The organism is Streptomyces sindenensis, from assembly GCF_014649035.1.
GTDB lineage: Bacteria > Actinomycetota > Actinomycetes > Streptomycetales > Streptomycetaceae > Streptomyces > Streptomyces sindenensis.
On the sequence record NZ_BMSG01000005.1, the window covers coordinates 226,810 to 284,480 of the forward strand.

At 69.9% G+C, this 57,671-nt stretch carries 44 protein-coding genes and 2 pseudogenes (1 of these 46 running past the window's edge); 19 read left to right on the forward strand and 27 right to left on the reverse strand.

Features of this window, described 5'->3' with window-relative positions; translation table 11 throughout:
* The first annotated feature begins 564 nt into the window (after window positions 1–564).
* Together IE145_RS09290 and IE145_RS09295 are read left to right on the forward strand one after the other, a co-directional pair.
* Window positions 565–1,785 carry a thiolase family protein gene (locus IE145_RS09290; RefSeq protein ID WP_006128405.1) on the forward strand — a complete coding sequence of 407 codons (1,221 nt, stop codon included), beginning with the start codon at window positions 565–567 and terminating at the stop codon, window positions 1,783–1,785.
* Window positions 1,782–3,911 carry a 3-hydroxyacyl-CoA dehydrogenase NAD-binding domain-containing protein gene (locus tag IE145_RS09295; protein WP_189520438.1) on the forward strand — a complete coding sequence of 710 codons (2,130 nt, stop codon included), beginning with the start codon at window positions 1,782–1,784 and terminating at the stop codon, window positions 3,909–3,911. Before IE145_RS09290 ends, IE145_RS09295 begins: the two co-directional genes overlap by 4 nt.
* Before the next feature lie 72 nt (window positions 3,912–3,983).
* On the opposite strand, the gene IE145_RS09300 is transcribed toward IE145_RS09295, so the two are convergent.
* The 6 genes from IE145_RS09300 to galE form a co-directional block, all read right to left on the reverse strand.
* A complete protein-coding gene (locus tag IE145_RS09300; RefSeq protein ID WP_189520439.1) occupies window positions 3,984–5,375 on the reverse strand; it encodes a hypothetical protein in 1,392 nt (463 codons plus the stop codon).
* Between the two features lie 49 nt (window positions 5,376–5,424).
* On the reverse strand, window positions 5,425–8,298 hold the full coding sequence (locus IE145_RS09305) for a stealth family protein (protein ID WP_189520440.1): 2,874 nt from the start codon (window positions 8,296–8,298) through the stop codon (window positions 5,425–5,427).
* On the reverse strand, window positions 8,295–9,251 hold the full coding sequence (locus IE145_RS09310; RefSeq protein WP_189520441.1) for a hypothetical protein: 957 nt from the start codon (window positions 9,249–9,251) through the stop codon (window positions 8,295–8,297). Before IE145_RS09310 ends, IE145_RS09305 begins: the two co-directional genes overlap by 4 nt.
* Entirely contained in the window at window positions 9,248–11,047 is a 1,800-nt protein-coding gene (locus IE145_RS09315; RefSeq protein WP_189520442.1) for a stealth family protein, read from the reverse strand. The genes IE145_RS09310 and IE145_RS09315 overlap by 4 nt, the downstream gene beginning before the upstream one ends.
* Window positions 11,048–11,317: 270 nt before the next feature.
* Complete coding sequence (locus IE145_RS09320) at window positions 11,318–12,433, reverse strand: PLL family lectin (protein WP_189520443.1); 1,116 nt, start codon at window positions 12,431–12,433, stop codon at window positions 11,318–11,320.
* Between the two features lie 149 nt (window positions 12,434–12,582).
* Window positions 12,583–13,569 carry a UDP-glucose 4-epimerase GalE gene (galE, locus tag IE145_RS09325; RefSeq protein ID WP_189520444.1) on the reverse strand — a complete coding sequence of 329 codons (987 nt, stop codon included), beginning with the start codon at window positions 13,567–13,569 and terminating at the stop codon, window positions 12,583–12,585.
* A 181-nt stretch (window positions 13,570–13,750) separates the two neighbouring features.
* On the opposite strand from galE, the gene IE145_RS09330 reads away from it, so the two are divergent.
* Together IE145_RS09330 and IE145_RS09335 are read left to right on the forward strand one after the other, a co-directional pair.
* Window positions 13,751–14,830, forward strand: coding sequence for an LCP family protein (locus IE145_RS09330; RefSeq protein ID WP_189520445.1), 1,080 nt, complete (start codon window positions 13,751–13,753; stop codon window positions 14,828–14,830).
* A 39-nt stretch (window positions 14,831–14,869) separates the two neighbouring features.
* Window positions 14,870–15,271 (forward strand): NYN domain-containing protein, encoded by a 402-nt coding sequence (locus IE145_RS09335; protein WP_189520446.1) that lies wholly within the window; start codon window positions 14,870–14,872, stop codon window positions 15,269–15,271.
* A gap of 194 nt (window positions 15,272–15,465) precedes the next feature.
* Here IE145_RS09335 and IE145_RS09340 read toward each other — a convergent pair whose 3' ends face one another.
* Window positions 15,466–16,722, reverse strand: coding sequence for a cation:proton antiporter (locus IE145_RS09340; protein WP_189520447.1), 1,257 nt, complete (start codon window positions 16,720–16,722; stop codon window positions 15,466–15,468).
* A gap of 725 nt (window positions 16,723–17,447) precedes the next feature.
* On the opposite strand from IE145_RS09340, the gene IE145_RS09345 reads away from it, so the two are divergent.
* The 3 genes from IE145_RS09345 to IE145_RS09355 all read left to right on the forward strand — a co-directional run bounded on the left by IE145_RS09345 (window position 17,448) and on the right by IE145_RS09355 (window position 19,788).
* Complete coding sequence (locus IE145_RS09345; protein ID WP_189520448.1) at window positions 17,448–17,858, forward strand: four-helix bundle copper-binding protein; 411 nt, start codon at window positions 17,448–17,450, stop codon at window positions 17,856–17,858.
* A gap of 357 nt (window positions 17,859–18,215) precedes the next feature.
* Window positions 18,216–18,671, forward strand: coding sequence for a hypothetical protein (locus IE145_RS09350; RefSeq protein WP_189520449.1), 456 nt, complete (start codon window positions 18,216–18,218; stop codon window positions 18,669–18,671).
* 55 nt (window positions 18,672–18,726) lie between these two features.
* Window positions 18,727–19,788 (forward strand): PP2C family protein-serine/threonine phosphatase, encoded by a 1,062-nt coding sequence (locus IE145_RS09355; RefSeq protein ID WP_189520450.1) that lies wholly within the window; start codon window positions 18,727–18,729, stop codon window positions 19,786–19,788.
* Between the two features lie 166 nt (window positions 19,789–19,954).
* On the opposite strand, the gene IE145_RS09360 is transcribed toward IE145_RS09355, so the two are convergent.
* The 3 genes from IE145_RS09360 to IE145_RS09370 all read right to left on the reverse strand — a co-directional run bounded on the left by IE145_RS09360 (window position 19,955) and on the right by IE145_RS09370 (window position 21,811).
* Complete coding sequence (locus tag IE145_RS09360) at window positions 19,955–20,149, reverse strand: hypothetical protein (RefSeq protein WP_069739248.1); 195 nt, start codon at window positions 20,147–20,149, stop codon at window positions 19,955–19,957.
* A 169-nt stretch (window positions 20,150–20,318) separates the two neighbouring features.
* Window positions 20,319–21,203: a universal stress protein gene (locus tag IE145_RS09365; RefSeq protein WP_229825448.1), complete on the reverse strand. Its 885-nt coding sequence runs from the start codon at window positions 21,201–21,203 to the stop codon at window positions 20,319–20,321.
* A gap of 194 nt (window positions 21,204–21,397) precedes the next feature.
* Window positions 21,398–21,811, reverse strand: a complete 414-nt coding sequence (locus IE145_RS09370) for a PRC-barrel domain-containing protein (RefSeq protein WP_189520452.1) — start codon at window positions 21,809–21,811, stop codon at window positions 21,398–21,400.
* A gap of 216 nt (window positions 21,812–22,027) precedes the next feature.
* Between IE145_RS09370 and IE145_RS09375 the strand changes: the two genes are divergently transcribed.
* The gene (locus tag IE145_RS09375) at window positions 22,028–22,465 is read left to right on the forward strand and encodes a YbhB/YbcL family Raf kinase inhibitor-like protein (protein WP_268246811.1); all 438 of its coding nucleotides are present in this window, start codon (window positions 22,028–22,030) and stop codon (window positions 22,463–22,465) included.
* 118 nt (window positions 22,466–22,583) lie between these two features.
* Here IE145_RS09375 and IE145_RS09380 read toward each other — a convergent pair whose 3' ends face one another.
* From IE145_RS09380 to ngcE, 9 genes are all read right to left on the reverse strand, one after another.
* Window positions 22,584–24,050 (reverse strand): amino acid permease, encoded by a 1,467-nt coding sequence (locus IE145_RS09380; protein WP_189520484.1) that lies wholly within the window; start codon window positions 24,048–24,050, stop codon window positions 22,584–22,586.
* A 192-nt stretch (window positions 24,051–24,242) separates the two neighbouring features.
* A complete protein-coding gene (gene dxs, locus IE145_RS09385) occupies window positions 24,243–26,156 on the reverse strand; it encodes a 1-deoxy-D-xylulose-5-phosphate synthase (RefSeq protein WP_189520454.1) in 1,914 nt (637 codons plus the stop codon).
* 164 nt (window positions 26,157–26,320) lie between these two features.
* On the reverse strand, window positions 26,321–27,625 hold the full coding sequence (locus IE145_RS09390) for a sugar ABC transporter permease (RefSeq protein ID WP_373296579.1): 1,305 nt from the start codon (window positions 27,623–27,625) through the stop codon (window positions 26,321–26,323).
* A gap of 23 nt (window positions 27,626–27,648) precedes the next feature.
* Window positions 27,649–28,437 (reverse strand): ATP-binding cassette domain-containing protein, encoded by a 789-nt coding sequence (locus tag IE145_RS09395; RefSeq protein WP_189520455.1) that lies wholly within the window; start codon window positions 28,435–28,437, stop codon window positions 27,649–27,651.
* Window positions 28,438–28,723: 286 nt separating this feature from the next.
* On the reverse strand, window positions 28,724–29,836 hold the full coding sequence (locus tag IE145_RS09400) for a sugar ABC transporter substrate-binding protein (RefSeq protein ID WP_069739242.1): 1,113 nt from the start codon (window positions 29,834–29,836) through the stop codon (window positions 28,724–28,726).
* A 120-nt stretch (window positions 29,837–29,956) separates the two neighbouring features.
* The gene (locus IE145_RS09405; protein ID WP_069739241.1) at window positions 29,957–31,156 is read right to left on the reverse strand and encodes an ROK family transcriptional regulator; all 1,200 of its coding nucleotides are present in this window, start codon (window positions 31,154–31,156) and stop codon (window positions 29,957–29,959) included.
* Between the two features lie 228 nt (window positions 31,157–31,384).
* Window positions 31,385–32,335, reverse strand: coding sequence for a carbohydrate ABC transporter permease (locus IE145_RS09410; RefSeq protein ID WP_069741417.1), 951 nt, complete (start codon window positions 32,333–32,335; stop codon window positions 31,385–31,387).
* Window positions 32,335–33,255, reverse strand: coding sequence for a carbohydrate ABC transporter permease (locus IE145_RS09415; protein ID WP_006128388.1), 921 nt, complete (start codon window positions 33,253–33,255; stop codon window positions 32,335–32,337). Before IE145_RS09415 ends, IE145_RS09410 begins: the two co-directional genes overlap by 1 nt.
* Window positions 33,256–33,304: 49 nt before the next feature.
* A complete protein-coding gene (gene ngcE, locus IE145_RS09420; RefSeq protein WP_189520456.1) occupies window positions 33,305–34,750 on the reverse strand; it encodes an N-acetylglucosamine/diacetylchitobiose ABC transporter substrate-binding protein in 1,446 nt (481 codons plus the stop codon).
* 502 nt (window positions 34,751–35,252) lie between these two features.
* Between ngcE and IE145_RS09425 the strand changes: the two genes are divergently transcribed.
* Window positions 35,253–39,137, forward strand: coding sequence for a GH92 family glycosyl hydrolase (locus IE145_RS09425; protein WP_189520457.1), 3,885 nt, complete (start codon window positions 35,253–35,255; stop codon window positions 39,135–39,137).
* 191 nt (window positions 39,138–39,328) lie between these two features.
* Here the strand turns inward: IE145_RS09425 and IE145_RS09430 are convergent, their stop codons facing one another.
* Window positions 39,329–39,949: a histidine phosphatase family protein gene (locus IE145_RS09430; RefSeq protein ID WP_093813270.1), complete on the reverse strand. Its 621-nt coding sequence runs from the start codon at window positions 39,947–39,949 to the stop codon at window positions 39,329–39,331.
* A gap of 236 nt (window positions 39,950–40,185) precedes the next feature.
* Between IE145_RS09430 and IE145_RS09435 the strand changes: the two genes are divergently transcribed.
* Window positions 40,186–40,668: a hypothetical protein gene (locus tag IE145_RS09435; protein WP_229825453.1), complete on the forward strand. Its 483-nt coding sequence runs from the start codon at window positions 40,186–40,188 to the stop codon at window positions 40,666–40,668.
* Between the two features lie 130 nt (window positions 40,669–40,798).
* Here the strand turns inward: IE145_RS09435 and acnA are convergent, their stop codons facing one another.
* Entirely contained in the window at window positions 40,799–43,513 is a 2,715-nt protein-coding gene (acnA, locus tag IE145_RS09440) for an aconitate hydratase AcnA (protein WP_189520459.1), read from the reverse strand.
* Between the two features lie 480 nt (window positions 43,514–43,993).
* Here acnA and IE145_RS09445 point away from each other — a divergent pair, with 480 nt between their 5' ends.
* Both IE145_RS09445 and IE145_RS09450 read left to right on the forward strand, forming a co-directional pair.
* Window positions 43,994–44,329: a YnfA family protein gene (locus IE145_RS09445; protein ID WP_189520460.1), complete on the forward strand. Its 336-nt coding sequence runs from the start codon at window positions 43,994–43,996 to the stop codon at window positions 44,327–44,329.
* A 42-nt stretch (window positions 44,330–44,371) separates the two neighbouring features.
* Window positions 44,372–45,103 carry an alpha/beta fold hydrolase gene (locus IE145_RS09450; protein ID WP_189520461.1) on the forward strand — a complete coding sequence of 244 codons (732 nt, stop codon included), beginning with the start codon at window positions 44,372–44,374 and terminating at the stop codon, window positions 45,101–45,103.
* Between the two features lie 36 nt (window positions 45,104–45,139).
* On the opposite strand, the pseudogene IE145_RS09455 reads toward IE145_RS09450, so the two are convergent.
* The 3 genes and pseudogenes from IE145_RS09455 to IE145_RS09465 all read right to left on the reverse strand — a co-directional run.
* Window positions 45,140–45,436: pseudogene (locus tag IE145_RS09455) on the reverse strand (phosphotransferase); the annotation flags it as partial.
* Window positions 45,415–45,561, reverse strand: a complete 147-nt coding sequence (locus IE145_RS09460; protein ID WP_189520462.1) for a hypothetical protein — start codon at window positions 45,559–45,561, stop codon at window positions 45,415–45,417. The pseudogene IE145_RS09455 and the gene IE145_RS09460, both read right to left, overlap by 22 nt.
* Before the next feature lie 49 nt (window positions 45,562–45,610).
* Window positions 45,611–46,045 carry a VOC family protein gene (locus tag IE145_RS09465; protein WP_189520463.1) on the reverse strand — a complete coding sequence of 145 codons (435 nt, stop codon included), beginning with the start codon at window positions 46,043–46,045 and terminating at the stop codon, window positions 45,611–45,613.
* A gap of 174 nt (window positions 46,046–46,219) precedes the next feature.
* Here IE145_RS09465 and IE145_RS09470 point away from each other — a divergent pair, with 174 nt between their 5' ends.
* The 5 genes from IE145_RS09470 (at window position 46,220) to IE145_RS33735 (ending at window position 53,199) form a co-directional block, all read left to right on the forward strand.
* Window positions 46,220–46,672, forward strand: coding sequence for a RidA family protein (locus IE145_RS09470; RefSeq protein ID WP_189520464.1), 453 nt, complete (start codon window positions 46,220–46,222; stop codon window positions 46,670–46,672).
* A gap of 183 nt (window positions 46,673–46,855) precedes the next feature.
* A complete protein-coding gene (locus tag IE145_RS09475; RefSeq protein WP_006128374.1) occupies window positions 46,856–48,385 on the forward strand; it encodes a helix-turn-helix domain-containing protein in 1,530 nt (509 codons plus the stop codon).
* Between the two features lie 1,253 nt (window positions 48,386–49,638).
* Complete coding sequence (locus tag IE145_RS09485) at window positions 49,639–51,738, forward strand: McrB family protein (protein WP_189520465.1); 2,100 nt, start codon at window positions 49,639–49,641, stop codon at window positions 51,736–51,738.
* Window positions 51,731–52,969 (forward strand): McrC family protein, encoded by a 1,239-nt coding sequence (locus tag IE145_RS09490; protein WP_189520466.1) that lies wholly within the window; start codon window positions 51,731–51,733, stop codon window positions 52,967–52,969. The genes IE145_RS09485 and IE145_RS09490 overlap by 8 nt, the downstream gene beginning before the upstream one ends.
* A 98-nt stretch (window positions 52,970–53,067) precedes the next feature.
* Window positions 53,068–53,199: a hypothetical protein gene (locus IE145_RS33735; protein ID WP_268246812.1), complete on the forward strand. Its 132-nt coding sequence runs from the start codon at window positions 53,068–53,070 to the stop codon at window positions 53,197–53,199.
* A gap of 10 nt (window positions 53,200–53,209) precedes the next feature.
* Here the strand turns inward: IE145_RS33735 and IE145_RS09495 are convergent.
* Together IE145_RS09495 and IE145_RS09500 are read right to left on the reverse strand one after the other, a co-directional pair.
* A pseudogene (locus tag IE145_RS09495) lies at window positions 53,210–53,317 on the reverse strand (DUF397 domain-containing protein); the annotation flags it as partial.
* Window positions 53,314–54,201, reverse strand: coding sequence for a helix-turn-helix domain-containing protein (locus IE145_RS09500; protein WP_189520468.1), 888 nt, complete (start codon window positions 54,199–54,201; stop codon window positions 53,314–53,316). The pseudogene IE145_RS09495 and the gene IE145_RS09500, both read right to left, overlap by 4 nt.
* A gap of 168 nt (window positions 54,202–54,369) precedes the next feature.
* On the opposite strand from IE145_RS09500, the gene IE145_RS09505 reads away from it, so the two are divergent.
* Both IE145_RS09505 and IE145_RS09510 read left to right on the forward strand, forming a co-directional pair.
* Complete coding sequence (locus IE145_RS09505) at window positions 54,370–54,816, forward strand: ATP-binding protein (protein ID WP_189520469.1); 447 nt, start codon at window positions 54,370–54,372, stop codon at window positions 54,814–54,816.
* Between the two features lie 277 nt (window positions 54,817–55,093).
* Entirely contained in the window at window positions 55,094–57,211 is a 2,118-nt protein-coding gene (locus IE145_RS09510; protein ID WP_189520470.1) for an RNA-directed DNA polymerase, read from the forward strand.
* A 120-nt stretch (window positions 57,212–57,331) separates the two neighbouring features.
* On the opposite strand, the gene IE145_RS09515 is transcribed toward IE145_RS09510, so the two are convergent.
* Window positions 57,332–57,671: the 3' end of a hypothetical protein gene (locus IE145_RS09515; protein WP_189520486.1), read on the reverse strand. It continues 977 nt past the right edge of the window; 340 of the gene's 1,317 nt are visible here — the last part of the coding sequence; its start codon lies beyond the right edge, outside the window; it ends in the stop codon at window positions 57,332–57,334.

Genomic DNA, 57,671 nt, shown 5'->3' on the forward strand with positions numbered 1-57,671 from the left:
TGCCAGGGGGATCACCGCGCGGGCGGCAGGAATCCGCGACTCCGGGCCGCGCGCCGGCGGACAGGGCGGTCCGAACCGGGGGCCGCGGTCCGGCCGCGCCCCGCGATCCGGCCCGGCCCGCGACGTTTCCGGGCCGGTGAGACCGGCGGCGGGGACGAACGGATCACCGGAGCGGAGGCGGCCGGTGACGCGGAGTGCGCGCCGGCGGTCCGGACGGCCGTCGCGGAGGAGCGAATTCACGCCAGGTTGCCGACGCTGTCGCGGACCTGTGGTCGCGCGCCCGGCTCCGGCACCCCGAAGCGGTCGGCCCGCACGGCTCCGAGGTCCCCCGGCCGGCGCCGAAGCGGCGGGCGAGCACGGCTTCGACGCCCGGGGAGGGGACGCGGACGTACGGTCGAGACACCCGGGAAAGCCCGCACCGGCCACCGGGGCGGTGTGACCTTCGACGCTCCGGCCCCGGGGGGTGGGCAGTCTGGTTACCCGCAAGTAGCATGATGGCGGGCGGTGCGTCCCCGTGGCGCGCCCCCGCAGCAGTGCCATCCCGCACCCTGGAGGAGAGCCACCGTGCCTCGTACCATCCGGGACGTCGTCTTCGTCGACGGCGTCCGCACCCCGTTCGGCAAAGCGGGCCCGAAGGGCATCTACCACGAGACCCGCGCCGACGACCTCGTCGTGAAGGCCATCCGGGAGCTGCTGCGCCGCAACCCGGACCTGGACCCCAAGAAGATCGACGAGGTCGCCATCGCCGCGACCACGCAGATCGGGGACCAGGGCCTCACGCTGGGCCGTACCGCCGGAATCCTGGCCGGTCTCCCGCAGTCCGTCCCCGGCTACTCGATCGACCGCATGTGCGCGGGCGCGCTGACCGCCGTCACCTCGACGGCCGGTTCCATCGCCTTCGGCGCGTACGACGTCGTCGTGGCCGGTGGCGTCGAGCACATGGGCCGCCACCCGATGGGTGAGGGCGTCGACCCGAACCCGCGGTTCGTGTCGGAGAAGCTGGTCGACGAGTCCGCCCTGTTCATGGGCATGACGGCGGAGAACCTGCACGACCGCTACCCCACGATCACCAAGCAGCGCGCCGACGAGTACGCCGTGCGCTCGCAGGAGAAGGCCGCCAAGGCGTACGCCAACGGCAAGATCCAGCAGGACCTGGTACCGGTCTCGGTGCGCCGCACCAACGCCGAGGCGGGCGAGACGGGCTGGGGCCTGGTCACCGCCGACGAGCCGATGCGCCCGGGCACCACCATGGAGTCGCTGGCGGGCCTCAAGACCCCCTTCCGCGCCCACGGCCGGGTGACGGCCGGTAACGCCGCGGGGCTCAACGACGGCGCCACCGCCTCGCTGCTCGCCGCCGAGGACGTCGCCCGCGAGCTGGGTCTCCCGGTCAAGATGCGCCTGGTGTCGTACGCCTTCGCGGGCGTCGAGCCGGAGGTCATGGGGTACGGCCCGATCCCGGCGACCGAGAAGGCGCTGGCCCAGGCCGGTCTGACCATCGACGACATCGGTCTCTTCGAGATCAACGAGGCGTTCGCCGTGCAGGTGCTCGCCTTCCTGGAGCACTACGGCATCGCCGACGACGACGCCCGCGTCAACCAGTACGGCGGCGCGATCGCGTACGGCCACCCGCTCGCCTCCTCCGGTGTCCGGCTCATGACGCAGCTGGCCCGGCAGTTCGAGGAGCAGCCCGAGGTCCGCTACGGCCTGACGACGATGTGCGTCGGCTTCGGCATGGGCGCCACGGTCATCTGGGAGAACCCGAATTTCGACGGAGGCAACAAGTGAGCTCCACCACTGAGCTTCTGAAGGGTGCGGCCGAGCTGTTCCCCGGCGAGGTCGTCACGCAGGCGCACGTGCGCCACCTGGACCTGCCGTTCGGCGCCGGGCGGTTCGCGCTCATCACGCTGGACAACGGCCTGGACCACACCAAGCCGACGACCTTCGGGCCGCAGTCGCTGGCGAACTTGAACGCCGCGATCGACCAGGTCGAGAAGGAGGCCGCCGAGGGCACCATCACCGGTGTCGGCCTCACCGGCAAGCCGTTCATCTTCGCGGTCGGCGCCGACCTCAAGGGCGTCGAGCTGCTGAGCCGTCACGAGGACGCGCTGGCGATCGGCAAGGGCGGCCACGACGTCTTCCGCCGGCTGTCCGGCCTCGCCGTCCCCACCTTCGCGTACTACAACGGCGCGGCGATGGGCGGCGGTGTCGAGGTCGGTCTGCACTGCACCTACCGCACCGTCTCCAAGGCGCTCCCGGCGTTCTCGCTGCCCGAGGTCTTCCTCGGTCTGGTCCCCGGCTGGGGCGGCTGCGTTCTGCTCCCGAACCTGATCGGCGCGGACCGCGCGGTCTCGGTGATCATCGAGAACTCGCTGAACCAGAACCGTCAGCTCAAGGGCAAGCAGGTCTTCGAGCTCGGCATCGCGGACGCGATCTTCGAGGGCGCGGACTTCCTGGAGCAGTCGCTCGTGTGGACCGCGAACGTGCTCAAGGGCTCGGTCGCGCCCCAGCGAGCCGAGGTCGACCGCGGTGACGCCTGGGACGCGGCTGTCGCCCGCGGCCGGGCCATCGCCGACTCCAAGGTGCACGGCGCGGCCCCGGCGGCGTACCGCGCGCTGGACATCATCGCGGCCGCCAAGGACGGCGACCTGTCCGCCGGCTTCGACGCCGAGGACCAGGCCCTCGCGGACCTGATCATGGGCGGCGAGCTGCGCAGCGGCATCTACGCCTTCAACCTGGTCCAGAAGCGCGCCAAGCGCCCGGCCGGCGCCCCGGACAAGAACCTGGCCCGCCCGGTCACCAAGGTCGGCGTCGTCGGCGCGGGTCTGATGGCCTCGCAGCTGGCGCTGCTTTTCCTGCGCCGCCTGGAGGTCCCGGTCGTCCTCACGGACATCGACCAGGAGCGCGTCGACAAGGGTGTGGGCTACGTCCACGCCGAGATCGAGAAGCTGCTCGGCAAGGGCCGCATCAACCAGGACAAGGCCAACCGCCTCAAGGGCCTGGTCTCCGGTGTCCTCGACAAGGCCGAGGGCTTCGCGGACGCGGACTTCATCATCGAGGCCGTCTTCGAGGAGATCGGCGTCAAGCAGCAGGTGTTCGCGGAGGTCGAGGCGGTCGCCCCGGCGCACGCGATCCTCGCCACCAACACCTCCTCGCTGTCGGTGACCGAGATGGCGTCGAAGCTGAAGAACCCCGAGCGGGTCGTCGGCTTCCACTTCTTCAACCCGGTCGCGGTCCTCCCCCTGCTGGAGATCGTGCGCGGCGAGCAGACCGACGACGCCTCGCTGGCCACCGCGTTCGGTGTGGCCCGGAAGCTGAAGAAGACCGCGGTCCTGGTGAAGGACGCCCCGGCGTTCGTCGTCAACCGCATCCTCACCCGCTTCATGGGCGAGATCCAGAACGTCATCGACGAGGGCACCCCGGTCGAGGTCGCGGAGAAGGCCGTCGAGCCGCTCGGCCTGCCGATGTCCCCGCTGGTGCTTCTGGAGCTGGTCGGCCCGGCCATCGGCCTGCACGTCTCCGAGACCCTGAACCGCGCCTTCCCGGAGCGCTTCACCGTCTCCGAGAACCTGGCCGCGGTCGTCAAGGCCGGCAAGCGCGGCTTCTACGTCTACGACTCCGGCGCGCCGGTCCTCGACCCCGAGGTCGCCGCGCTCCTCAAGCAGGGCGACACCGTCCTGACCGAGGAGCAGACCCGCGACCGCGTGCTCGACGCGGTGGCGCAGGAGATCGGCCTGATGCTGGAGGAGGGCGTCGTCGCCGAGGCCCAGGACATCGACCTGTGCCTGATCACCGGTGCAGGCTGGCCCTTCCACCTGGGCGGCATCACGCCGTACCTGGACCGTGAGGGCGTCTCCCAGCGGGTGAACGGCAAGCCGTTCCTCGCGCCGGGCGTGGCGAGCGTCCCGGCGTAAGCACCCGCCGGTACGGGCCCGGCCCGCACACCCCTCGGGGTGTGCGGGCCGGTTCGCGTTCCGGGGCCGCGGTCAGCGGCCCCCGCTGAACGGGAGGTGGTCGCAGGCCTCGGAGCAGGCCGCCCGGGCGCTGACGGACTGCCGGATCCAGTTTCCCTCCGGTACGCCGTGCACCCGCAGGGTGAGCCGGGCCGGCCGGGAGTGGATGGCGCTGAAGATCGCCACGAACTCGACGGTGTAGGTGCCCGGTTTCCAGTCGTGCGGGTGGGTCACCTTCCAGGTGCCGTCCTCGGCCACCGGGGCGGAGGCGATCAGCCGGCCGCCTTCGAGCACCATCACCTTCGTGACACCCGCGGCGGCCGTCCCCGAGAAGCGGGGGCGCGCACCGCTCAGCGCTCCCTCCCTGGGGCCGAGGACCACGGGCGGTTCGACGGAGTCCCGCACGGTGAAGGCCACCGTGGAGAGGGGGGTCACCCCCTGCGGGTGGTAGCCGACCACCTGGACGAGATGGTCGCCCGCGGCCCAGTTCAGCACCCGTCGCCACTGCCACCGCCCGTCGGCGTTGACGCGAGTACCGCCGAGGTAGCCGCCGTTCTCGAAGAACACCACATAGCTCGTCCCGGCCTCGGCCGTGCCGGAGAACTTCTGCATGGCTCCGGTCAGCTGCCCCGGTGCGGGCCGTTCCACCACCGGCGCGGCCCCCGTGCGCACCTCGCTGTACAGAGCGAACTCCGGCTTCTCCACCGTGAATTCGGTGAGCACCGGAGGGTATTCGGGTGCCGTGGCGAGCGTGTTCACGTCGACGAGCCCGGGCGGCAGGTCGCGGGACTCGTGCAGGGCGATCGCCACCATCCGGGCCACGGCCCTGCCTCCCGCCTCGTTGAAGTGGGACGAGTCGATGATGCCCTCGGGGTGACGGGGGTGCTCGCCGGCGTCGATCCAGCGGAAGAAGTGACGCGCCCGCTGCGGACCCAGCTCCGCCAGCCACCCTGTCGTGAACGCTCCCAGGTCGACCAGGGCCGTCCCGGTCTCGGCGGCCACCTCACGCATCAGATCGGGGTACTCGCCCCGGGTGTCGGCCACCTCGCCCTCGGCCGTGAAGGCGCACCGGGCGGCGGGGGTCACCAGGACGGGGAAGGCGCCCTCGGCCCTGATCCCGTCGATGTAGAGGTAGAGGAACTCCTTGAACTCCCTCGGCCCGTGGTAGCGCAGGGGGTTGTCGATGCGCTGTTCGACCCCGCCGAGGTTGACCAGGACCAGATCGCCGGGGGCCAGCAGATTCAGCAGGGTGGCCAGCCGGTCGGTGAAGTAGGTCCGCAGCGTCATCGCGTCGCGGGCGTAGTTGCGCACCTCGTGGTACGGCGTCAGGAATTCCGCGAGAAACTGTCCCCAGCCCGCGAGAGGGGCTTCCTCCGGCGTGCGTGGCGCGGCCACGGAGTTCCCGACTATGCAGATCTTGCTCATGGGTTCGCCTCTCTCGCGATCACCTCTCCCGACTCGACGGCTGTGGACCTCACAGCGGCCAGTCGGGCAGGGTGCGCGCGTGGTACCGCTGATTGCGGGGTGAGCCGTATTCGAATTGGCTCGCGATGGGGAAATAGCTCGGGAGGAACGCCGCCAGAATGGCGTCCTGTTCCTCCTCGGGCACATCTCCGTCGTGGAAGTCGTTCAGACAGAAGACGTCGTTCGGGCGGCTCGTCAGGATTCTGCTGAGCCTGGTGCGGTGCTCGCTCAGGCCCACGTTGACGAATCCGCAGGAAATGCTTCCGGGGACGCTTCTGCCGGTGTGGTAGGCGAAGTAGTGGTGGAGCGAGGAGGCGATCGACACGTCGCCGTGGCTGCGCAGCCTGCTCGCCGAGGTGGCGGCGACCTGCTCGGGATAGGCGCGTTCCAGATCCTCCATGACGCTTCTGCGCAGGACGTAGGGCGCGTGGAGGAAGGAATGCGTGAGGGTCTGCCCGAAACTGTCCGCGATCAGCGCCCGGTTGTTCTTCGCCGCGCTGATGTTGAAGTCGTCGGTGGCCAGCGGGGGCACCATGGGGACCGCGGTGGGTGACGGGAAGTGCTTGGCCTGGCCGTTGCCGAGGAAGAACAGGCTCGGCATGACGGTACGCCCGATGAAGAAATCGTCGTTGAAATAGAGGAAGTGCTCCGAGAGGCCCTCGATGTGGTGGAGCCGGCTTTCGATCGCGTGCGAGTTGTACGTGGGCAGGGCGCCCTGGTCGCCGAAGATCTCCGTGTGGTCGACCACGCGGACCCGGTGGTGCGTGGGGTCCAGCCAGGACGGGACCTGCCGGTCGGTGACGATGTAGATGTTCCGGATCCACGGGGCGTACATGTCGATGGAGCGGAGCGAGTAGCGCAGTTCGTCACGGCTGCGGAAGCGGGCGGCGCTGGCGGCGGCGTCCACCGTCTCCAGTCCCGCCATGGCGAGCACCTGGTTCTTCCGCTCCAGCCACTGCACATCGGATCCGTCGACCCAGGTGTACACGGCGTCGACCGGGAAGCCGACGTCGCCGTGGAGCGGTTGCGCGAAGGCGTTGATGGTCGGGTAGGTCCGGCCGGAGAGGACCGTCGAGGCGCGCCCCAGGGAGTGCTGCGAGATCCGGTCGCCAATCAGGGTGCGGGTGGGCGCCACCAGGGTGTCGCTCTCCTCGGGATCGTTGTCCCAGAAGGAGATCGTGCAGCCGTACACCGCGCCCAGACGCAGGGTGCGGGAGGTCGACACGGCGTTCCGGTAGACGCGGACGCCGGAGCACGGCTGGCCGAGGTGGTCGCCGAGGAGGCCGGCGAGCGTGGTGGTGACCGGGTTCTGCCGGTCGTTGAGAAGGGCGGTGTAGACGGCTTCGTACTGGTACATCCCGCTCAGCGATTTGAGCACCGCCTCCCGGAACGAAGCGTGCACGGCGACCGTCCGCCGCACCATCGTGTCGCGGACCAGGAGATACGGAATGTCCGCGGCCTCCAGCGCGGAGGCGGCGAGCGCCAGGTTGGCCTGCACGATGTCGAACGGCGACTCAGCGTCCACGACCCGGCACAACTGGCCGCCGTCCTTGACCAGTTCGGGCCGCCGCTTGGCGACCTGCTGCTCCAGCTGGCGGTGGGCGCCGGAGCGGACCTGGCTCGGCGGGGCGGCGGTGGCGGCCGTCGCGGCGCCTTCCGGGCCGCTGTGGGCGGCGTGCAGGGCCAGCCGGTCCGCCTTCGCCGCGCCCCGGCCGCCGTGGTCCCGGTCCTCGACCAGGGCCTGGAAGAACGCCTCCCACCGCGCGGTGACCAGGGGCGGCGCGAACCGGGTGATGGAATCGGCCGCCGCCGCGCCCATCCGGTGCCGCATCGGGCCGTCGGACATCAGCTGGTGGAGCCGCCCGGCCAGCGCCTCGACGTCGCCGGGCGGTACGAGGATGCCCGACTGCCCGTCCAGCACGATCTCGCGCGGTCCGTTGGGGCAGTCGTAGGACACCACGGGGACCCCGGCCGCCTGCGCCTCCATGAGCACCAGGGGGAACGCCTCGTTCTTCGACGTCATCAGGGCGATGCTCGCCTTGGCCCATTCCTCCGCCAGATGCGGCGAGTTCCCGTTGAGCTGCACGCTGCTCTGCAGGCCCAGCTGGGCGATCTGCCGTCGCAGGGCACCGCTCAACGGCCCGTCGCCGAAGATCCTGAGCGTCCAGGCGGGGTGGTGGGGGGCCAGCAGCGCCCAGGCGTCGAGTGCCTGGTCGAGCTGCTTCTCACCGACGAGCCGGCCCGCGATCACCACTGTCCGGGTCTCCAGCGTGGAGCGCGGCCGGAACCCCGCGGGGAGCGCGTTCGGCACCACCTCGATGCGCGGTGCGGTCGCGCCGAGCGTCTCCGCGAACCAGTCCCGCGTACGGTCGCTGAGCACGGCGAGGGCGTCCAGCCGGGCCGCGTGGCGGAGCAACGGCTCGCCGCTGGTGCCGCGCAGCTCGGAGACCCGGTGCTCCTGGTGCACCGTGATGACCTCGGCCGGGGCGAGCTGCACGGCGAGCGCCATGAGGGCCGGGGTGGTGGTGATCAGGATGTCCGTGTCGGTGCGCTCCAGCGCCAGGCCGAGTTCGATGTCGGAGAGCCGGTTGAACGCGGCTTCCCAGGCGCGGTCGACCAGGCCGCTCGGCTGCTGGGCGAGGGCCGCGTGGACGGATTCGTCGAGATCGGTGCGGCGCACCGGCCGCTGCGTCCGGCCGGTCATGTCGACGAGGTAGTCGACCCGGACCCGTTCGTCGGGCGAGAAGAAGAGTTCGGGCTTGCTCTTGAAGACGCTCAGGACCCGTACGTCGTGGCGGTCGGCGAGTTCGGCGGCCTGGTTGAACACGGCCCGTTCCGTGCCGCCGACGGCGTCGGCGGTGGTCAGCAGAAAAGTGATCTTCACGAGAGTCTCCGCCCGGCTTCGGGCATACGACTGCACGTCACGCGGAAGTTGCCCGCGGGCGTGTAGCGGGGGTGGACCAGCAGGGGCGTCTGCCCTCGGGGGGCGACGCCGGCCTGGCTCATGGCGAAGACGCGCTGCGGATTGCGGACATCGTGGAGCCTGCGGCCCAGCCTCATCGGGCGTCCGCCGGCCGAGCAGAAGGCGACGTCCCAGTGTTCGGTGGCCCTGCGCCGCGGCGTCATCTCCTCCAGGGGGGTGACGACGCGCCAGATCCCGTCGCCCAGTTCGCTCAGGGGTTGCCGGATCCTGCGTCCGGTGGCGGTGAACTCCGCCCAGGGCTCGTCGGCCCCGGTTCCGACGACACGGAAGTCGACGACGAGTCCGGTGTGGGAGAGGTCGACCTTCACCACCTCGGCGGAGGGCCGGGCCTGTGAGGTGACGACCCGGAGGTTGCCGGTCACGGTGCGGCCGAGGCGGTGGCGTCGCCCGCTGACCGGGGAGACCGCCATGGGCATGGTCGGGCCGCCGTAGGGCTGCGGTGGTTCGACGAGGAGGAGCGGGATCCGCGCGGACCTGCGCCCCGAGCGGGTCGTGAGGGCGATCCGCCAGCGTCCGTCGGACAGCGGTACGCCTCCGGCCTCGGCGCCCAGCAGGACGGTGGCGTCCATGAGCAGACGGCCGTCCCGCTCCTCGTACACCCGGGCGGGGCTCTCGTACCGCCGCCGGCCGCGCTGGATCACCAGCCCGGCGTCCTCGGGGAGCCGCGCCGAGCGGGGCAGTTCCGCGTGCAGGTTGACCGTCTGCCCGTCCAGCACGGCGGCGTACAGCAGACGGGCGGCCCGCCCGGACCGCAGGGGCAGGAAGAGGCGCTGCATGAGCCACGACCGCAACGGGACGGCGCGGGCGGTGAGCCGTCGGCGGGCGGCCGCCAGGTGTCTGCGTCGAGGAATCATGCCGCCGCTCCCAGCTCTGCGATACGTCGGGTCGGGGCGCCTTCGGCGCCGGGGAGCTCGAAGGGGCTCGGTACGGGGAAGTAGTCGTCGAGGAACCGTTTCACCATGCGCGCCTGCGCGTCCGGGTCCTCCGGTACGACGGTGTCGTTGATACAGAAGGTGTCGAAGTCCCGGCGGGCCACCAGCCGGTCCAGCCGCCGCTGCGCCAGGGCGTCGCCGATGTCCACGTAGACGTACCGCAGGTTGCCGAGGGTCGCCCGTGCCTGGTGGTACGCGTAGTAGTGGTGCAGGGAGGAGGCGACGGGGATGTCGTGGGGCGAGCGGAACCGGGAGTTCTGGGTGACCCAGTGGGCCCGCCCGTAGGTCAGCTCGATCTCGGCGAGAACCGTTCTGCTGAGCGCGTGGGGCGTGTGCTTCATCTTCTGGGAGATGACCGTCCCGAACTGCTGGGCGATCAGACCGCGGCTGTTCTTTCCCGCCGCGTCCACCGGCAGGTCCTCGGGGGTGATCTGCCCGGAGGGGATGAGCGCCTTGGAGGTGAAGAACTTCGTCAGCCCGTTGGTGTGGAAGAAGTGCTCGGGTGTGACGGGCCGGCCGAAGAAGACGTCGTCGTTGAGGTAGAGGAAGTGCTCCGACAGCTCGGCTATGTGGTGCAGCTGGCTCTCGATGGCGTGCGAGTTGAACGTGGGCAGGGCGCCGGGGTCGGAGAAGATCTCGCGGTGGTCGACCACGCGCAGCCCCGGGTGGTCCGTGTTCAGCCAGCCGGGCGCCTGCCCCGCGGTGACCAGGTAGATGTTGCGCACCCAGGGCGCGTACTGGTGGATCGAGCGCAGCGAGTAGCGCAGTTCGTCCCGGCTGGTGTACCGGGCGCCGTTGTCCGCCTGTTCGTGCATTTCCTCGGCCCGGCCGGGGTCCAGGGAGCGGCGCACCGCGTCCTTGCCCGCGCGCCACACCGGGTCCGCGTCGTCCACCCAGGTGTAGACGACGTCGATCGGGAAGGCGTGGTCGCCGGGGAGCCGTGCGGTGAACTCGGGGACCGTACGCGTGTAGCCGGTGTGGTACTGGCCGGGCACCAGGCTGAACAGCTTCTGCTCCGCCGTGCGCAGTTCGGTGCCGACCGGCAGCCGGGTGACGACGGCGTTGGGCCTGGGCGCGACGAGCGCGCCGTCCGACTCCGTCCAGAATTCCAGGTCGCATCCCGAGTCCGGGCCGAAGACGAGCTTGCCGGTCGGGTCGCAGACGTTCCAGGTGAGCCGGAGCACCTGGCTGGAGCGGAGCCGGTTCCAGGTCTTCGCCGACGCTCCGGTACGCAACTGTCCGCCCGCCACGTCCCGGACATAGCCGGGGTTGCGTCCGAAGGCGATCTGGAGCACTTCCTCGACGTCCGCGCGGTGGCGCGCGGAGACGGCGACGCACGGGGTGTCCTTGCCGGTGCCGCGGACGGCGAAGTAGTCGATCTCCGCGTCCTCCAGGACGGCGACGACCATGTGCAGGTTCCGCGCCCGCGCCGCCCACTCCGTGGCGCCCCTGACGACGACGGCCCGCACGTGTTTGCCGTCGATCCTGACGATACGCAGGGAGGCTTCCGTGCTGTGTCTGGCGGGGTTGCTGCGGCCTCCCAGCACACGCACGACGACCGCGGAGCGGAGGGAGTCGAACGTGGCCAGCAGATGCATGACCATGTTGCGCAACGGGACCGGAACGCGGCGCACGATGCGCCGGCGCGCCCGCACGGGGACCAGAGACCGGTAGGTGGAAACGAGCGAACTGGTCTCGGGGTTACTGACGCTCACCACAGGTCTTCCGCACCATCCATACAGCTTCGGGGCCTCGGCCCACTCCCGCGCCTTCGTCTGGCGAGCAGCTCCGACCGCCGACGCCATCACTGGAGTCAGATGGCGGCCCGAGGATCTTCACACTTCAGCCACTGGCTGTCCATTTGGAAAAGGCGGATCTTCACATCCGTTATCTACGCGCAACAGGGAGCATGAGCGACGGGCGGGAAAGGAGACCTCCTCCGCCCCCGTCACTCACACGGGGCCCCTTGTCCCACGCGGCCCCGTGGCTCAGACGCGGAGGGACGGCCCCATGACCAGGCCCGGCTCACCGGACTGCACGGCGATCCGCAGGCCGCCCTCGTCGCCGAGGGTCGCCATGACCACCCGGCCGTACGCGTCACGCGCCAGTGCCGGGGGCCCGGCGGACCGCTCCCCGGTCGGCGCCCACCAGAGACCGCCGGCCTCGTTCTCCGTCGCGCAGGCGGCCAGCATCACGTCGCCCTCGGGGGTCCGGTGCGCCAGAACGGTGCAGTCGTAGCCGTCCAGCGCCACCCGGAGGGCGGCGATCCGCCCGTCGACCGGCCCCCCGCCGAGCGGGATCACCCACTCGCCGGGGCGATGGGCGAGGACGCCCCCGGTCGCGGGGTCCGCCCAGTAATAGGTGACGCGGTCCGCAGCCGTCTCCAGGCCGGCCAGCGTGCCGGCGCCGGGAGCGACGGGGATGTTGGGGCAGCGCACCATCTCGCCGTCCGCCTCGTCCTGTCGCCAGCGCATGGCGCGGCCCCTGGTGTCCGGGACCAGCAGTTCGATCCGGCCGGATGCCGTGGCCACGGCGGCCAGGTCGCCCCGAGCGAGCTGCCCCTTGAGCGCGTGCCAGGACCGCCACTGACCGTTGGCCGCCTCCTGGCGCATCATGACCCCGCCTCCGGCCCTGACGAGGAAGACGTGGACGAGCCCCGCCGCGCTGACCGCGATCCCGGGGTCGGTCACCGACCGGGCCCGCTCCGGGTCCTTGTGCGGGTTGCCGGTGGAGCGCCACTGGGTGAGCGGGCGGCCCGTCTGGTACTGCACGGCCTGGACGACGGCGACCGTACCGCCGGACCCCGAGACCCGCCGGCCGGCGAAGTGGACGAATCCGTCGGCCCCCTGAGCCACCGACAGGCCGGTGAGCGGAGGGGTGGCGATGAGCTCGGGTCCGTCCCAGTTAGGCCCGTCCGGCCTGCGCTGCACCCATCGGAGCAGGCCGTTCGCGGTCCGGGCGATCGCGGTGAGGCGGTGATCCCTGCCGAGCAGGAGCCGTACGCCTTCAGTGGCCGCGGGCCGGGGCGGTGTCACGTCCTCCCCGGATGCGGCAGCCCCGGGGTGTTTGGCTCTCATGGCGCCACGACCGGACCTCGCCCCCATACCCGCCCCTCACCACTCCCGTGTCACGGCCCCCCGACCGTCTCCACTCGACGCCCCTCCCGGCCGGCCGCAGGCAGATCCGGGAGTCGCACACGTGGACTATTCGTGAAGTCTCCGCAGAAGTTTGCCATACGTCCTTCACCTCCCTGTCAGCGGCGCGCCTCCGGGTGCCGCAGGCACCAGCCGTCCCATGCCGAGGCCACCATCGTGCGGAGGCCGTGCCGGGCCGACCAGCCGAGCTCATCGAGGATCAGGTCCGCCGAGGCGACGACCCGGGCCGGGTCGCCCGGCCGGCGCGGAGCCGGGACGGGAGCCGCCGCGGGCCCGTACCCCGTCACCTCGCCGATGAGGTCGATCATCTCCCGCACCGAAACGCCCCGGCCCCGGCCGATGTTGAGGGTCAGGTCCGTCCCCGGCGCGCGGTCCACGAGCGCCCGGGCGGCGGCCAGATGGGCCGAGGCGATGTCGTCGACGTGGATGAAGTCGCGTACGCAGGTGCCGTCGTCGGTGTCGTAGTCGTCACCGAACACGACCGGCGCGGCCCCTTCGGTCAGCTTCTCGAAGACCATGGGGACGAGGTTGAACACACCGGTGTCGGCGAGCTGAGGCGTGGCGGCGCCGGCGACGTTGAAGTAGCGCAGCGAGGCGGTCGCCATGCCGTGGGCCCGGCCGGCGGCGCGCACCATCCACTCACCGGCCAGCTTGGTCTCGCCGTAGGGGTTGATCGGGGCGCAGGGGAGGTCCTCCGTCACCGACGCGACATCGGGCATGCCGTACACGGCGGCCGACGAGGAGAACAGGAAGGCGCCCACACCGCTGTCCACGGCCGCGTCCAGGAGGGACCGCAGCCCTTCCACGTTCTCGCGGTAGTAGTACAGCGGGCGCTCGACCGACTCGGCGACCTGCTTCTTCGCCGCCAGGTGGACCACGCCGCGCACGGACAGCTCCCGCATGGCGCCGCGCAGCCGGTCGCCGTCGAGAGTCGAGCCCTGGACGAACGGGACGTCCGCGGGAACCCGTGAGCGGTCTCCGGTCGAGAGGTCGTCGTAGACGGCGACCGGCTCACCGGCCTCCCGCATCGCGCGGAGCACATGCGCCCCGATGAAACCCGCCCCACCCGTGATCAGCCATGTCATGTGCGAAGAGTAGTTCGATCACGGTCATGCTCCTGCCCGCGTCAGGGGAACGCGCACTCCCATGATCTCCTGTTCTATAGTGCTCGGTCAGTCGAACATTCACGGACCGGCCACACCCCCCACCCGAGTCCCCCGTACTCCCCCGCCCTTGCGGACCATGAGATGTGAGGACTCACGCACGATGAGCAACGACGAGACGACCCCGGGGCCCCGCGCCTCCCGACGCCCGGACAGGCCCCGTAAGCGGCGCCGCGGCCTCAAGATCACGCTCAGTGTCCTGCTCGTCCTGCTGCTCGCCACCGGTGGCACCCTCTACTGGCTCTACAGTCAGCTCGACGGGAACATCAAGGCCGTCGACATCAACAAGGCGCTCGGTGAGGACCGTCCGGAGAAGCTCCCCACCAGCGGGCAGAACCTGCTGGTCCTCGGCTCGGACTCGCGCGCCGGGGCGGAGAACGAGGAGCTGGGCGGGGGCGGCGCCGTCAGCGGCGCGCGCTCCGACACCGCGATGGTGGTGCACATACCCGAGGGCCGGTCGAAGGCCGTCGCCGTCTCCATCCCGCGCGACACCCTGGTGACCCGGCCCGAGTGCGTCAAGGACGACGGCTCGACGGTGGCGGGCAAGGAACGCGTCATGTTCAACTCCGTCTACGCGCAGGTCGGTCCGGCCTGTGTGGTGAAGACGGTGGAGAAGATGTCCGGCGTCCGCGTCGACCACTATCTGGAGATCAACTTCTCCGGGTTCAAGGACCTCGTCGACGCCATCGGCGGAGTCACCGTCGACGTCCCGCAGGACATCGACGACAAGTCCTCGGGGCTGCATCTCACCGCGGGCCCGCAGAAGCTGAACGGCACCGAGTCCCTGGCGTACGTCCGGACCCGGCACGGCATCGGCGACGGCAGCGACCTGGGCCGTATCGGGCTCCAGCAGCAGTTCCTGATGGCCCTGCTGAGCGAGGTCAAGTCGCAGGACCTGCTGGGCAGTCCGGCGAACTCGTACAAGATCGCCAAGTCCGCCACCGAGTCGCTCACCACGGACTCCTCGCTCGCCTCGCTCACCTCGCTGGCGGAGTTCGCCCGCTCCATGAACGGCGTCGACCCGGCCTCCATGGAGACGATCATGCTGCCGGTGGCGTACGACAAGATCGACCCGAACCGGGTGATCGCCGCCGAGCCGCAGGCCGGTCAGTTGTGGAAGGCGATCCGCGAGGACACCACGATCCCCGAGGACGCGAAGAAGTCCCCCGCCACCGGGGGCTGACCGCCCGGCGTACCGCTCTCCCCGTGACACCCTGCCGGGATGAGCGAGGACGAAACGGTGCTGGTGATCGTGGACGGCGCCAATGTGGTCGGGTCCGTGCCCGACGGCTGGTGGCGCGACCGGCACGGGGCGGCGGTCGGGCTGCGCGACCGGCTGGTCCCGTACGCCGCTGCCGGGCTGCCGGGGCTTCCCGGCCCGGCCGAGATCGTGCTCGTGGTCGAGGGGGCCGCCCGGGGCGTCGGCTCCGTGGCCGGGGTCCGGGTCTCACCGGCCCCCGGCAGCGGTGACGATCTGATCGCCGAACTGGCGGCCGCCGCCGGCCCGGACCGGGAGTGCGTCGTCGTCACCGCCGACCGGGGGCTGCGGCAGCGGGTCGAGGCGTACGGGGCCCGGTGCGTGGGCCCCCGTACGGTACGGCCTTCCTCGGACCGGGAGCGCTGAAGGGCGCCCCGGCAGAGATCGCGGCGATAGCCTCCGCCGGGCACCGGGGCCGCAGGAAGGACGACACCGGCAGGGCGGGCCGCGGCCGGTGCGGAGCCGGGCGGTCGCCGCCCGCTGCGACGGGCGTCCGGCCGCTGCGACGGGCGCCCGGCCGCTGTCCCGCCGCGGCCCCCCTCGCCGGCGCCCTCATCCGGTCAGTCGGTACCGCGGGAAGTCGCCTTCCGCGGTGTCGCCTTGTCGTCCCTCCGCGGTGTCGCCTTGTCGTCGTCGGGGATACCGACGAGCTCCTCGACGTCGAAGATGCGGGCGATCGGGACGTCCGTGCTGCTGTGGGCGATGATGGAGAACGCGATGGTGACGGCGATCAACGTGAACGCCTCCTCCCCCGAGGGGATGCCGGCCTGAAGCACCAGCAATCCGTAGACCACGGACGCGAAGCCCTTGGGGCCGAACCAGGCCGCCGTGAGTTTCTCTCTGCGGTCGAAGTCGGTTCCGGCCAGGGACAGCAGCAGCGAGGCCGGGCGGATGAGGACGATGGACAGCACTGCCACCGCGTAACCGCCGATGGACAGGTCGCCGAAGAGGTGCGGGGTCAGCAGCGCTCCGAAGACCAGGAGCGCGGCGAACTTCGCCAGTTCGGCCAGGGCTTCGCCGAGCGGCTCGAAGGCGGCCTTGGCCTCGGGCGCGAGCGCGACGGTCACCACGCCCGCGGAGAACGCCGCCAGGTAGGGGTTGGCATGGGTGAGGTGACAGGCCGCGTACAGGGTGACCCCGACGGCGAGCGGCAGCAGGGGCTGGAGCCGTGGTTCGGCACCCAGCAGCCGGAAGCGGACCAGGCGGTGCACCAGGAACGGGAGCGACACGCCGAATAGCAGCCCGAGGAGGAGCTCACCGGCGATCGGGACCAGTCCGACGTCCTCCGCGTGGCCCGCGGGTGCGGCGGCCGCGATGAGGATGAGGACGAACGGCAGGGCGATGCCGTCGTTGATACCGCTCTCGATGTTGAGCAGTTGCCGCAGGCGTGCGGGGACCTCCTTGCGGCCCACGATGGCGGAGGCGAAGACCGGGTCGGTCGGCGCGAGGACCGCGCCGACCAGGAACGAGGTGGTCCAGTCGAGGCCCACGAGGAAGTGCGTCAGCAGCGCGACCCCGAGGAAGGCGAGCGGCATCCCGAGGCCGAGGGCGCGTGCGGGGTTGCGCCAGGAGCGCCGCAGGGCCGGGACGGAGACGTGCATGCCGTCGGTGAACAGCACTGCGAACAGAGCCAGGTCGGCGGTGACCCCGACGATGTCACTGTCCGGGGTGATGTGGATCAGGCCGAGGAAACCCTCGCTGACGACAGCACCTCCCAGCAGGAACAGCAGGGAGGTGGACAGCACCGACCGGGCGGCCAGTCCGGACAGCAGCACGGCCACCAGCAGTGCCACGCCGAAAACCATGACGAGTACCAACGCGACGCGCTCCCCGCTGTCGATCGGCCGGCACCGGAGACCGGTACCGGTTGGGCGGGCACCCCTGCGGGGCCCGTAAGTACATAACCCCAGTGCCTCTGCCCGCCCGGGCTCCTCCCACCCGTGCCAGCCGCTGCGGATCCGCTCGTCCTCGACCCGCCCGCCTCGGCGGCAGCACCGGACGAGACCGCTGTCAGACCCGGGGTACGCCTGGTCGACACCCGCGTACCCGGCTCCGGCAGAGTGCCGCTCCTCGCCAGGTGAGCAGGAGCGGGGCCGCCAGGGTGACGCACCCGGCGGCCGCCGGCGAGCCTTTGTGCACGCCACGCAGGACCGAGGCAGCGAGAGCGTCGCCCCCGTTCCGCGTCGCGTACAGCACGTCGTCCGCGATCACGGCTTCCACCAGGCCGGCCCCCGCGGCTGTCAGAGCCAGCACGGCGCCTGCCCGCAGGAGCAGACCGACCGGGCCCCGCCCTCTCATTGGTCTGTGCACACGGCCTCCCTGATTCGCACGAGACCGCACATCCTGTCAGGCCGCCCACGGGCGTCTTCGGGCTGCTCACTCCCGCGCCCGTCATGGCCGCAGGAGTCTCTTTGATGGCGGAATGCCGGACAGAGCGTCCGTTTGTGCCCTCCCGGGCTGTGGTACCCGTCAGTCCCAGACGCCCGTCGTCCGGCCGGTACCGGCTGCGGCACGGGGACGGCACCGAGGAAAGGTGAGGCCGATGACCACAACGGTACGAAGCATGCTCAACTCCTACCCCGCGGACCTGGGAGGGCTCGACCGGGACGCCCTGGCCGCCTGCATCGAAGCGTGCGTGGACTGCTCCCAGACGTGCACGGCGTGCGCGGACGCCTGTCTGGCCGAGGACATGGTCGCCGACCTGACCCAGTGCATCCGCACGGACCTGGACTGCGCCGACGTCTGCGCCGCCACGGCTGCGGTCCTTTCACGCCGTACCGGCTATGACGCCACCGTCACCCGGGCGGTACTCCAGGCGTGCGCCGCGATCTGCAAGGCGTGTGCCGACGCGTGCGACAGCCACGCGGAGACGCATGAGCACTGCCGGCTCTGCGCGGAAGCGTGCCGCCGATGTGAGCAGGCGTGCGACAACCTTCTGGCGAAGCTCGGCTGATGCCGTCGGCGCACATACCGGAGAGTGCCGGTCAAGGGAACCGTGACCGGCGGCCGGCACGAGCGGCGCCGTCCGCCCCGCCCCGCGTTTCTCACGGGGCGGCGGGGCGAGGAGCGTGACCTCGGCTTCTGGCCTCCTGATCTCGGCGGCGGGTGCGGGACACGACCACGGCCTCACGCCCGTCCGGGCGTGAGGCCGCGTTGGGCGAGCGGCGTCCCACGTCGCGGACCTCTGGGCAGAGGTCCGGCCCGAGGGAGCGTGACTGACCGGCCCTGCCGCCGACCGGTGGATCCGCCGGGAGTGGTACCCGGTCGCCGGGAGGACGTGGCGCGGTGCTGATCGGGCAGGCGTATCTCCGTGCTGGACATTCTGCTGACGGTCGTCGGTCTCCTGGCTCTCGTGGTCGCTGCCGTCTCCCGGTGGGTCCAGCGCGCGCCGGTGAGCGCCCCGCTGCTGGCCCTGGTCACCGGGGTGGTCGTCGGCCCCCGGATGCAGGACTTCGTCGACCTGCCCACCGTGGTGGAGGGGCACGGGGAACTGCACGAGTTCTCCCGCCTGCTTCTGGCGATCTCGGTGATGGCGGTGGCCCTGCGCCACGGGTCGACGGGACGAGCGCACGTCGGTGAGAGCCGCCCGGGCGACTTCCGCGTCCCACGGAATGGATCGCTTCCTCGCGTCCGCGGGGCAGAGGAAAGCGGCCGGGCTGTCGGTGCTTTCGCGCCATCGCCGTGCATCCTGAGAGCCCGGAAAGGAGCCGATCACATAAACAGGTGTGGTCCCATCCTGAGCCCGGGGAATCTTTGCATGATCTAAGGTTTAGAGGTTCCCGGCCGAGTCGGGCCGAAGCCGTCACACCGCTGGGAGCATCATGAGCACTGCAGAGCGCCGAGGCGATCCGGCAGTGCTTTCCTGGCTCCCCATCGTGGTGATGGCGGTGGTTGCCGCCATGGACCTCACAGCCGGCCCGCAGGCGGGGTTCCTGCCCCTCGTCTCGCTCGGTCCTGCCTTCGCCGGGTTGATCGGCACGTGGCGGCGCACCGTGCTCATCGGCTGCGCGGCGCTGCTGCTCTGCGCCGGCCTGGGGGTGTACGACGGACTTTTCGACACCCGGCGTGGGTATACGGCCATGGCTTCCGTAGCCGGAGTGACGCTGGCCGGGGCTCTGGCCGCGAGCACGCGTATGCGGCGTGAAGCGGAGCTGGCCAGCGTGCGCTCCATCGCCGAGGTGGCCCAGCGCGTGTTGCAGCGTCCCGTGCCGCGCCGGGTCGGGCGTCTCCAGGTGGCGGCTTCCTACACATCGGCGGTTGCCGAGTCACGTATCGGCGGTGACTTGTACGAGGTGGTGGTGTCGCCGTACGGAGTTCGCGTCATCGTCGGGGACGTCCAGGGCAAGGGGCTCGCCGCCGTGGAGACAGCGGCCCTGGTGCTGGGCGTCTTCCGGGAAGCCGCGCACGACGAGCCCGGCCTGACCGCCATCGCCGCTCGGCTGGAGCGCACGGTCGCCCGTGACGCCGGTGGAGAGAAGTTCGTGACGGCGGTCCTCGCCGAGATGCACACCGACGAGGAATACGTTGCGTTTCTGAACTGCGGCCACCCGGCCCCGATGATCATCCGCGCCGACCACTCGGTCGATTTCCCGCTGCCGCCCGCCTACGCACTGCCCCTCGGGATGGGAACACTCGGAGGCGACCCGCCCCGCCCCTACCGCGCCGACTTCAGCCCGGGAGAGCAACTTCTCCTCTGCACCGACGGAGTGACCGAAGCACGGGACGCGGAAGGCGCCTTCTACCCCCTGGAGGAGCGCGCCGGACTTCTCGACGTCCCCGACGCCGACGCGGCGCTGGAAGCACTGCGCACGGATATCGTCCGGTACGCCAGAGGGCCGCAGGACGATGCGGCCATGCTTCTGCTGCGCTACCGGCCTGGGTGAACGTGGTGGCGGGAGAACTGGGACGGGCGGGGCCAGGAGCACGGCAGGCAGGTGACGGCGCCGCCGTACGCGAGGCCGGGTTGATGTGCCGGGGTGTTGGTCGCAGGGATGGCCGCGGCGATGGCCGGACGGGCGGTCGAGGACCTACCGGTCGGGGACCTCGGACTCAGCCGGGGTGGTTCTCGGGGTGCGTCGGCTCCTGCAACGTCCAGGACCGGCCCGAACAGCCCGAGGGCAGGGGCGGGAAGCGATGCCCCTTCACATCCGTGCTCCAGTGGTGTTCACCGCCGCAGTCGCACGCGTAGATCCCGCTGGCGGGAACGATCTCGCCAGGGTGCCAGGAGGCCGTCTCGTCGCTCATGGTCCCTGCCTAACGCGCAGCCTCGCATCGCGCAAGCCGAGCACCTGCCGGCCGGGCCCTCCCGCCCTCCTCCTCACCGGCGCGGACGGGTCACGGTTCCTGTACCCGCCGACGCCATGAGCTCCGGGAAGCCCCGGCGCGTGGGTACGGGGTGAGGTCCGGCGATGTCTCAACTCGCCGCGACGTCCTGCTGCGCGGCCGGTACCACGGCCACCGGGCACAGAGCGGTGTGCAGCACCTTGCCGCTCACCGAACCGAGCAGCAGCCTTTTCAGCCCCGTGCGGCCATGGGAGCCGACCACCAGCAGGCCGGCACGCCGTGAGGCGTCCACCAGCGCCGCTGCGGGGTGGTGCCGCTTGACGTGCCCTCGCAGGTCCAGGCCGGGACGGCCGGACCGGTAGGGGGCCAGCATGTTCTCCAGTCCTTCCCGCGCGCTGCTGGACACCGCCTCGTCGTCCATGAGCGCAGGCCCGGTGGGGCCGGTACCGAGCAGCTCCGGCCGGGTGGCCACGTACACCACGTCGAGAGCGGCGCCGCGAGCCTCCGCGGCCTCCAAGGCGAACTCCATCAGCCCGGACGGAAGGTCGTCCACGTCGACGCCCACCACCACTCGGTTCTCCCTCGGCTCCTCACGCTCGCCCGGCCTCACCACGAGCACCGGACACTGCGCGTGCGTGGCGACCTGGAGACTCACCGAGCCGAGCGGCAACCGGGGAAACCCGCCGGTGCCCCGGTGGCCGACAACGATCATCGCGCTCCGGTAGGACCGGTCGACGAGTGCTCGGGCCGGCGGTCCGGACACCACATCGGGTACGACCTCCACCTGCGGGAACTGCTGAGCCACCGACTCGGCGAACGAGGCGATCACCCGTTCCGCCTGCTGCGCGGTCGCGCCCCGGCCGGGCGCGTCGTCCGACCCCGGGGGCGCAGGCCACTCGACCGCATGCAGGAGGCACAGGACGGCCCCACGCCGGGCCGCCTCCTCGGCGGCGTACCGGACGACGTGCCGCTGCTCCGCGGTGTCGACCACCCCCACCACCACTGCTCCGGCCATGCGCCGACCGTCCATGGTCCCCTTCTCTCCCGCTGTTTTCCGGACACCTCCATCACACGGCCGGGTCGCGGCCACGGCAACTCGGCCGCGTCGGCGGAGGCGGCAGGCGCCGGGGGCCGCCCCGGTCCGGAGCAGCGACGACGAGACGGGAGAGCGGACTCGGGGTCCCCGTGCGGTGGCCGGGGGGTGGTGGCTCAGGGATAGACGCGGGGGTAGACGTAGCCGGCGCCCCAGAAGGGGGTGTAGCCGTAGTGGCTGTAGAGGCTGCCGAAGTACTCGTTCCGGTCCAGCAGTTCGGGGTCGTAACCGGGTGCCTGGGCAACGTCATCGCCTGTGCGGTCGATATGCACACGGTCCTCGGTCACCTCTGACACCGCGTCGACCGGGATGTAGGTCTCCTTCTCCCCGATGCCCAGGAAGCCGCCGTGTTCCAGGATCAGGAAGCGGACCCTCTGCTCGTTCTCGTCGATGACGAGGTCACCGACCTTGCCGATCTCGGCGCCCGACCGGTCGGTCACCTTCCGGCCGAGAATGTCCTCGGCAGGGGAGGCGATGACCTGGGGTGAGTCGGAGAGCTTGGTCAGTACGGGGATGGTGCCGGTTCCCATGGAATCCTCCTGGTATGTCTCGCAGGGCTGGTGCGCCCGGTCGGGCGCTCCTCCCTGGGTGCCCGACATCGGCACGGTTACGCGTAGCCCGTCGGAAGGAGAGCGGGAGGGCTGCTCGCTGCTCCGGTCCCCGTCCCCGGGCAGGGCACCCGCCTGCCGCGCGTCACGCGCCGGCGTGCGTCCGCCGATGGCGGGTAGCCGGTCCTCATGACGCGAATGGAGTTGAGCAGCCCAGCGTTCCGCGGGCGGGACCGCCTCCCTCCTCGATGCGCACGCGCCGGTGACAACACGTCACCGCCTCTGTCGTGGGCCGGAGTGCCACGGGAGGCCTCGGAGCTGGCCCTGATGTGCGAGGGCCCCGACGCGCCTTCCGGCGACGGCCTTCTGCTCTGGCTCGTGACCGGCATCGACCCACGCCGTACAGGACTGGCCGCGGGCAACGGCGACCCCGGCAGTCACGTGCACAGGAACAGCTTCGGGGAGGCGGGCTGGGGCGGCCCCGACGCGTCGGACGGTGAACCCCGGCCCTATGTCTTCCGTCTCTACGCGCTGCCGGCCCCCGTGTCGATACCTCACGACGTCTCGCCTGACGCCGCGCACACGGTCCTGGAGGAACAGAGCGTCGATCGGTGTGAACTCGTGGCCCTGTACTGACCGCCGATGGAGCCGGGTGGCTCCGTCGATGCCCCGCCGACGTCGGCTGTCGCGCACTCGGCACGGGTGCTGTCCTCCGTGCTTCGTGGCACGGCGGACGGCAGTCTGACGACAGGGGCTAGCCTGCTTCCCTCGCCATCCGGCTGTGGGAACGCCCGTACACGAAGTAGACGACGACGCCGAGCGCCATCCAGGCGCCGAAGCGCACCCAGGTCTCCACCGGCAGGTTGAGCATCAGCCAGACCGAGGCGGCCACCGAGAGGATCGGGAGCAGCGGGACCCACGGCGTACGGAACGCGCGGGGCAGGTCCGGCTGGGTGCGGCGCAGGACCAGGACGCCGAGGGCCACGACGACGAACGCGAAGAGCGTGCCGATGTTCACCAGGGTGGCGAGCTCCTCGATGCTGGTGAATCCGGCGATGACCGCGATCACCACGCCGAGCAGGATCGTCGGCCGGTACGGGGTGCGGAAGCGCGGGTGGGTCTTGGAGAAGAAGCGCGGGAGCAGACCGTCCCGGCTCATCGCGAAGAAGACACGGGTCTGGCCGAGCAGCAGGATCATGCAGACCGTGGTGAGTCCGACCGCCGCGCCGAAGCTGATCAGGCCGGCGTAGAACGGGTGCCCGGTGGCCTTGAAGGCGTCGGCGAGCGGAGCGCTGACGGACAGTTCGCTGTAGTGCTGCATGCCGGTGACCACGAGGGAGACCGCCACGTAGAGCACCGTGCAGATCAGGAGCGAGCCGAGAATGCCGCGCGGCATGTCGCGCTGGGGCACCTTGGTCTCCTCGGCGGCGGTGGCGACCACATCGAAGCCGAGGAACGCGAAGAAGACGATGGACGCGGCGGTGAAGATGCCCATCACGCCGAAGTTGGTGGGTTCGTAACCAAACATCAGCTGTACGAGCGGGGCGTCCCAGCCCGAGCCCGCGGGCTGCTGCTCGGCCGGCGGGATGAAGGGCCTGTAGTTCTCGGCCTTGACGAAGAACAGGCCGGCGATGATCACCATGAGGACGACCGCGACCTTGATCGCCACCACGACCGAGGTGACCCGGGCGGACAGCTTCATCCCGACGACCAGGACGGCGGTCAGCACCAGCACCAGGGCGAAGGCCAGGACGTCGAAGCCGACCCCTTCCGCCGCGTCCGGCCCGGAGAGCGCTTCGGGCATCGTCCAGCCGACGTTGTCCATCAGCGAGCGGACATAGCCGGACCACCCCACGGCGACCACCGCGGTGCCCAGCGCGAACTCCAGCACCAGGTCCCAGCCGATGATCCAGGCCACCAGCTCGCCCAGTGCCGTGTACGCGAAGGTGTACGCGGAGCCCGCCACCGGGACGGTGGAGGCGAACTCGGCATAGCAGAGCGCGGCCAGTGCGCACACGACGCCCGCCGCGACGAAGGCGAGGGCGGTCGCGGGTCCCGCCGTCTCCTTGGCGACCTTGCCGGTGAGGACGAAGATGCCGGTGCCGATGATGACGCCCACGCCGAAGACCGTGAGGTCCACGGCGGAGAGGGACTTCCTGAGCGCGTGTTCCGGCTCCTCGGTGTCACGGATCGACTGTTCGACGGACTTGGTGCGGAACACGCCCTTGCCGCGGGGCGGTGTGACCTGCGCGCTCACCTGCGTTACCTCCACGCACTCGTTGTGAACGCCATGGTTGGGAGCGGGCCGGCCCGGGCACGCGCCATCCGGCCCGTTTCACGCGAACGGGCCGGGAGAACCACCCGTACAGGGGCGGTTCTCCCGGCCCGTCGGCCGTACGGAGCAAGGAGCGGCTCAGTCGCGGGCGGGCTCCACCGCGCGGCTCTCGAAGCGGCCGTCGAGCTTGGCGACCAGGCCGGTGACCTGCCGGGCGATGTCCGGCGCGGTCAGTCCGATGTCGGCCATGACCTCGCCGCGGGATGCGTGGTCGAGGAAGACCGGCGGGATGCCGAAGTCGCGCAGCGGTACGTCGACGCCGGCGTCGCGCAGGGCCTGGGAGACGGCGGAGCCGACCCCTCCGGCGCGGCTGTTGTCCTCGACGGTGACGACGACGCGGTGGCGCTCGGCGAGCGGGGCGAGCGCCTCGTCCACGGGCTTGACCCAGCGGGGGTCGACGACGGTGCTGGAGATGCCCTGGGCGTCCAGCAGGTCGGCGATCTCCAGGCACATCGGGGCGAGCGCGCCGACGGAGACGATCAGGACGTCCGGGCGGGCCGCCGCGGGCTCGCGCAGGATGTCCATGCCGCCGGCCTTGCCGACCGCCTTCACCGCGGGGCCGACCGCGCCCTTGGAGAAGCGGACCACGGTGGGCGCGTCGTCGACGGCGACGGCCTCGCGCAGCTGGGCGCGGACCTGGTCGGCGTCGCGCGGGGCGGCGATCCGGAGGCCGGGCACGCACTGGAGGATCGACATGTCCCACATGCCGTTGTGCGAGGCGCCGTCGGTGCCGGTGATGCCGGCCCGGTCCAGGACGAAGGTGACGCCGCACTTGTGCAGGGCCACATCCATCAGGACCTGGTCGAAGGCGCGGTTGAGGAAGGTCGCGTAGACCGCGAAGACCGGGTGGAGGCCGCCGGTGGCGAGGCCGGCCGCGGAGGCCGCGCCGTGCTGCTCGGCGATGCCGACGTCGTAGATCCGGTCCGGGAAGGCCTCCTGGAACTTGCCGAGGCCGACCGGCTGGAGCATGGCGGCCGTGATCGCGACGATGTCCTCGCGCTCCTGGCCGAGCTTGACCATCTCCTCGCCGAAGACGGAGGTCCAGTCGAGGCCGGAGGTGGAGATGGGCAGGCCGGTGTCGGGGTGGATCTTGCCGACCGCGTGGAAGCGGTCGGCCTCGTCCTCCAGGGCCGGGGTGTAGCCGCGGCCCTTCTCGGTGAGGCAGTGCACGATGACCGGGCCGCCGAAGCGCTTGGCGCGCTGGAGAGCGGATTCCAGGGCCTCGACGTCGTGGCCGTCGATCGGGCCGACGTACTTCAGGCCGAGGTCCTCGAACATGCCCTGCGGGGCGATGAAGTCCTTGAGGCCCTTCTTGGCGCCGTGCAGGGTCTCGTACAGCGGGCGGCCGACGACGGGCGTGCGCTCCAGGATGTCCTTGCCTCGGGCCAGGAACCGTTCGTAGCCGTCGGTGGTACGGAGTGTGGCCAGGTGGTTGGCCAGGCCGCCGATGGTCGGGGCGTAGGAGCGCTCGTTGTCGTTGACGACGATGACGAGGGGGCGGTCCTTGGCGGCGGCGATGTTGTTCAGCGCCTCCCAGGCCATACCGCCGGTGAGCGCGCCGTCACCGATGACCGCGACGACGTGGTCGTCCTTCTTCAGGACCTCGTTCGCCTTGGCCATGCCGTCGGCCCAGCCGAGCACCCCGGAGGCGTGGCTGTTCTCGATGATGTCGTGGTCGGACTCGGCACGGGAGGGGTAGCCGGAGAGGCCGCCCTTCATCTTGAGGCGGGAGAAGTCCTGGCGGCCGGTGAGCAGCTTGTGGACGTAGGCCTGGTGGCCGGTGTCCCAGAGCACCGTGTCCTTGGGGGATTCGAAGACCCGGTGCAGGGCGATGGTGAGCTCGACGACGCCCAGATTGGGTCCGAGGTGGCCGCCGGTCTTGGACACCGCGTCCACCAGGAAGGTGCGGATCTCCTCCGCGAGCTGGTCCAGCTCACCGAGGCTGAGCCGGTCCAGGTCGCGCGGTCCCTTGATGCGGGTCAGCAGATCCACCCGTGCCTCCTTGCGTTTGAGCTGATCGAGCGTGCCGATCCGAAGAGTCTAATGTTCCGCTACCGGTCGTGAGCAGCGGGCGGGCCTCTTCGTAGCGATACCCGGACACGCGCAGGTGCCCGGCAGCCCCTCCGGGGACGCCGGGCACCTGCGCGAACGTGCGGTCAGGCGCGACCCGCGGTCTTCTGGGTCTTACGGGTGACGGAGTCGATGACGACCGTGGCGAGCAGCACGGCGCCGGTGACCATGTACTGGATCGGCGTGGCGATGCCCTCCAGCGACAGTCCGTACTGGATCGAGACGATCACCATGACACCGAGCAGGGCGTTCCAGGTGCGGCCGCGGCCACCGAAGAGGCTGGTGCCGCCGATGACGGCCGCCGCGATGACGTTCATCAGGAGGTCGCCGGTGCCGGAGCCCTGGTTGGCCGCCGCGATCTTGGAGGCCCAGAACAGGCCGCCGATCGCCGCGAAGGTGCCCGCGATGGAGAAGACGGAGATCCGGATCGCGGTGACGTTGATACCGGCGCGCCGGGATGCCTCCACACTGCCGCCGAGCGCGAAGATCTTCCGCCCGTAGGCCGTCCGGCGGAGCAGGAAGTCCGTGCCGACCAGGACGATCAGGAAGAGGACCAGGGCGAGCGGCAGGCCGCGGTACTGGTTGAACATGTACGCGGCGGCGAAGGCGAACACCGCGAGGACCGCGGTGCGCACGGCGATGTCGGCCACCGGCCGGGACGGGATGCCCGCGGCCTCGCGGCGGCGGGTGTCCAGGAAGGCGGCGGCGAAGTAGCCGACGACCGCGACGGCGGCGAGCCCGTAGGCGGCGGCGACATCGGTGAAGTAGTACGTGGTCAGCTGGCCGACCACGCCTTCGCCGTCCAGGTTGATGGTGCCGGAGTCACCGAGCAGCTGGAGCATGAAGCCGAGCCAGAACAGCAGGCCGGCCAGGGTGACGGCGAAGGCCGGGGCCCCGATCCGGGCGAAGAAGAAGCCGTGGATCGCGCCCATCACCGCGCCGCTGACGATGGCGACGAGGATCGCCAGCCATTCGTTCATGCCCTGGGTGACGCTGAGCACCGCGATCAGGGCGCCGGAGACGCCGGAGACGGAGCCGACCGAGAGGTCGATCTCACCGAGCAGCAGGACGAAGATGATGCCCACGGCCATCATGCCGGTGGCGACCATGGTGACCGCGATGTCACTGATGTTCTTCGCGGAGAGGAACTCGGAGTTCAGGCTCTGGAAGACGATCGCGATGATGGCGAGGCCGATGACCACCGGGATCGAGCCCAGGTCACCGCCGCTGATCTTGCGCTTGAACTCGGTGAGGTAGCCGGCGAGGCCCTGCTCGCGGACGAGCAGCCGGGGGTCGACGACCGTGGCGGCGCCGTCGGCGGCGTCCGGGTTGCCGGCCGGCGCGTCCACCGGGTCGCTGCCCTTGTCCAGCGAGGTGCTGCTCTTGTCCACCGGGCTGGTGGTCTCTTCGGTGGTCACTGGGAAACCTCCGCGTTGCGCGCCGCACGTCGGGTCACGGCGTTGTCCGTGGCGCCCGTGATGGCGGAGATGATCTCTTCCTGGGAGGTGGTCTTCACGTCGAAGACACCGTTGTTCCGGCCCAGCCGGAGCACGGCGACCTTGTCGGCCACGGCCTTCACGTCGGCCATGTTGTGGCTGATGAGGATGACCGCGTGGCCGCGCTCGCGCAGCCGCTCGACGAGGTCGAGGACCTGGGCGGTCTGCTCGACGCCGAGAGCGGCGGTCGGCTCGTCGAGGATGACGAGCTTGGGCTCACCGAGCATCGACCGGGCGATGGCGACGGTCTGGCGCTGGCCGCCGGAGAGCGAGGCGATCGGGATGCGGACGCTCGGGATCCGGATGGAGAGCGTGGAGAGCAGCTCGCGGGAGCGGCGCTCCATCTCCACCTCGTCCAGGATGCCGAACCTGCGCAGCTCCCGGCCCAGGTAGAGGTTGCCGACGACGTCGATGTTGTCGCACAGCGCGAGGTCCTGATAGACGGTCGCGACGCCCAGGTTCTGGGAGTCGTGCGGCTTGTTGATCTGCACCGCCCGGCCCTCCCACTCGATGACGCCGTCATCGATGGGGTGCACTCCGGCGATCGTCTTGACCAGCGTTGATTTACCGGCGCCGTTGTCGCCGACCAGGGCGACCACCTCGCCGGCGTGGACCTCAAGCTCTACATCGGTGAGTACCTGGACGGCACCGAAGCGCTTGGAGACCCCTCGCAACGCCAACACGGGCGTAGCGGACACATGAACCATCTCCTTCGCCGCCTGACCGGCGGGGATGCCGCGCCCGGGGGAAGGCGCGGCGGTGTCGAGCAGAAGAGATACGGGAAGAGCGGTGAAGCGTTCCGTCCGGCGCCCCGCCCGGTAGCGGGACGGTTGATGTGCGGGACGCCGGACAGGCTTCCTGACGCGGGCGGGCCGGGGGCCTGCGCCCGCGCGGGCGGTGGGCCGCCCGGCCCTCGCGCGGGCGCGCGGCGGGCCGGGTGGCGGTGGAGCGGGCGGGACCCGGCCGCTCGGGGCGGGCCGGGGACCCGGAGGACTACTTCAGGCCGAGCTTGTCGCAGGCGGCCTTGTACTTGGCCGTGCAGATCTCGTCCAGCGTCCAGATGCCGTCCTTGATGACGGTGTCCTTGATGTTGTCCTTGGTCAGCGAGACGACCGGGACGAGGACCGTCGGGATGCCCTTGGTGGTGGCGCTGTCGACCTTGGAGGTGGCGATGGAGTCGAGCTTCTCGCCCTTGGCGAGGGCGACGGCCATCTCCGCGGCGACGATGCCCTCGGCCGGGTAGGACTTGTAGACGCTCATGAACTGCTCACCGGAGACGATGCGCTGCACACCCGCGAGCTCGGCGTCCTGACCGGTGACCGGCGGGAGCGGGGAGATACCGGCGGCCTTGAGGGCGGTGATGATGCCGCCCGCCATGCCGTCGTTGGCGGAGTAGACGCCGTCGATCTTGTCCTTGCCGAGCGCGGTGATCGCCGCTTCCATGTTGGCGTTGGCGTTCTCCGGCTTCCACTCCTTGGTGTCGTACTCCTTGCCGTACTTCACCTTGCCGTCGAGGACGGACTTGGCGCCCGACTTGAAGAGCGCGGCGTTCGGGTCGGTGATCGCACCGTTCATCATCACGATCGTGCCGCCGTCGGCCTTGTCCCCCAGGGCCTCCAGCAGGGCGGTGCCCTGGGCCCGGCCGACCTCTTCGTTGTCGAAGGAGGTGTAGGCGTCGATGGGGCCCTCGGCGAGGCGGTCGAAGGCGACGACCGGGATGCCGGCGTCCTTGGCCTTCTTGACGCTGTTGGCGATCGCCTTGGAGTCGACCGAGCCCAGGATCAGAGCGTCGACCTTGTTGGTGATCATGGTGTCGACCTGCTGGGCCTGCGTGTTCGCATCCTGCTTGGCGTTGGCGTAGGTGACCTTCGCCTTGCCGCCGGTGAGCTCGCTGATCTTCTTCTCGATGATCGGCCGGTCGAACTTCTCGTAACGGGCCGTCTGGTTCTCGGGAAGGAGCAGACCTATCTTCAGGTCGTCGCCCTTCTTCTCCGAGCTCTGCTCGGCCTTGTCGCCGGACTCCTTGGCGCTCCCGCAAGCGGCCAGCGAGATCGCCATCGTGGTGGCGGCAACGGCAACGGCGGCACGACGCATACGCGTGTTCATTCTCGAACCTCCCTGACGAGGCCGCGACGTTGCGGCCGAGGTGGCTGGAAGTCAACTCGGCCTCAGCGCCAGCGTCAAGGAGTAAATCCTTAACGAGATGACAACGGTGCCATTCGTTATCTAAGTGAAGGCAGGAGTGGCCACGGGAAGGGTGCTCTCCAAAAGGGTTGAATCGCCCATCTCGCTGAGCACCAGGGCGAGTGCGCCCAGCACCTCGGCACGGCCGCCGAGCGCCCCGGGGAGGACCGAGAGCTGCCGGGCGGCGCTGGGGATCGCGTACCGCGCCACGGAGTCCCTTATGGGCCCCAGGACCAGCTCTCCGGCCTCGGCCAGCGAGCCGCCGAGCACGACGCGGCTGGGGTTGAGCAGATTGCACAGGTTGGCCACGCCACTGCCTATGTGGCGGCCCACGTCCCCGATCACCCGGCGGCACCCGGGATCGCCCTCGCGGGCCAGCTGGACCACCCGCTCCATGGTGAGCCCGGGCCCGTGGCTGGGCTGGAGCAGCGGCAGGACGTAGCGGGCGGCGGTGAAGGTCTCCAGGCAGCCGCGGTTGCCGCAGCGGCAGACCGGGCCCGACTCGTCGAGCGTGATGTGCCCGATCTCGCCGGCCGTGCCGCCGGGGCCGCGGTAGATGGTCCCGTCGATCACCAGACCGGCGCCGACCCCGCTGGCCACCTTGATGTACGCGAGGTCCTTGACGCCCCGCCCGCTGCCCCAGACCAGCTCGCCCAGCGCCCCGAGGTTGGCGTCGTTGTCGACGTACACGGGCACGCCCAGGCGGCCGGAGAGCTCCTCGCTGGGATTGATGCCGGTCCAGCCCGGCAGGATCGAGGTGGAGCCCAGCGTGCCGGACTCGACGTCGATGGGGCCGGGCACGCCGAGACCGACGCCGATCACCTTGTCCGGACCGATCCCGGTGGCCTCGATCAGCCGCTTGACCAGCACCTCGGCCCGGTCGAAGCCCTCGGCGGAGGAGGCGTCGACGTCCAGCGGCTCGGACTCCTCGGCGAGCACCTGGTGGGCGAGGTTGCCGACGGCGACGCGCAGATGCGTATGGCCGAAGTCGACGCCGATGACGATGCCCGCGTCGCCGCTGAGCGAGACGCTGCGGGCCCGCCGGCCGCCCGCCGAGGTGGGGGTGACCTCGACCGTTCCGCCGTCCTTCAGCTCCCGGACGATATTGGAGACCGTGGCCGCGGAGAGGCCGGTGCTCCGGGCGATCTCCGCCTGGGTGAGCGACCCTGCCATCCGTACGGCGCGTACGACCCGCTCCAGATTGGCCCTGTGCAGCGATGTCTGCGACCCGGGAGTCTCCATCGACTCATCCACTCCTGCCCTTGGCGGGCGGTCCCTGAGGACCGCCCCGGCCGGGGCCGCAGCGATGAGACCCCGGCTTCCTCCAACATGTGAACTCTAAGCTGACCGTTCGGGGGTGCCTCCCGTCAAGACCTGAGCACCGGCGCACCCCATAACGGCCCGGTGCCCCGGCGGAGGGACTCCGCCGGGGCACCGGGTTGTTGCCGATATGTGATCTTCTCGCGCGCCCTACTTCAGGGCGCCGGCCGTGAGACCGGAGACGACCTGCCGCTGGAAGATGATGTAGGCGGCCAGCACGGGCAGCATGGCGATCACCAGGCCGGCGAAGAGGCCGGAGTAGTCGCCCTTGTACCCCTGGCTGGCGGCCAGCTCCACCAGGCCCTGGGCCAGCACCCGCTTCTCCGGGTCGGTGTTCAGCACCGTCGGCAGCATGTACTGGTTCCACTGCCCCAGGAAGTTGAAGATCCCGACGCTGATCAGGCCCGGCTTGGCCATCGGCAGCATGACCTGGAAGAACGTCCGGGTGTGCGAGGCCCCGTCGATGATCGACGCCTCCGCCACCGAGGTCGGCAGCGTACGGAAGAACGAGGTCAGGAAGAACACGGTGAACGGCAGCGAGTACGCGATGTACACGAGGATCAGGCCGTGGATCGTGTTCAGCAGCCCCATGTTGTCCATGACGTAGAACAGCGGGACCAGCGCCAGCATGATCGGGAAGCTCATGCCGCCGACGAACAGGAAGTAGATGAAACGGTTCCCGGGGAACTCGAAGCGGGCGAGCACATAGGCGGCCATGGATCCGAGGACCAGGGTGCCCACCAGCGAACCGCCCACCACCAGGATGGTGTTCAGGAAGTACTCGCTCATGTGGGCCTGGCTCCAGGCCCGGCCCCAGCTGTCGAAGTTCAGCGAGCTGGGCAGCGACCACGGCGTGTTGAAGATGTCCGAGTCGGTCTTGAACGAGGACATCACCGCCCAGAACAGCGGCAGGACGACCATGATCGCCCACAGGATCAGCATCCCGTGCGAGAAGACGTTGAGGACGTGGCCCTCACTGCTCTTCGCGGGGGCCGACGAGCCCTTGGAGACCGCCTCGGTGCGCTGGGCCGGGACCTTGGCCGCGTCGGCGCCGGACGGGGTTCCGGAGGGCCCGGACGGAGGGGTGTCAGTGGTCTTCATCAGAACTCCAGCCGCTCGCGCCGGCCCACCCGCATGACGATGGCGGCGAACGCCAGCGTCACGATGAGCAGGGCGACACCGATCGTGGTCGCGTAGCCCGCCTGTCCGTCACGGAACGCCGACTGGTAGACGTACAGCGGCAGGACGGTGGTCGAGTAGTCGGGCCCGCCGGGACCGACGCTCATGATGTGGACGATGGCGAAGCCCTCGGCGCCGAGCGCCAGGATGCCCATGTAGACCCAGCCGGACTGGACGGTGTCCCACAGCAGGGGCAGCGTGATCCGGAAGAAGGTCGTGAAGCGGCTCGCCCCGTCCAGCAGGGCGGCCTCGTAGAAGTCCTTGGGGATGGAGGCCATGCCCGCGGAGAACAGCACCACGAAGAAGCCGGTGGTGCACCAGACCAGGACCGCCATGATGACCCACAGCGCCAGCTGCGGATCGCCCAGCCAGTCCGGTACGTCGTCGAAGCCGACGGCCTTGAGCGTGCCGTTGATCATGCCCTGGGCCGGGTCGAAGGCGAACTGGAACAGGATGGCCACGATCGCGATCGAGAGCACCTGCGGGAAGAAGTACGCGATCTTGTAGAACCCCGAGCCCCGCACGCCGGTGACGGCGGCGCCCTTGCGGCGCCGCCCGCCCACGTTGAGCATGAAGGCGAAGAAGAGCGCCAGGCCGAGCGTCACCAGCGGGAGCAGCACCGCCAACAGCACACTGTGCTGCAGCGATTTCCAGAAGACGTCGTCGTCGAGCATCTTGGTGTAGTTGTCGAACCCGACCATCTTGAAGTCGGGGCTCAGACCCGTCCAGTCCGTGAACGAGTAGTAGATGGACTGGATGAAGGGCCAGATGACGAAGATGACGTACAACGCCATCGGGACCACCAAGAACCCGACTATGAACCGGTATTTACCGTGTTGCATCGTTACCGACTCCGACCTTCCCGTGCTGCCCGCCGCTGGTGACGCGTGGTCACTGGTGCTTGAAGTGCTTGATGGACTGGTCCTTGGCGGTCGCGTCGGCGAAGGCCTGGATCTTCTTGATGGTCTCGGCCGGCTTGGCGCGGCCCGCCATCATCTCGCCGAGCGCGGCGACACCGATCTGCTCCTTCTGGAGCTTCACGTACCAGTCCTGCAGGCGCGGGTTGACCACGTTGGTGCCGGCCTTCTCCAGCGCGGCGACACCGGACTTGAGGCCGTCGGACAGCTCGATGCCGTCCGTGCCGCCGTTGAAGGCGGACAGCGACTTCGTGCTGGCGGTGAAGGACTTGGAGGAGGCCTCGCTGAGCATGATGCGCAGCTGCTCCATACCGCCCTCGACGTTCTTCGCCTTGCTCGGGACGATGAACGGCTCGCCGCCGGACGCCCAGATGGTGCCGAACGGCATCTTGTCGGAGGAGTCGAGGCTGGAGGGGGCGCCCACGGACAGCTTGAAGTCCTTGGGGATGATCGCCGCTTCCTCGTTCTCCACCCAGGAGCCGTTCGGGATGAACAGCGCCTTGCCGCGGGCCCAGGCGCCCTGCGAACCGCGGTGGTCGAGGCCGGGGGTGCCGTCGAGGATGTAGTCCTTGGCGACGAGCTCGTAGTACGCCTCGAAAGCCGCCTTGACCGCCGGGTGCTCCCAGGCCTTCGGCTCCAGGTTGTCGATGGCGTCGAGGACCTCGGCACCGCCGATCTTGGCGATGAAGGGGTACAGGGAGAAGGGGAGGTAGTACGGGTGCTTGCCGGGGTAGGTCCAGCCGGCGATGCCCTTCTTCTTCGCCTTCGCGCAGAGCGCGAGCATGTCGTCCCAGTTCTCCGGGTACGTGGCGTCGAGCTTCTCCAGCGCGGTCTGCGAGTACCAGACGCCGTAGACCGTGTACGCGTAGTACATGATCCAGACCGGGTCGCCGTCGAACTGGCCCATCTCGACGATGCCGGGCCGCAGGGTGTCGCGGACCTTCTTGGCGGGGTCGTCGATGGAGGGGGCGTCGAGGAGCGGGGTCAGGTCGGTGAGCTGCTTCTTGCCGACCAGGACGCCCATGTCCATCTGCTGGGCACCGGAGTTGTCGATCAGGTCCGGCGGGGTGCCACCGTTGAATCGCGGCTGAAGAACCGACTGGATCTTCTGCGTCGCCGAGAACTTGACCTTCGCCTCGGGGTAGGTCTTCTCGTAGACGGCCTTGGCGTCCTCGGCGTACTTGGTGCCGAAGCCGCCGTCGAAGATGACGATCTCCAGCGGCGCGCTGCCGTTGACGGCCAGCGGGTTCTTGTCGCTCTTTTCGCCCTTTTCGACCTTGTCGTCGCTGCTGCTGTCGCCGCTCGCGCAGGCGGACAGGAAGCTCATCGTCGGAACAGCGATCAGGCCGAGTGCGGCAGAACGCTTGATCAGATCGCGACGGCCAAGGCCCTCATTGTTGTGGGCGGAGGTGGATCCCATGCTCAAGTCCTCGCCTTCTCCAGGACTCAGGCGGTGTGCCGGTCACCCGTCGAGAATTCGCCTCAGGCGAAGGGCCCCGCCACCGCGGTCAGTTGCGCTTGGGTCATGCGGATATGCAGACGCACCGGACGGGCCGGTGCAGTGGGGATGCCGGGAGACCGTACAGCGAGGACGCCCTCGGCGTCCTCGCGACGTTCCTGTTTCCCCCGCGCACATCCGTGTGAAACGGCTGTGCAGATGCCGACAGGTATAGTCCACTTGTCGCCAACTGAGCAAGATCGAATGCAGGTTTGGGCGGCAGTCTTTCCCGAGTTGAGACCTCAAGGACACCTCGGTGCCCCGCACCCTCCTCCCGCGGCGGCTATTTCCCCATTCCGGCCGATTCGCCGACAGACCCTGCGGCAACACCCTTGACACGTCCTGTCACTTGGCTCCCTACTGGACCTTGCATCCCACTATGACAACGTTGTCCATGCATTTTCCCGGGGAGGAACGGCTCGGCATGCAGCCACCACGCGGCCTCAACCACGGCTTCGACACAGCCCCTCACGCGGTCCCCCGCCCGGCCCCCCGCCGGAGACGGACCCCCACAGCAGCCGCCCTGGCGGCGTCCCTCGCCCTGGTGGTGATCGCCCCCGCGGTCGCCGCCGCGCAGCCCGCGTCGCCGGACCGCAAGCCCTCCGGCGACCGGACGTTCACCACCTCTTTCGAGGCGGACGAGAAGCAGCCGGACTGGCGCAGCACCGTCGAGGAGGGCCCCGACGGCAAGAAGCGGTCCTCCGGCGTCGACGGCGGCTTCTCCTCCGGCATCCCGGGCAACGTCACCGACCGGGTGACGGAGGTGCGCGCGAGCGCCGAGAACACCGCGGGCGGCGAGGTCAAGGAGAACCTCGTCGATGTCGAGCCGGCCTCGAAGTGGCTGACGTTCGCCAAGACCGGCTGGGTCGAGTTCGATCTGGACGAACCGGTCAAGGTCGTGACGTACGCGCTCACTTCGGCCAACGACCACGCCGAACGCGACCCGAAGAGCTGGACGCTCCGGGGCTCGGCGGACGGCAAGGAGTGGACCGACCTCGACACCCGCGGCGGCGAGTCCTTCGCCAAGCGGCACGAGACGAAGACGTACGACTTCGCGGGCGACACCGCCTACCGACACTTCCGGCTGGAGATCACCGAGAACAACGGCGCGTCGGGCATACTCCAGCTCGCCGACGTTCAGTTCTCGAACGGTGACACCTCCACTCCGGTGCCCGACGAGATGCGCAGCCAGCCCGACCGCGGCCCCTCCGGCTCCCCCACCGCCAAGTCGGGCGCGGGATTCACCGGAAAGAAGGCGCTGCGCTACGCGGGTACGCACACGTCCGACGGACGCGCCTACTCGTACAACAAGATCTTCGACGTGAACACGGCCGTCACCAAGGACACCGAGCTGTCCTACCTCGTCTATCCGCAGATGGGCGAGACCGACCTGAACTACCCGGCCACGCACATCGCGGTGGACCTCGCCTTCACCGACGGCACCTACCTGAGCGACCTGAAGGCCACCGACAGCCACGGCGGGCTGCTGACCCCGCAGGGCCAGGCGGACGCCAAGCGCCTCTACGTGAACCAGTGGAACAAGGTCGCCGCCCGGATCGGCACGGTCGCCGCGGGCAGGACGGTCGACCGGATCCTGGTGGCGTACGACTCCCCCAAGGGGAAGGCGAAGTTCCAGGGCTGGATCGACGACATCGCGATCGCCCCGAAGAAGCCGGAGAAGCGCAAGGCGCATCTGTCGGACTACGCGCTGACGACCCGCGGCACCAACTCCAGCGGCGGCTTCTCGCGCGGCAACAACATTCCGGCCACGGCGGTCCCTCATGGCTTCAACTTCTGGACGCCGGTGACCAACGCCGGTTCGCTGAGCTGGCTGTACGACTACCACCGGGGCAACAACGCGGACAACCTCCCCACGCTCCAGGCGTTCGGTGCGAGCCATGAGCCGAGCCCGTGGATGGGCGACCGGCAGACCTTCCAGCTGATGCCCTCGGCCGCGAGCGGCACCCCGGACGCCTCCCGCACCGCCCGCGCGCTGCCCTTCCGGCACGAGAACGAGACGGCGAAGCCGCACTACTACGGCGTCACGTTCGAGAACGGCCTCCAGGCCGAGATGACGCCGACCGACCACGCGGCCCGGATGCGGTTCACCTATCCGGGCAAGGACGCCAGCCTGATCTTCGACAACGTGTCGAACGCCGGCGGCATCACCCTGGCCCCGGAGACCCGTTCCTTCTCCGGCTACACGGACGTCAAGAGCGGCCTGTCCACCGGCGCGACCCGGATGTTCGTGTACGGCGTCTTCGACGCGCCGGTCACCGCCAGCGGCAGGCTGAAGGGCGGCGGGGGCGACGACGTCACCGGCTTCTTCCGCTTCGACGCGGGCAAGGACCGCACGGTCAACCTGCGGCTGGCCACCTCGCTGATCGGCGTCGACCAGGCGAAGCAGAACCTGGCGACGGAGATACCGGAGTCCACCTCGTTCGAGCGTGTGCAGCGCAAGGCGCAGAGCGCCTGGGACGACATCCTCGGAACGGTCGAGGTCGAGGGCGCCAACGCCGACCAGCTGACGACGCTCTACTCCAGCCTCTACCGGCTCTACCTCTACCCGAACTCCGGCCACGAGAAGGTGAAGGGCAAGAACAGGTACGCCAGCCCCTTCTCCAAGGCGACCGGCGAGAACACCCCGACGCGGACCGGCGCGAAGATCGTCGACGGCGAGGTGTACGTCAACAACGGATTCTGGGACACCTACCGCACGACCTGGCCGGCCTACTCCTTCTTCTCCCCGAAGAAGGCCGGGAAGCTGGTGGACGGCTTCGTGCAGCACTACAAGGACGGCGGCTGGACCTCGCGCTGGTCCTCCCCCGGCTACGCGGACCTGATGACCGGCACCAGCTCGGACGTGGCGTTCGCCGACGCGTACGTCAAGGGCGTGAAGTTCGACGCCGAGGCGGCCTACGACGCGGCGCTCAAGAACGCCACCGTGGCCCCGCCGTCCTCGGGCGTCGGCCGCAAGGGCCTGCAGACCTCGGTCTTCACCGGTTACGCCGACACCGCCACCCACGAGGGCCTGTCCTGGTCCCTGGAGGGTTACGTCAACGACTACGGCATCGCCCGCATGGGCCAGGAGCTGTACAAGAAGACGAAGAAGGCGCGGTACAAGGAAGAGTCCGAGTACTTCATGAACCGGGCGCAGAAGTACGTCAAGCTCTTCGACGACAAGGCCGGGTTCTTCCAGGGCAAGAAGCCGAACGGCGACTGGCGCCTGCCCTCGGACCAGTACGACCCGCGCGTCTGGGGCTACGACTACACCGAGACCAACGGCTGGGGCTACGCCTTCACCGCCCCGCAGGACAGCCGGGGCCTGGCCAACCTGTACGGCGGCCGCGCCGGCCTGGGCAAGAAGCTGGACACGTACTTCTCGACGCCGGAGACGGCGGGCCCGGAGTTCGTCGGCAGCTACGGCGGGGTCATCCACGAGATGACCGAGGCGCGTGACGTGCGGATGGGCCAGTACGGGCACAGCAACCAGGTCGCCCACCACGCCACGTACATGTACAACGCGGCCTCGCAGCCGTACAAGACGCAGGAGAAGGTCCGCGAGGTGCTGGGCCGGCTGTACGTCGGCAGCGAGATCGGGCAGGGCATCCACGGCGACGAGGACAACGGCGAGCAGTCGGCGTGGTTCCTCTTCTCCTCGCTCGGCTTCTACCCGCTGGTGATGGGCAGCGGGGAGTACGCCATCGGCTCGCCGCTCTTCAAGAAGGTCACCGTCCGCATGGACAACGGCCGCAAGCTGGTCGTGAAGGCCCCGAAGAACAGCGACAAGAACATCTACGTGCAGGGCGTGAAGGTCAACGGCAAGAAGTGGACCTCCACGGCGCTCCCCCACGACGTCCTGGCCAAGGGCGGCACGCTGGAGTTCGCCATGGGCCCGAAGCCGTCGGCCTGGGGCACGGGCAAGGACGCGGCCCCGGTCTCGGTGCAGAAGGACGACAAGGTCCCGACGCCCAAGGGCGACGCGCTGAAGGGTGGCGGCGCGCTGTTCGACGACACCTCCGCCACGTCGGCGACGGTGGAGTCGGTGGAGCTGCCGGTCTCCTCGGCCACGAAGGGGATCCAGTACACGCTGACCTCGGCGGCGGCCGACAAGGCCCCGAAGGGATGGACGCTCCAGGGTTCGGCGGACGGCAAGAAGTGGAAGGACCTCGACCGCCGCGCCGGCCAGTCGTTCGCCTGGGACAGGCAGACCCGGGTGTTCTCGGTGGACAGGCCGGGCTCGTACACGAAGTACCGGCTGGTGCTGACGGGTTCGGCGACGCTCGCGGAGGTGGAGCTGCTGTCCTGAGTGTGACGCGGTGAGCGCGGGCGGCCGGTACCCCGAGGGCGGGGGTGCCGGCCGCCGGCGTGTCAGCGGTTCCGGCGGGCGCGACGGCCGTGGCGGCACGAGAGTCCAGGCGGGTGCGAGGGGCGTGGCGGGTGCGACGGCCGTGGCGGCACCAGAGTCCTGGCGGGTGCGACGGCCGTGGCGGGCGCGGCTCAGCCGCCCTGGAGGCTTTCGGGCAGGGCGACGTTGAGCGCGGCGACGACCGGGCGGCCGTGTTCGGTGCCGAGGCGGGAGACGGCGCCGGTGGCGAGCTGGAAGAGGCGGCCCTCGGCCGGGGTCAGGCCGAGGTAGCGGGCGGTGAGGACGCGCAGGAAGTGCGAGTGCGCGACGAGCGCGATGTCCTCCTCGTCCGGCACCTCCTCGGCGGCCGACCGGACGCCCGCGAGCACCTGGTCGGCCCGCTGCCCGATCTGGGCGGGGCTCTCGCCGGGGTGCTCGTCGGAGCCGGGGTCGACGCCGTCGGTCCACAGGTTCCAGAAGGGGCGGGTGCGGCGGATCTCGCGGGTGGTGACGCCCTCGTACCCGCCGTAGTCCCACTCCCGCAGCTCGGGGGTGACCCGGGGCGCGGGGAGTCCGGCCAGTTCGGCGGTGCGGCGGGCCCGGATCGACGGGCTGACGAGGGTGAGGCCGATGGTGCGGTCGGCCAGCAGCGGGACGAGCGCGCGGGCCTGGCGCTCCCCGACATCGGTGAGGGGCAGGTCGGTCCAGCTCGTGTGCTGCCCGGAACGGGACCATTCGGTCTCGCCGTGCCGGATGAGGATCAGCTCGCCCATGGTGGTCCGTTCGCTCTCTGTCCAGGTGGTGCGGGTGGGGCTGATGGGGCCACGTACGGTAAACCCTTCAGCTGATCACTTTCCCGTGGGGGGATCGCATGTCCGGCAACTTTCCGCCTCCGCCGCCCGAACAGCCGCAGCCGGAGCACGTGCCTCCGGTGGGGGCTCCTCCAGAGCGGCCTTCGCCGTGGGCCGCGCCCGCGGGGCCGCCGCGGAAGCAGCACACGGGGCTGATCGTGACGCTCGCCGTGGGCGGTGGGCTCATCGTGGCGGGAGCGGTGGTGGCGCTCGTCTACTCGGCGATGGACTCCGTCGAGGACTCCATCGCGCTGCCGCCGAGGTCGGAGGCGCCCTACTCGGAGCCGTACGACGAGGACTCCGCACCGTACGAGGAGGAGCCCGCGCCGGAGCCCACCGCGACCGAATCCGATGCGTGGAAGGACGTCACGATCACCGCGTGCACGCGCGATCCGCGGATCGGCTGGCAGTCGGCGAAGGTGAAGGTGGTGAACGGCTCGGCCACGACGTCCAGCTACACCATCACGATGGAGTTTCTCGACAAGGAGGGCGTCAAGGTCGCGGAGGGCGGGGCGGGAGTGGTCGCCCTGGAGCCCGGCGGGACCGCGGTGAGGAAGGCGCAGGGCCTCGGTGAGGTACCGCCCGGCACGACCTGCCGGATCAGCGACGTCTGGCGCACGCCGTCGGATTCCGCGGGCTGAGGCCGGTCCGGGGCCACGGCGGCGGGAACGGCGCGAGGGCCGCGCCCCGGGACCCCCGGGGCGCGGCCCTCGCGTTGTGCCGCCCGCCGATCAGTCGCGGATCAGACCGATCAGCTGCGGATCAGACCGATCAGTTGCGGATCAGGCTGCGGAGCACGTACTGCAGGATGCCGCCGTTGCGGTAGTAGTCGGCCTCGCCGGGGGTGTCGATGCGGACGACCGCGTCGAACTCCACACCGGTGTCGGTGGTGACCTTGACCGTACGGGGCGTGGTGCCGTTGTTCAGCTCGGTGACACCGGTGAAGGAGAAGGCCTCCTCGCCGGTGAGACCGAGGGTCTCGGCGTTCTGGCCCTCGGGGAACTGGAGCGGGAGGACGCCCATGCCGATGAGGTTCGAGCGGTGGATGCGCTCGTAGGACTCGGCGATGACGGCCTTGACGCCGAGGAGCGCGGTGCCCTTGGCGGCCCAGTCGCGGGACGAGCCGGAGCCGTACTCCTTGCCCGCGAGGATCGCGAGCGGGACGCCGGCGGCCTGGTAGTTCTGCGAGGCGTCGTAGATGAACGACACCGGGCCGTCGGCCTGGGTGAAGTCGCGGGTGTAGCCGCCCTCGGTGCCCGGCGCGATCTGGTTGCGCAGGCGGATGTTGGCGAACGTGCCGCGGATCATGACCTCGTGGTTACCACGGCGCGAGCCGTAGGAGTTGAAGTCACGGCGCTCGATGCCGTGCTCCGTGAGGTACTTGCCGGCCGGGGTGTCGGCCTTGATGGCGCCGGCCGGGGAGATGTGGTCGGTGGTGACCGAGTCGCCCAGCTTGGCGAGGACGCGGGCGCCGGAGATGTCCTCGACCGGGGACGGGTCCATCGCCATGCCCTCGAAGTACGGGGGCTTGCGCACGTAGGTGGACTCGGAGTCCCACTCGAAGGTGTTGCCGGTCGGGATGGGGAGCGCCTGCCACTGGGCGTCGCCCGCGAAGACGTCCTGGTAGGACTTGTTGAACATGTCCTCGCCGATGGCGTTGGCCACGACGTCGTTGACCTCGGCCTCGGTCGGCCAGATGTCGGCCAGGAAGACCGGCTTGCCGTCCTGGTCGACGCCGAGGGCGTCCTTGGTGATGTCGACCTTCATCGAACCGGCGATGGCGTACGCGACGACCAGCGGCGGGGACGCCAGGTAGTTCATCTTGACGTCGGGGTTGATGCGGCCCTCGAAGTTGCGGTTGCCGGAGAGGACCGACGTGACCGCGAGGTCGTTGTCGTTGACGGCCTTGGAGACCTCCTCCGGCAGCGGGCCGGAGTTGCCGATGCAGGTGGTGCAGCCGTAACCGACGAGGTTGAAGCCGACCTTGTCGAGGTACGGGGTCAGACCCGCCTTGTCGAAGTAGTCGGTGACGACCTTCGAGCCCGGGGCGAGGGTGGTCTTGACCCACGGCTTGCGGGTCAGGCCCTTCTCGACGGCCTTCTTCGCCACGAGCGCGGCGGCGACCATGACGTAGGGGTTCGAGGTGTTGGTGCAGGAGGTGATCGCGGCGACGGTGACGGCGCCGTGGTCGATCTCGTACGTCGAGCCGTCGGGGGCCGTGACGGTGGTCGGCTTCGACGGGACGCCGTTGGAGACGGCCGGGGCGTCGGAGGCCGGGAAGGACTCCTTGCCCGCCTCCTCGTCGTCCGAGACGTAGTTGCGGACGTCCTGGGCGAACTGCTGCGCGGCGTTGGCGAGGACGATGCGGTCCTGCGGGCGCTTCGGGCCGGCGATGGAGGGGACGACCGTGGCGAGGTCGAGCTCCAGCTTCTCGGAGAAGTCGGGCTCGGCCTTCGGGTCCAGCCAGAGGCCCTGCTCCTTGGCGTACGCCTCGACGAGGGCGACCTGCTGGGCGTCGCGGCCGGTCAGGCGCAGGTAGTTCAGGGTCTCGTCGTCGATCGGGAAGATCGCGGCGGTGGAGCCGAACTCCGGCGACATGTTGCCGATGGTGGCGCGGTTGGCGAGCGAGGTGGCGGCGACGCCCTCACCGTAGAACTCGACGAACTTGCCGACGACGCCGTGCTTGCGGAGCATCTCGGTGATGGTCAGCACGAGGTCCGTGGCGGTGGTGCCGGGCTTGAGCTCACCGGTCAGCTTGAAGCCGACGACGCGCGGGATGAGCATGGAGACCGGCTGGCCGAGCATCGCGGCCTCGGCCTCGATGCCGCCGACGCCCCAGCCGAGCACACCGAGGCCGTTGACCATGGTGGTGTGCGAGTCGGTGCCGACGAGGGTGTCGGGGTAGGCCTGGCCGCCCCGGACCATGACGGTGCGCGCCAGGTGCTCGATGTTCACCTGGTGGACGATGCCGGTGCCCGGGGGGACGACCTTGAACTCGTCGAAGGCGGTCTGGCCCCAGCGCAGGAACTGGTAGCGCTCCTTGTTGCGGCCGTACTCCAGCTCCACGTTCTGGCCGAAGGCGTCCTTCGTACCGAACTTGTCGGCGATGACGGAGTGGTCGATGACCAGCTCGGCCGGGGCCAGCGGGTTGATCTTCGCCGGGTCGCCGCCCAGCTCCTTGACGGCCTCACGCATGGTGGCGAGGTCCACGACACACGGGACGCCGGTGAAGTCCTGCATGATCACGCGGGCCGGCGTGAACTGGATCTCCTGGCTCGGCTGCGCCTGGGAGTCCCAGCCGCCGATGGCCCGGATGTGGTCGGCGGTGATGTTCGCGCCGTCCTCGGTGCGGAGCAGGTTCTCCAGCAGGACCTTCAGGCTGTACGGGAGGCGCGCGGAGCCCTCTACCTTGTCCAGCTTGAAGATCTCGTACGACTCGTCGCCCACACGCAGCGTGCTGCGGGCGTCGAAGCTGTTCGCCGACACGACAGTCTCCTTCTTCAATGTGCGCGTCTACCGCGCCGCGCCTCATTGGCAGCCGGCGCCGCGTTTTGCCACCTACGGCCCCGGCCATCCGCTAAGGTAAGGCTTAGTTAGGTAACCCTTACTGGGCGGCGGCTGTGGTGCGCCTCGGCAGATATCTCGATGTCGAGATAACTCTAGTACATAGCCGCCGCCCGGTCATGCCCAGGTGCCCCGTGACCGCACCGACCACTCGGATCTCTTGACGCGGTACGCGCCGACGGCGTGCGGCTGCGCGGCCCCGACCGCCCCGTCGGGTGGAAGATCTACGGTCGGTGGCATGCTCGATCCGCCGCGTGCCGGGCCGACGTCCCCGAAGGACGGCGGCCGCCCCGCCCCGCCCGCGGGGCGCGCTTCCCACGGACCGGCAGGGCCCCGCCGGCCGACGCCTCCGCCCGTCCCCTCCCCTGTTCCCAGCCACCTCTCACCAGGGAGCCCTCCACCGTGCTCGTCGCCCGCTCCATCGCCCTGTTCGTCGTCGCCGCGCTGTTCGAGATCGGGGGAGCCTGGCTGGTCTGGCAGGGCCTGCGGGAGCACAAGGGGTGGGTGTGGGTCGGCGCGGGCGTCATCGCGCTCGGGCTGTACGGCGTGGTCGCCACCTTCCAGAGCGACGAGAACTTCGGCCGGATCCTCGCCGCGTACGGCGGCATCTTCGTCGCCGGGTCGATCGCCTGGGGCATGGTCGCCGACGGCTACCGCCCGGACCGCTTCGACATCGCCGGGGCCCTGGTCTGCCTGGCCGGTATGGCCGTGATCATGTACGCGCCGCGCGGCCACTGACACGGCCACCACTAACCTGGGCGCCTCACTTGAGGGGGACCGATGACGACAGCCGACGAACCGCCCATCGTCTTCGTGCACGGGACGCGTTTCAGCGCCGGACAGTGGAGCACGCAACTCGCCGCGCTCCGGGAGGAGTTCCCGGTCACCGCCGTCGACCTTCCGGGCCATGGAGCGCGCTCGGCCCAGCCGTGGAGTCTGAACGCGGCGACGGAGGTCGTCGCCGCCGCGGTGGACTCGCTCGGCGGCGGCCCGGCCGTGGTCGTCGGGCATTCACTCGGCGGTTACGTTGCGCTGGAGTTCGCCCGGCGCCGCCCCGAGCGGTTGCGTGCGCTGGTTCTCGCGGGCGCCAGCGCCTCCACCCGCGGGCCCTGGGCCGCGCCCTACCGGTGGGTCGCCGGCCTGGTGCCCCGTATTCCGGCGGACCGGCTGACCCGCTGGAACGACCGGCTGCTGCTGCGGCACTACCCACGGGAGGTGGTGGAGGCGACCATCCGCTCCGGATACGCCTTCCACACCCTGCCGGCCGCCTGGGGCGAGGTGCTGGGCCGGTTCGGCACGGACGCGCTGCGTCATGTGGCGGCGCCGGTACTGATCCTGAACGGCGAGAAGGACACCGTCTTCCGGTCCGGTGAGGCGGACTTCGCCCGTGCGCATCCGGATGCCCGTATCGAATTGATCCCACGGGCCGGGCATCTCGCGAACTTCGACGCCCCGGACGTCTTCACCGGCGCGGTCCGCCGCTTCGCCCGGGGGCTTCCGGTGACCGGCTGAGCGGGGCCACGCACGCCGTCGGCGCCCTGCGCACGGTCACCCCACGTCGGTGCCGAGGACGCGATCGAGCGCCGCCCGGCCGGCGGGCCCCCAGGCCGGCTTGCCGCCGGGGAGCCCGCGCTCCCCGTTGTCGCCCATGAGCAGGAGGAACAGGCTTTTCAGCGCGGCCAGTCCACGGGCGCGCCGCATCGTCGCCCCGTCCGCCCGCGCGTACGCGTCGAAGAACCGCGCGGCCCCGCCCCGGGGAAGGACGACCCAGGCGGCCGCGAGGTCCCACGCCGGATCCCCGGCGAACAGGTCACCGAAGTCGATCACGCCCGAGAGCGTCCCGTCGGGTCGGGATGCTGCTCCCGGAGCAGGTCACGGACCAGGTCCGCCGTGATCTCGGTCTCGGCGGCGGTGGCGGAGTCGAGGCCGGGCTCGGAACCGGGATCGGGATCGGGATCGGGATCGGTCATGCCGAGCCACGGTACCGGGGCGGGTCCGGCCGGTCAGTCAGTCAGTCAGTCAGTCGAGGCAGAACTCGTTGCCCTCGACGTCCTGCATCACGAGGCAGGACTCGTTCTCCTCGTCGGCGACGAGGAGACGTACGCGCTTCGCACCGAGCGGCAGAAGTCGCGCGCACTCGGCCTCCAGCGCGGCGAGGCGCTCCTCCCCGACGAGCCCGGTACCGACCCGCACATCGAGATGCACGCGGTTCTTGACGACCTTGTCCTCGGGAACGCGCTGGAAGTACAGCCGCGGGCCCACCCCCGCGGGATCCTGGCAGGCGAACCCCGCGTCCCGCTTCTCCGGCGGCAGGGAGAGGTCGTAGGCGTCCCAGTCGGCGAACCCCTGCGGCGGCGGAGGTACGACGTACCCCAGCACCTCGCACCAGAAGCGGGCGACGCGCGTGGGTGACGCGCAGTCGAAGGTGACCTGGACCTGCCTGATCGACGTCATCGGGCCACCGTAGGGGGTCCGCCGTTCGACGGGCATCCGAATTTCCTCGCCGGACGGGCGGCCCCCGAGGCGCCGCGAAAAGGAGAGGCGGAACCCGGAGTGCGCTGGAAGGATGGCGCCGACCAGGCCCGACACGCCCGGCCCGCGCCCCGACACGCAGGAGACGCACCCACCGTGCCCCGCACCAGCGCCGTTTCGCTGATCCGTTCCCGTACCCTCTCCGACGTCGCCGAGTACGCCTACGCGGCCACGGCGCCCGCCGGGTCCCGGCTGATCTTCCTCGCCGGCGCGTGCCCGCTCGACGAGCACGGCGACACCGTGGCGGTCGGGGACTACGCGGGCCAGGCGGCGCGGGCCGTGACGAACCTGCGGACCGCGCTCGCCGACGCCGGTGCCGCGGTCGAGGACGTCATCAGCACCCGGGTCCTCGTGGCGTCGGCCCGGCAGGAGGATCTCGTGGCCGCCTGGAAGGTGGTCCGGGACGCGTTCGGCGAGCACGACGTGCCCAGCACCCTGATGGGCGTCACGGTGCTCGGATACGACGATCAGCTCGTCGAGATCGAAGCCGTGGCCGCCGTCCTCGACGAGCCGCGGTCCGGAGGACCGGCTTGCCCACCGTCGGCGTGATGACGCGGTGAGCTGAGCACAGAAGGCACGGACCCGCCCCCGTACGGACGTACCGGCCGCGCCGTCTGCTCCCGGGCGGGCGACGATGGGGAGACCCGGGCCGTGCGGAGCCGGTACGGGCCCGTCACTCGAACGGCACACCCCCGCAGCATTCTCATCTCATATCTGAGATAGCCTGCCGACATGTCAGACGACTACCTCGTACGTATCGGCAAACTCATCCGTGACGCCCGTCAGCATCGGGGCTGGACACAGACGCAGTTGGCCGAGGCCCTCGGCACCAGCCAGAGCGCCGTCAACCGCATCGAGCGCGGCAACCAGAACATCAGCCTTGAGATGATCGCCCGCATCGGTGAGGCTCTCGACAGCGAGATCGTGTCGCTCGGGTACGCCGGTCCCATGCATCTGCGGGTCGTCGGCGGCCGACGGCTCTCCGGGGCGATCGACGTCAAGACCAGCAAGAACGCCTGCGTCGCGCTGCTGTGCGCCTCGCTGCTCAACAAGGGGCGCACCGTCTTGCGCCGGGTGGCCCGGATCGAGGAGGTGTTCCGGCTCCTGGAGGTGCTCAACTCCATCGGGGTGCGCACCCGCTGGGTCAACGACGGGGTGGACCTGGAGATCGTGCCGCCCGCGCAGCTGGACCTGGCGGCGATCGACGCCGACGCCGCGCGCCGGACCCGCTCGATCATCATGTTCCTGGGGCCGTTGCTGCACCGGACGGAGCAGTTCACCCTGCCGTACGCGGGCGGCTGCGACCTGGGCACCCGCACGATCGAGCCGCACATGATCGCGCTGCGCCGCTTCGGCCTGGAGATCGCCGCGACGGAGGGCCTGTACCACGCGCAGGTCGACCGCACCGTCGCCCCGGACCGGCCCATCGTGCTGACCGAACGCGGCGACACGGTGACCGAGAACGCCCTGCTGGCCGCCGCCCGCCACGACGGCACGACGGTCATCCGCAACGCCTCATCGAACTACATGGTCCAGGACCTGTGCTTCTTCCTGGAGGCCCTGGGCGTACGGGTCGACGGGGTCGGCACGACGACGCTCACCGTGCACGGGGTCCCGCAGATCGACGTGGACGTGGACTACTCCCCCTCCGAGGACCCGGTCGAGGCGATGAGCCTGCTGGCCGCCGCGGTGGTCACCGAATCCGAACTCACCATCCGCCGGGTGCCCATCGAGTTCCTGGAGATCGAGCTCGCCGTCCTGGAGGAGATGGGCGTCGACTGCGACCGCACCCCGGAGTACGCGGCCGACAACGCCCGCACCCGCCTGGTGGACCTCACCGTCCGGCCCTCAAAGCTGGAGGCCCCGATCGACAAGATCCACCCGATGCCGTTCCCCGGCCTCAACATCGACAACGTCCCGTTCTTCGCGGCGATCGCCGCCGCGGCCCACGGCCAGACCCTGATCCACGACTGGGTCTACGACAACCGCGCGATCTACCTCACCGACCTCAACCGCCTCGGCGGCCGCCTCCAACTCCTCGACCCCCACCGGGTCCTGGTCGAGGGCCCGACCCGCTGGCGCGCCGCCGAAATGATGTGCCCGCCCGCACTGCGGCCCGCCGTGGTGGTGCTGCTGGCGATGATGGCGGCGGAAGGCACCTCCGTACTCCGCAACGTCTATGTGATCAACCGCGGTTACGAGGAACTGGCCGAGCGGCTCAACTCTGTGGGGGCGCAGATCGAGATCTTCCGGGATATCTGACGGGTGGGATGTCGTGCCCCTAGGAGACGAGGGGCACGACACTGCAATATGCCAGCTGACCTGCGGATACCTGTCTTCACGACCTTCCGCTGAACTCTGTCGTTTTTCAGCGCCTTGTGCAATGCATGTGCAAGATGATCTTGAATGGCTGATGAAAGGTCAGCAAACCTTGAGCAATCGTCAGCCTTTACGGAGGGTTGTCGCCGAGCGGCCTCGCAACATCCGATGTCGGTCGGATCACGCCGACCGCGTCTGGGCGACGAGGCAAACCGCCATCCGCCCGACGCCTCCGGCCTCACGACGCAGCCTGAGGTCCGACCGCGCATCCAAGTCCTCCGGCTGACCACTTCGCCACGCTGGCAGGATGCCAAACTGCCCGAGGCGATCGCCCACGAGCCCGCCCCTTCCGACACTCTGCGAACTTTCGGCGCCGTCGTCCAGGCCTTGCGTGAGCACGCGGGGCTCAGTCGGGTGGACTTGGGGCGTGGAAGTGCCGTGCGTGCCGATCGATCGCGGGGAACCGGCTCCCGCCGGGTACCGATCCGCATTGCGGGAGTCCCTCTTCGCGGGTGAAGCCGCTCCGCCCGAGTGGCCGAGGAACGTCGGCCTCGATATCGATCAGTGTTACGAGGAAGCCGAGCCGAGGACGTCGCCGCGCTCGCCCAGCCCCCGGCACATCACCGAAACGGTTCTCTGCCAGTTGGTGGCATTCGGCTTCGGGGATGTCGAAGGGGGGACGCCGAAGTCCCCATCCGGTCCGACGTGTTCCACATCGAGTGGCACAGCCGGGCCAAGAGTCTGTCCACGTCCGGCTGAACGGCCTTGCCGCGGCGGCCGGCGATGACGTACCAAAGCGGCTCATCGTGATCACGACATCCGGCATCAGCCGCCCGGCAGCGGCCTTCGCCGACTCGGCCAAGGCGTTCGTCTTTTTCGTCGACCGCAGCGCTGACAGCTGGTGGCACTGAACACCCGTGCCCAGGAAACACTTTTGCCCCACACAAAACCAGCCGATCGTGAGCTGGAGCCCTGGTATCCGCCCCGCACGCGACCGCCCCGTCAGAGACCTGCCCTCGCCAGCAGAGTCTTCAGCGCTCCCGGCTTGACCTTCTGCACGGACCGCACCTGGCCGAGTTCCAGCTCGTCCCGGCTCACCGGGTCGGCGTACAGGGCACCCGTGGGGCCGGGCAGGAGGTCGACCGACTTTCCCGGACGCGGAGACCACTGTGTCGCCGTCCGGCATCATGTCCCCCATGACGAACGGGGTGGACGTGCGCACGGCTGCGGCCGAGTTCGACCGGAGCGCCGTGGCGGACGCCGCGTCGGCTGCCGAGGACGAGCGCAAGCAGGTGCTGTCCCAGTTTCCGTTGGAGGACTGGGCGAAGCTGCCGCTGGAGCGCTACGCCCTCGGACAGGCCGCGCCGCCCGGAGCGGGGCCGACATACTGCCGGCTGATGGAGTTCGGCACTCCGCATCTGGGCAGCATCAAGGGCGGAAGTGCCGCGAAGCACATCATGTACCACCACGTCTCCGGGGAGTGGCGGCTGGCCGCGCCCCTGCGGGGGATGGACCCACAGGACGCCTGGGCGGAACTGCGCGGACAGTTCGTCCGGGCTTTCGACGCCCTCGGGGCAGGGGACTTCGAGGCGCTGGACGACCTCGAAGTACTGCGATACGGACCGACGTTGGTGACTAAGTCGCTGGCCACCTACTTCCCGCAGCACTTCCTGCCGATCTACGCGGGAGAGCACCTGCGCCGGTTCGTCACGCTGCTGGGCGGTTCGACGCAAGGTGATGTTCCGGCCTGGGGGAGCAATCGTCGGCTGCTGGAACTGGTCCGCTCTTTAGCGGAGTTCGAGGGCTGGACCAGGCACGAAGTGATGCATTTCCTCTACGCGCACTTCGATCCGCGGTCCCAGCAGCGCACCGTATGGAAGATCGCGCCCGGCGAGCGCGGCCGACTGTGGGAGGAGTGCCGAGCGGGAGGAGTCATCCGGGTCGGATGGGACCAACTCGGAGACCTCGGCCTCTACCAGAGCGACACCGATCTCAAGCAGGCCCTGGACAGGAACTGGCCCCGTAAGAGCGGGGGCAGCCTGACCCTCGCGCGCCGGCTGATGGCCTTCCGTGACCTGGAGGATGGCGACCGGATCGTGGCCAACCGAGGTACGGACGAGGTCCTGGCCATCGGCACGGTCAACGGGAGTTACCGCTTCGAAGCGGACCGGCCCGAGTTCCAGCACGTCGTCTCCGTGGACTGGGATCTCTCACACGCTCGGAAGCTGTCGGAACCGAAGCAGTGGCGGTCCACCTTCGCCAAGGTCGACCCGGCCCTCTTCGCGAGGCTCATCGCACCCCAGGGCGCTTCGGGTGTGGACGTGATCCGAGCACCGCAGACCACGCCGGTCGCGCTGCCCGAGGACGTACAGGCCGTGCTGGACGCTCTGGAGCGCAAGGGGCAAGTGATTCTCCACGGGCCACCCGGTACGGGCAAGACACGCCTCGCACTCGGCGTCGCCCTCGCCCTGGACGGCCGCGCGGACGCGCTCGGTGCCGACGCCCGTCACCGTGGCCTTACACAAGCCGAGATGTTGCACGGCGACCGGGTCAGCATGGTCACCTTCCATCCCTCCTACGGTTACGAGGACTTCGTCGAGGGATTCAAACCGGACCTGAGCGCCACCGGGCCGGGACTCACCCTCGCCCTCACGGACGGCCTGTTCCACAGCATGTGCAGCCGTGCCGCCGCCCATCCCGACCAGACGTTCCTGCTGGTCATCGACGAGATCAACCGCGGTGACCTACCGCGTATCTTCGGCGAGTTGATCACACTCCTCGAACTCGACAAGCGGAACCTTCCGGTCGCTCTGCCCGTCAGCAAGCGACGCTTCTCCGTCCCGCCGAACGTCCGGATCATCGGCACCATGAACACCGCCGACCGGAGCATCAGCCACCTGGACGCCGCGGTCCGACGCCGCTTCGCCTTCCTACCCGTAGGACCGGACCCGGACGCCGTCTCCGGAACGGTCGGCCCCCTGGACCTGGCCGCGTTCTTCGAGTCCCTCAACGGCCGCATCGCCCGTGATCTCGACGCGGACCACCAGATCGGGCATGCCTACCTGCTGCGCGACGGTGCGCCCATCGCCACGGAGGAGGACCTGGCCTCGGCCTTCCATCACGAGGTGGTCCCGCTCCTGGAGGACTACTGCCTCGGCCGGGCGGAACTGCTGCACCTCATCCTCGGCGACCTGGTCGACGCCGACACCGGACGTGCGCGCCTCATGTCGCCGCAGGATCTGGTGGACGCGCTTGCGACCGAGTTCACCAGCGGCGCTCCCGGCCCGGATGCCTGACCGCGTCCCGGTCCCTCTCGGTGAGTACGATTCCGCCCAGCTGGAGCCCGGCCAACTCACTCCGCGGGACATCGACCGTCTGCAGGCCCTTCAGGCACGGGGCTGCCTCACCCTGAGCAGGGAGCGCACCGGCTGGCGCCTCAAGGCCGACGCGACCGTCGGCGTCCTGGTCCTGGACCGCGTCCGCGTAATTATCTCCCCCAAGTTCGCCATTCCGGGAGAGCAGCTCATGATCTGGCTCGCCTACGCCCTCGTTACACCCGTCCCGGCAACAGCAAGGCGCTGGGCCACTGGCTCCGACGGTTACGCCGACCTGATTGCCGCCGCCCTGCTCGAACAGTGCGAGCGGCTGCTGCGGGAGGGCCTGCGCCGGGACTACGTACGCCGCCGGAGCGTCGACTCGGTGCTCCGGGGACGCCTGGACGTCGCCGCCCAGGCCACCCGGCGCTACGGGCAGCTGGACCAGCTACACATGCGCACCTTCGACCGGGAGGTGGACATCTGGGACAATCGCGTTCTGGGGAGCGCGCTGAAGGCGGCACTCGGTCCGACCACCAGCCCGGACCTGGCGCGCGCCCTGCACGACATCGCCGGCGCCTTCCCACAGGCGCCTACCCCCACAGCGGCGCTCCGCGCCCTGGACCGCACGCACTACACCCGCCTCAACGCCCGTTATCGCCCCGCCCACACCTGGGCCCGCCTGCTGCTGCGCGGCGGGGGCGTGAGCGACCTGCTCGCCGACCAGGGCGCCACGGCGGACGGCCTCCTGCTCAGGATGCCCGCGCTCTGGGAAGCCGTCGTACGCCGTCTCGGCACCGAGGCCGTCGGCGCTCGCGGCGGCCACGTCGTACCCGGCGAAAACGGCGCCGGCATCACCGTCCGCGGAGACCTGGGCAACAACTCGACGTTCCGGCCCGACCTTCTGCTCAGCCTCCCGGAACGCGGCACGGCATACCGCAGATTGCTGCCGATAGACGCCAAGTACAAGCGCTACGACCGGCGCGGGGTGAGCGCGGACGACGTCCACCAGCTCCTTACCTACAGCGGCGGTTACGGGCCTGCCGAAGACCCGATCGCCGTCATCGTCCACCCCCGGACGGGCGGCAACGCCCAGCGCATCCTCCGGGTGCGGGGCCCCAACGGCCTGTTGGGCACCGTCCATGTCCTCGGCGTCGACACCCGCGCCACGCCGGAGCAGGCGACGGACTGGATCAGTTCAGTACTGCACTGAACACCCCTATCGACCATGTGGCTCCCGCACCGCGATGTCCGTCTTTTCGTACCGGACAGCCTCCACAAAGCCAATGAGAGAAGGGCGCAAAGGCGTTCATGCAGGCCCATCTGAAAATCGGCCGGGGCTACACCGTCGCCCCGCGCCTGCACTTCTACGAGGATGGCCCCCGCTCGGGCAAGGTCTACATCGGCTACCTCGGGCCGCACCTGCGCAACACCCTGACCTGACCGCTCAACCTCGCACGTGTACGGCCCGGTCAGCGACGGCGGTCTCGACACAGCTGTCGCCTTCGCTGCCGCTGTAGCTGGACTTGAACCAGGCGAGTTCCGTCGTTCCGCTGCTCATAGCTTTCCTCGCAGTCGCTCCAGCAGGCCCTTGGAGTCCGACGGACTCAGGGCCTGCGAGCGCAGTGCTTCATAGCGCAGACAGAGCACACTCACCTCTCTGGGGTCCGAGATCAGCCTCCCGTTCTTCTGCCCCTCGGAGTACCCGAGCCGTCGCCCCTCCGGGGTCTCCAGCACCTGCACCGGCCCGTCCAGGGACGCGTGCAGGCCCGCGCTCAGGGGCACCACCTGCAAGGTCACGTTCCTCGGAGCGCTGCGCTCCAGGACGTGGTCCAGCAACTCGCGCATCTGCTCCGCACTTCCGAAGCCCCTCCGGAGCACATGCTCCTCGACGATGAAGCTGAACGGAACCTTCGGCCGCTCCCGCATCATCGCCTGACGCTCCATCCGCGCAGCGAGCTGCGCCTCCAGCTCCTCATCCGTCCTCAGCGGAATCGTGCCCTCGAACACAGCCCGCGCGTAGGCCTCCGACTGGAGCAGCCCCGGCACCAGCCGGCACTCGTACGTGCACAGGCTCACCGCCTCACGCTCCAGCCGGGCCCACCGCCGGAACCACGCCGCGAGTCCTGCTTCGCCTCTGCTCATATGCCGCGATGCCTTCCGTAGCGCACCGGTGTTACCCAGAGCCTCCTCGGCGCGCTCGACGAACGCCTCGTCCGGCATACGGCGGCCCAGCTCCACGGACTCGACGGTGTGCCGGGAGTACTGGACACGGGCGCTCAGGTCATCCCGGCTGAGTCCCGCGTGCTCGCGCAGGGCCTGGACGACCGCACCGAAGGTGCGCAGAGTGTCCGAGGGTGAGGGTTCGCGCTCGCACTCCCCCGCCTCGGCCGACCGCACACGCGTGTTCCCGGCCACGTCCGTGTCCACGTCGCCACCGTCCATCCGCCGCCCCTCTCCGTACGCACCGCGACCGCCTCCCGCGTCGCGCGTGCAGGACACTCAGCGTGACGGATCAGAGCACGTACCGTCCACTCTCCGTGCCTGTACGCTGACTCCGCGTACGGGGTCGGGCTCTCGCCCTCGCCGCTCCCCCACGGCGAGGATGCGTGCATGGACCACCTCGTCATCCCCGTCAATACCCGGCCTCACGCACACACGTTCACCCAGTTGTTGTCCCTCACCCGCCGGGGAGCCCGGCTCGCGCGTCTCCTCGCTGTCACCCAACTGCACACCTGGGAAGCCCCGCAGGACCTCACGAAGCGTGCCGAACTGGTCGTCGGGGAACTGGCCGCCAACGCCGTCCTCCACGGCCTCGTGCCGGGGCGTTGCTTCCGACTCAGCCTCGCCCTCGAACCGACGGCGGGCCGTCTGCGCGTCGAAGTCGTCAATGCGCGCGGCGAGTCGCCCCCTCGCCTCCCCGCTGCGGGTGCTGGACCGGAGGCTCTGCCGGACGGCGGACGGGGCCTGCTGCTCGTCGCCCCTCTCTCCGGCCGGTGGGAGTGCGTCCCCTACCCACCGGGCGGCAAGACGGTCCGGGCCGAGCTGTCGCCATCCTGAACGGAGGTGTGCCACCGGGTGTCTTGAACCGGTGGGTCCAACACACAGGACGGCTACGATCTTGCTCAACGCAGTCGGCGGGTCTCAGGAACCCATCCCTTGCGATGGGCCTTCCGGTCCTGACGTCCGGGTGCTGATCACACCGGATGCAGGGACCGAACCCTGTGCTTGTCACAGGGTGGCGGAGGGGACACAGCGCCGCCCGGTCTGGGGCGGAGGAACAGCTCAAGGTGAGGCTCGTCGGCTGCGTCTCACCAGCGGGGGACGGGGCGGCTCGATGACGACGGCAGACGACTTCGCGGATCTCAGCCACGCGGAGTTCCTCAAGGCCGTGGTCAGCGGCTCGATCTACCCGTACACCGAGCACCGGATTCCCAAGCCGCGCGGAGGACTGCGCACCCTGCACGCCCCCATCCCGCGCCTGTCGTGGATGCAGCAGGAAATCCTGGTCCGCCTGGGGGCTCTTCCGGCCAGGTTCCAGCCGCACCCGGCGGCGTACGCCTATCGCCGGGGTCGCTCGGTCGTGGACTGCGCGGCCGTCCATCTGCGGGCCCACACCGTGACCCGCCTGGATGTCGCCGACTTCTTCGGGAGCATCAGAGAGCGGCATGTCCACGCGGCCCTCAAGGACGCGTGGCCCCGCACGGAACGCCCTGAGTACCGAGTCGCCGTCGTGGAGGGCGACGACGGTTCCCCGGAGATCGGCCTGCGCCGTGTCGGCCGCACCTTCGGTGCCTACACCACGGCCCGGCTGGTCACCGTGTCGCCGCCCGGGCCGAACCACACCTGGACGAACCGTGGCACTGGGCACCGCGAGGTACGCCTGGAGGCCACCGGACAGCGCTTCGACGTCCCCCGGCCCGCCCTGGTCACCCGGCACACCCGCGAGGGCTTCCTGCCGCAGGGCGCGCCTACCAGTGGGTACCTGTCGAACATCGTCATGCGTGACGTCGACGCGGTCCTCGCCCACAAGGCCGAGTCCTGGGGTCTGCGCTACACCCGCTACAGCGACGACCTGTACTTCTCCAGCCGTGGGCCCGTCCGCCAGGAGCGGGTGGACCGCCTCGTCACCGAGGTGAAGAGGGCCTTGGAGCCTCTGGGCATGAGACTCAACGCGAAGAAGACCTACGTGGCGCGTCCCGGTTCCCGCAGGAGCGTGCTGGGCATCCTCGTCGACGGCCCCACCCCTCGACTGACGCGCGACTACAAGCGCCGCATCACCCTTCATGTGCGAGGAGCCGCATCGTTCGGTGTCATGCAGCACTGCCGTCACCAGAAGTTCGGAGATCTGGCGGAGCTGGACGCGCATGTCACCGGGCTGCTGTCGTTCGCGCACATGGCCGATCCCCGTTGGGCCGGTGAACAGTTGGCGGCATGGAAACGGCTGCGCGAGATCCCACTGGAGCACGAGGAACCGGTGCTGACGCAACACGGGCTGGACCTCCTGTTCGACGAGGAGGTCGATGCCTCCCAGGTGGACCTGGCCAAGGCGTCGATCGACGATCTCGTCCGCGGTGCCCAGCGCTATCGCGCGTCCGCCGATTATGTGCGCCTGCTGGAGTTCGTGGGCCGCTTCGAGCGGTATGCCCCGTTCAACGCGATGGTGGTCCACGTCCAGAAGCCGGGCGCGCGTTACGTCCTGTCCTCCGCGGAGTGGAAGTCGAAGTTCCTGCGGGTGCTCAAGCCCGGCGCCCAACCACTGCTGATCTTCCAGCCCCGAGGGCCGTACATGCTGGTGTACGACGTCGGGGACACCGAGGCCCTGCCGGGAGCCCGCCCCCTGCCCAGGGAGGTGACCTCCCCCGTGGCGGTGACCTCCTGGGCCGACGCGAAGAGGGTCGCCGAGGTCTGGCACCACACGGTGTCGAACCTGGCACCCCTCGGGATCAGACTTACCCTGGTCGACCATGCCGCCTCCTCCTGCGGGTTCACGCACCCGAGCACGTCCGGTGGCTTCGTCGAACGCCCTGGCAGCAGGCCCGGGGACCGGCCGGAGAGGTACCCGACGCTCTTCGAGATCGCGGTCAACCGGAATCTCTCCCGGCTGGACCGCTACGCCACGCTGGCCCATGAGCTCGGACACCTGTTCTGCGGACACCTCGGCGCAGGTCCTGGGGAGTCCTGGCCCGACCGTCGGTGGCAACCTCACTCGGACAAGGAACGCATCGCCGCCCGCGCACGCAACGAGGTCGAGGCGGAGTCCATCGCCTACATGGTCCTCAAGCGGTTGGACCCGGATGTCCAGATGGGCGACTACATCACCGGACACCTCGGCCCCGACCAGCAGGTCCCCGACAGCGTCGCCCTCAACCTCACGTTCAGGGCCGCCGGCCTGATCATCGAGATGGGGCAGAAGCGCGTTCCGGCCACCAGGCTCCAGAAGACGAAGAAGTGATCTTCAGGGCAGTTGTGCGAGCCTTCCTGTCATACGCAGCCGCGGGGCGCTTCCTACCCCCGTGGCTCCGAAAGTCCGCCCGAGAGGTGTCCAGGAGGACCTCCGCCCTGCTCCACCGGTCTACGCCGGCACCGCGGGAAGCACGAACACCGAGCCGTCCCTGTCGCGGGCGATCTCGATCGCCACGTCTGTCGTACGGCTGTTGACTGTGACACCACGTCCCAACTGGTGAATCCGGTGAGCCGCGCCCATGAGGCGATCCACCTCGCCGGTCGTGAAGACCGGCGCCCGCAATCCGCTCGGACGTGCCAACTCCAGGGCCGACAGGCGTACCAGGACACCGGCGATGCCCGTCTCCATTTCGTCGACGCGCTGCTGATCACGCTTGAGTTCGCGGGTGAAGTGCTGGAACGGATTGCCTTCGTCGCTCTGTGCGTGCTCGACGGCTTGGAGGATGATC

Coding starts and splice junctions, on each gene's coding strand:
- IE145_RS09300 (WP_189520439.1), bottom strand. CDS start 5,375: ATGAGCAAGATCTGCATAGTCGGGAACTCCGTGGCCGCGCCACGCACG.
- IE145_RS09310 (WP_189520441.1), bottom strand. CDS start 9,251: ATGATTCCTCGACGCAGACACCTGGCGGCCGCCCGCCGACGGCTCACC.
- IE145_RS09320 (WP_189520443.1), bottom strand. CDS start 12,433: ATGGGGGCGAGGTCCGGTCGTGGCGCCATGAGAGCCAAACACCCCGGG.
- galE (WP_189520444.1), bottom strand. CDS start 13,569: ATGACATGGCTGATCACGGGTGGGGCGGGTTTCATCGGGGCGCATGTG.
- IE145_RS09330 (WP_189520445.1), top strand. CDS start 13,751: ATGAGCAACGACGAGACGACCCCGGGGCCCCGCGCCTCCCGACGCCCG.
- IE145_RS09335 (WP_189520446.1), top strand. CDS start 14,870: ATGAGCGAGGACGAAACGGTGCTGGTGATCGTGGACGGCGCCAATGTG.
- IE145_RS09345 (WP_189520448.1), top strand. CDS start 17,448: ATGACCACAACGGTACGAAGCATGCTCAACTCCTACCCCGCGGACCTG.
- IE145_RS09355 (WP_189520450.1), top strand. CDS start 18,727: ATGAGCACTGCAGAGCGCCGAGGCGATCCGGCAGTGCTTTCCTGGCTC.
- IE145_RS09360 (WP_069739248.1), bottom strand. CDS start 20,149: ATGAGCGACGAGACGGCCTCCTGGCACCCTGGCGAGATCGTTCCCGCC.
- IE145_RS09365 (WP_229825448.1), bottom strand. CDS start 21,203: ATGGCCGGAGCAGTGGTGGTGGGGGTGGTCGACACCGCGGAGCAGCGG.
- IE145_RS09370 (WP_189520452.1), bottom strand. CDS start 21,811: ATGGGAACCGGCACCATCCCCGTACTGACCAAGCTCTCCGACTCACCC.
- IE145_RS09375 (WP_268246811.1), top strand. CDS start 22,028: ATGGAGTTGAGCAGCCCAGCGTTCCGCGGGCGGGACCGCCTCCCTCCT.
- IE145_RS09395 (WP_189520455.1), bottom strand. CDS start 28,437: ATGGTTCATGTGTCCGCTACGCCCGTGTTGGCGTTGCGAGGGGTCTCC.
- IE145_RS09400 (WP_069739242.1), bottom strand. CDS start 29,836: ATGAACACGCGTATGCGTCGTGCCGCCGTTGCCGTTGCCGCCACCACG.
- IE145_RS09405 (WP_069739241.1), bottom strand. CDS start 31,156: ATGGAGACTCCCGGGTCGCAGACATCGCTGCACAGGGCCAATCTGGAG.
- IE145_RS09410 (WP_069741417.1), bottom strand. CDS start 32,335: ATGAAGACCACTGACACCCCTCCGTCCGGGCCCTCCGGAACCCCGTCC.
- IE145_RS09415 (WP_006128388.1), bottom strand. CDS start 33,255: ATGCAACACGGTAAATACCGGTTCATAGTCGGGTTCTTGGTGGTCCCG.
- ngcE (WP_189520456.1), bottom strand. CDS start 34,750: ATGGGATCCACCTCCGCCCACAACAATGAGGGCCTTGGCCGTCGCGAT.
- IE145_RS09425 (WP_189520457.1), top strand. CDS start 35,253: ATGCAGCCACCACGCGGCCTCAACCACGGCTTCGACACAGCCCCTCAC.
- IE145_RS09430 (WP_093813270.1), bottom strand. CDS start 39,949: ATGGGCGAGCTGATCCTCATCCGGCACGGCGAGACCGAATGGTCCCGT.
- IE145_RS09450 (WP_189520461.1), top strand. CDS start 44,372: ATGACGACAGCCGACGAACCGCCCATCGTCTTCGTGCACGGGACGCGT.
- IE145_RS09460 (WP_189520462.1), bottom strand. CDS start 45,561: ATGACCGATCCCGATCCCGATCCCGATCCCGGTTCCGAGCCCGGCCTC.
- IE145_RS09465 (WP_189520463.1), bottom strand. CDS start 46,045: ATGACGTCGATCAGGCAGGTCCAGGTCACCTTCGACTGCGCGTCACCC.
- IE145_RS09475 (WP_006128374.1), top strand. CDS start 46,856: ATGTCAGACGACTACCTCGTACGTATCGGCAAACTCATCCGTGACGCC.
- IE145_RS09485 (WP_189520465.1), top strand. CDS start 49,639: ATGACGAACGGGGTGGACGTGCGCACGGCTGCGGCCGAGTTCGACCGG.
- IE145_RS09490 (WP_189520466.1), top strand. CDS start 51,731: ATGCCTGACCGCGTCCCGGTCCCTCTCGGTGAGTACGATTCCGCCCAG.
- IE145_RS33735 (WP_268246812.1), top strand. CDS start 53,068: ATGCAGGCCCATCTGAAAATCGGCCGGGGCTACACCGTCGCCCCGCGC.
- IE145_RS09500 (WP_189520468.1), bottom strand. CDS start 54,201: ATGGACGGTGGCGACGTGGACACGGACGTGGCCGGGAACACGCGTGTG.
- IE145_RS09505 (WP_189520469.1), top strand. CDS start 54,370: ATGGACCACCTCGTCATCCCCGTCAATACCCGGCCTCACGCACACACG.
- IE145_RS09510 (WP_189520470.1), top strand. CDS start 55,094: ATGACGACGGCAGACGACTTCGCGGATCTCAGCCACGCGGAGTTCCTC.